61 protein-coding genes and 1 rRNA gene (1 of these 62 only partly in view) are annotated in these 53,397 nt (G+C 71.7%); 40 read left to right on the forward strand and 22 right to left on the reverse strand.

Annotated elements, in window-relative coordinates; genetic code table 11:
* The first annotated feature begins 137 nt into the window (after window positions 1-137).
* The 9 genes from rrf to ABT403_RS27125 all read left to right on the forward strand — a co-directional run bounded on the left by rrf (window position 138) and on the right by ABT403_RS27125 (window position 7,089).
* Window positions 138-254: ribosomal RNA gene (gene rrf, locus ABT403_RS27085) — 5S ribosomal RNA — on the forward strand.
* A 115-nt stretch (window positions 255-369) separates the two neighbouring features.
* Window positions 370-1,023 (forward strand): HAD family hydrolase, encoded by a 654-nt coding sequence (locus ABT403_RS27090; protein WP_344170280.1) that lies wholly within the window; start codon window positions 370-372, stop codon window positions 1,021-1,023.
* A gap of 43 nt (window positions 1,024-1,066) precedes the next feature.
* Complete coding sequence (locus ABT403_RS27095; protein WP_344170283.1) at window positions 1,067-2,296, forward strand: MFS transporter; 1,230 nt, start codon at window positions 1,067-1,069, stop codon at window positions 2,294-2,296.
* Window positions 2,268-3,416: an acetoin utilization protein AcuC gene (locus ABT403_RS27100; protein ID WP_344170354.1), complete on the forward strand. Its 1,149-nt coding sequence runs from the start codon at window positions 2,268-2,270 to the stop codon at window positions 3,414-3,416. Before ABT403_RS27095 ends, ABT403_RS27100 begins: the two co-directional genes overlap by 29 nt.
* Before the next feature lie 91 nt (window positions 3,417-3,507).
* Window positions 3,508-4,338 (forward strand): phosphatase, encoded by an 831-nt coding sequence (locus tag ABT403_RS27105; protein WP_344170286.1) that lies wholly within the window; start codon window positions 3,508-3,510, stop codon window positions 4,336-4,338.
* 116 nt (window positions 4,339-4,454) lie between these two features.
* On the forward strand, window positions 4,455-4,664 hold the full coding sequence (locus ABT403_RS27110; protein WP_162688852.1) for a helix-turn-helix domain-containing protein: 210 nt from the start codon (window positions 4,455-4,457) through the stop codon (window positions 4,662-4,664).
* A gap of 153 nt (window positions 4,665-4,817) precedes the next feature.
* Entirely contained in the window at window positions 4,818-4,916 is a 99-nt protein-coding gene (locus tag ABT403_RS27115) for a 30S ribosomal protein bS22 (protein ID WP_003948845.1), read from the forward strand.
* Window positions 4,917-5,011: 95 nt separating this feature from the next.
* The gene (locus ABT403_RS27120) at window positions 5,012-6,061 is read left to right on the forward strand and encodes an NAD-dependent epimerase/dehydratase family protein (RefSeq protein WP_344170291.1); all 1,050 of its coding nucleotides are present in this window, start codon (window positions 5,012-5,014) and stop codon (window positions 6,059-6,061) included.
* Window positions 6,061-7,089: a lysophospholipid acyltransferase family protein gene (locus ABT403_RS27125; RefSeq protein ID WP_344170294.1), complete on the forward strand. Its 1,029-nt coding sequence runs from the start codon at window positions 6,061-6,063 to the stop codon at window positions 7,087-7,089. The genes ABT403_RS27120 and ABT403_RS27125 overlap by 1 nt, the downstream gene beginning before the upstream one ends.
* A 53-nt stretch (window positions 7,090-7,142) precedes the next feature.
* Here the strand turns inward: ABT403_RS27125 and ABT403_RS27130 are convergent, their stop codons facing one another.
* The 3 genes from ABT403_RS27130 to ABT403_RS27140 all read right to left on the reverse strand — a co-directional run bounded on the left by ABT403_RS27130 (window position 7,143) and on the right by ABT403_RS27140 (window position 10,768).
* Entirely contained in the window at window positions 7,143-8,363 is a 1,221-nt protein-coding gene (locus tag ABT403_RS27130; protein WP_344170297.1) for a DUF5667 domain-containing protein, read from the reverse strand.
* A gap of 244 nt (window positions 8,364-8,607) precedes the next feature.
* On the reverse strand, window positions 8,608-9,417 hold the full coding sequence (locus ABT403_RS27135) for an ECF subfamily RNA polymerase sigma factor, BldN family (protein ID WP_344170300.1): 810 nt from the start codon (window positions 9,415-9,417) through the stop codon (window positions 8,608-8,610).
* 340 nt (window positions 9,418-9,757) lie between these two features.
* On the reverse strand, window positions 9,758-10,768 hold the full coding sequence (locus tag ABT403_RS27140; protein ID WP_344170303.1) for an HAD family hydrolase: 1,011 nt from the start codon (window positions 10,766-10,768) through the stop codon (window positions 9,758-9,760).
* A 99-nt stretch (window positions 10,769-10,867) separates the two neighbouring features.
* On the opposite strand from ABT403_RS27140, the gene ABT403_RS27145 reads away from it, so the two are divergent.
* The 8 genes from ABT403_RS27145 (at window position 10,868) to ABT403_RS27180 (ending at window position 18,800) form a co-directional block, all read left to right on the forward strand.
* Window positions 10,868-11,146, forward strand: coding sequence for a glutaredoxin family protein (locus ABT403_RS27145; RefSeq protein WP_344170306.1), 279 nt, complete (start codon window positions 10,868-10,870; stop codon window positions 11,144-11,146).
* Window positions 11,147-11,419: 273 nt separating this feature from the next.
* Window positions 11,420-12,271, forward strand: coding sequence for a redox-sensing transcriptional repressor Rex (locus tag ABT403_RS27150; protein ID WP_344170309.1), 852 nt, complete (start codon window positions 11,420-11,422; stop codon window positions 12,269-12,271).
* Complete coding sequence (locus ABT403_RS27155; protein ID WP_344170312.1) at window positions 12,268-13,998, forward strand: glutamyl-tRNA reductase; 1,731 nt, start codon at window positions 12,268-12,270, stop codon at window positions 13,996-13,998. Before ABT403_RS27150 ends, ABT403_RS27155 begins: the two co-directional genes overlap by 4 nt.
* Window positions 13,995-14,951: a hydroxymethylbilane synthase gene (hemC, locus tag ABT403_RS27160; protein ID WP_344170315.1), complete on the forward strand. Its 957-nt coding sequence runs from the start codon at window positions 13,995-13,997 to the stop codon at window positions 14,949-14,951. Before ABT403_RS27155 ends, hemC begins: the two co-directional genes overlap by 4 nt.
* Complete coding sequence (locus ABT403_RS27165) at window positions 14,948-16,618, forward strand: bifunctional uroporphyrinogen-III C-methyltransferase/uroporphyrinogen-III synthase (protein WP_344170318.1); 1,671 nt, start codon at window positions 14,948-14,950, stop codon at window positions 16,616-16,618. Before hemC ends, ABT403_RS27165 begins: the two co-directional genes overlap by 4 nt.
* A gap of 230 nt (window positions 16,619-16,848) precedes the next feature.
* Entirely contained in the window at window positions 16,849-17,850 is a 1,002-nt protein-coding gene (gene hemB, locus ABT403_RS27170; RefSeq protein WP_344170321.1) for a porphobilinogen synthase, read from the forward strand.
* Window positions 17,851-17,984: 134 nt separating this feature from the next.
* A complete protein-coding gene (locus ABT403_RS27175) occupies window positions 17,985-18,470 on the forward strand; it encodes a carboxymuconolactone decarboxylase family protein (protein WP_344170324.1) in 486 nt (161 codons plus the stop codon).
* Window positions 18,471-18,527: 57 nt separating this feature from the next.
* Window positions 18,528-18,800 carry a DUF1876 domain-containing protein gene (locus ABT403_RS27180; RefSeq protein ID WP_344170327.1) on the forward strand — a complete coding sequence of 91 codons (273 nt, stop codon included), beginning with the start codon at window positions 18,528-18,530 and terminating at the stop codon, window positions 18,798-18,800.
* Here ABT403_RS27180 and ABT403_RS27185 read toward each other — a convergent pair.
* The gene (locus ABT403_RS27185) at window positions 18,790-18,969 is read right to left on the reverse strand and encodes a DUF397 domain-containing protein (RefSeq protein ID WP_344170330.1); all 180 of its coding nucleotides are present in this window, start codon (window positions 18,967-18,969) and stop codon (window positions 18,790-18,792) included. The two genes, ABT403_RS27180 and ABT403_RS27185, sit on opposite strands and share 11 nt — an antisense overlap.
* Window positions 18,966-19,817: a helix-turn-helix domain-containing protein gene (locus tag ABT403_RS27190; protein WP_344170333.1), complete on the reverse strand. Its 852-nt coding sequence runs from the start codon at window positions 19,815-19,817 to the stop codon at window positions 18,966-18,968. The genes ABT403_RS27185 and ABT403_RS27190 overlap by 4 nt, the downstream gene beginning before the upstream one ends.
* Window positions 19,818-19,903: 86 nt before the next feature.
* Between ABT403_RS27190 and ABT403_RS27195 the strand changes: the two genes are divergently transcribed.
* A complete protein-coding gene (locus tag ABT403_RS27195) occupies window positions 19,904-20,302 on the forward strand; it encodes an ATP-binding protein (protein ID WP_344170336.1) in 399 nt (132 codons plus the stop codon).
* A gap of 122 nt (window positions 20,303-20,424) precedes the next feature.
* Here ABT403_RS27195 and ABT403_RS27200 read toward each other — a convergent pair whose 3' ends face one another.
* The 3 genes from ABT403_RS27200 to ABT403_RS27210 are packed head-to-tail and all read right to left on the reverse strand — an operon-like array spanning window position 20,425 to window position 21,853.
* The gene (locus ABT403_RS27200; RefSeq protein ID WP_344170339.1) at window positions 20,425-20,910 is read right to left on the reverse strand and encodes a hypothetical protein; all 486 of its coding nucleotides are present in this window, start codon (window positions 20,908-20,910) and stop codon (window positions 20,425-20,427) included.
* Window positions 20,907-21,419 carry an RNA polymerase sigma factor gene (locus ABT403_RS27205; RefSeq protein WP_344170342.1) on the reverse strand — a complete coding sequence of 171 codons (513 nt, stop codon included), beginning with the start codon at window positions 21,417-21,419 and terminating at the stop codon, window positions 20,907-20,909. The genes ABT403_RS27200 and ABT403_RS27205 overlap by 4 nt, the downstream gene beginning before the upstream one ends.
* On the reverse strand, window positions 21,416-21,853 hold the full coding sequence (locus tag ABT403_RS27210) for a DUF3995 domain-containing protein (protein WP_344170345.1): 438 nt from the start codon (window positions 21,851-21,853) through the stop codon (window positions 21,416-21,418). The genes ABT403_RS27205 and ABT403_RS27210 overlap by 4 nt, the downstream gene beginning before the upstream one ends.
* A 163-nt stretch (window positions 21,854-22,016) precedes the next feature.
* Between ABT403_RS27210 and ABT403_RS27215 the strand changes: the two genes are divergently transcribed.
* On the forward strand, window positions 22,017-22,253 hold the full coding sequence (locus ABT403_RS27215; protein WP_344170348.1) for a type II toxin-antitoxin system VapB family antitoxin: 237 nt from the start codon (window positions 22,017-22,019) through the stop codon (window positions 22,251-22,253).
* The gene (locus tag ABT403_RS27220; RefSeq protein ID WP_344170351.1) at window positions 22,250-22,654 is read left to right on the forward strand and encodes a PIN domain nuclease; all 405 of its coding nucleotides are present in this window, start codon (window positions 22,250-22,252) and stop codon (window positions 22,652-22,654) included. The genes ABT403_RS27215 and ABT403_RS27220 overlap by 4 nt, the downstream gene beginning before the upstream one ends.
* A gap of 17 nt (window positions 22,655-22,671) precedes the next feature.
* On the opposite strand, the gene ABT403_RS27225 is transcribed toward ABT403_RS27220, so the two are convergent.
* Both ABT403_RS27225 and ABT403_RS27230 read right to left on the reverse strand, forming a co-directional pair.
* Window positions 22,672-23,214 (reverse strand): hypothetical protein, encoded by a 543-nt coding sequence (locus tag ABT403_RS27225; RefSeq protein WP_351650049.1) that lies wholly within the window; start codon window positions 23,212-23,214, stop codon window positions 22,672-22,674.
* A gap of 73 nt (window positions 23,215-23,287) precedes the next feature.
* Window positions 23,288-24,835, reverse strand: coding sequence for an alkaline phosphatase (locus tag ABT403_RS27230; RefSeq protein ID WP_351650051.1), 1,548 nt, complete (start codon window positions 24,833-24,835; stop codon window positions 23,288-23,290).
* Window positions 24,836-24,988: 153 nt separating this feature from the next.
* On the opposite strand from ABT403_RS27230, the gene ABT403_RS27235 reads away from it, so the two are divergent.
* A complete protein-coding gene (locus tag ABT403_RS27235) occupies window positions 24,989-25,219 on the forward strand; it encodes a FitA-like ribbon-helix-helix domain-containing protein (RefSeq protein ID WP_045948584.1) in 231 nt (76 codons plus the stop codon).
* A complete protein-coding gene (locus ABT403_RS27240; RefSeq protein ID WP_344150983.1) occupies window positions 25,216-25,614 on the forward strand; it encodes a type II toxin-antitoxin system VapC family toxin in 399 nt (132 codons plus the stop codon). Before ABT403_RS27235 ends, ABT403_RS27240 begins: the two co-directional genes overlap by 4 nt.
* A gap of 58 nt (window positions 25,615-25,672) precedes the next feature.
* Here the strand turns inward: ABT403_RS27240 and argS are convergent, their stop codons facing one another.
* Window positions 25,673-27,436, reverse strand: coding sequence for an arginine--tRNA ligase (gene argS, locus ABT403_RS27245; protein WP_344150986.1), 1,764 nt, complete (start codon window positions 27,434-27,436; stop codon window positions 25,673-25,675).
* 190 nt (window positions 27,437-27,626) lie between these two features.
* Here argS and lysS point away from each other — a divergent pair, with 190 nt between their 5' ends.
* Entirely contained in the window at window positions 27,627-29,366 is a 1,740-nt protein-coding gene (lysS, locus tag ABT403_RS27250; RefSeq protein WP_344150989.1) for a lysine--tRNA ligase, read from the forward strand.
* Between the two features lie 87 nt (window positions 29,367-29,453).
* On the opposite strand, the gene ABT403_RS27255 is transcribed toward lysS, so the two are convergent.
* The 3 genes from ABT403_RS27255 to ABT403_RS27265 all read right to left on the reverse strand — a co-directional run bounded on the left by ABT403_RS27255 (window position 29,454) and on the right by ABT403_RS27265 (window position 33,120).
* Window positions 29,454-31,190, reverse strand: a complete 1,737-nt coding sequence (locus tag ABT403_RS27255; RefSeq protein WP_351650086.1) for a DUF2637 domain-containing protein — start codon at window positions 31,188-31,190, stop codon at window positions 29,454-29,456.
* Window positions 31,191-31,275: 85 nt separating this feature from the next.
* The gene (locus ABT403_RS27260) at window positions 31,276-32,076 is read right to left on the reverse strand and encodes a DUF3558 family protein (protein WP_344150995.1); all 801 of its coding nucleotides are present in this window, start codon (window positions 32,074-32,076) and stop codon (window positions 31,276-31,278) included.
* Between the two features lie 156 nt (window positions 32,077-32,232).
* Window positions 32,233-33,120 carry a DUF3558 domain-containing protein gene (locus tag ABT403_RS27265; RefSeq protein ID WP_344151388.1) on the reverse strand — a complete coding sequence of 296 codons (888 nt, stop codon included), beginning with the start codon at window positions 33,118-33,120 and terminating at the stop codon, window positions 32,233-32,235.
* Window positions 33,121-33,310: 190 nt separating this feature from the next.
* Here ABT403_RS27265 and ABT403_RS27270 point away from each other — a divergent pair, with 190 nt between their 5' ends.
* On the forward strand, window positions 33,311-34,504 hold the full coding sequence (locus ABT403_RS27270) for an RtcB family protein (protein WP_344150998.1): 1,194 nt from the start codon (window positions 33,311-33,313) through the stop codon (window positions 34,502-34,504).
* 60 nt (window positions 34,505-34,564) lie between these two features.
* On the opposite strand, the gene ABT403_RS27275 is transcribed toward ABT403_RS27270, so the two are convergent.
* A complete protein-coding gene (locus ABT403_RS27275; RefSeq protein WP_344151001.1) occupies window positions 34,565-35,143 on the reverse strand; it encodes a Uma2 family endonuclease in 579 nt (192 codons plus the stop codon).
* Between the two features lie 161 nt (window positions 35,144-35,304).
* On the opposite strand from ABT403_RS27275, the gene ABT403_RS27280 reads away from it, so the two are divergent.
* Complete coding sequence (locus tag ABT403_RS27280) at window positions 35,305-35,976, forward strand: polysaccharide deacetylase family protein (protein ID WP_344151004.1); 672 nt, start codon at window positions 35,305-35,307, stop codon at window positions 35,974-35,976.
* Window positions 35,977-36,000: 24 nt separating this feature from the next.
* Here the strand turns inward: ABT403_RS27280 and ABT403_RS27285 are convergent, their stop codons facing one another.
* Complete coding sequence (locus tag ABT403_RS27285; protein ID WP_344151007.1) at window positions 36,001-36,768, reverse strand: SDR family NAD(P)-dependent oxidoreductase; 768 nt, start codon at window positions 36,766-36,768, stop codon at window positions 36,001-36,003.
* Between the two features lie 329 nt (window positions 36,769-37,097).
* Here ABT403_RS27285 and ABT403_RS27290 point away from each other — a divergent pair, with 329 nt between their 5' ends.
* Entirely contained in the window at window positions 37,098-37,451 is a 354-nt protein-coding gene (locus tag ABT403_RS27290; RefSeq protein WP_344151010.1) for a hypothetical protein, read from the forward strand.
* A gap of 46 nt (window positions 37,452-37,497) precedes the next feature.
* Here the strand turns inward: ABT403_RS27290 and ABT403_RS27295 are convergent, their stop codons facing one another.
* Both ABT403_RS27295 and ABT403_RS27300 read right to left on the reverse strand, forming a co-directional pair.
* A complete protein-coding gene (locus ABT403_RS27295; protein WP_344151013.1) occupies window positions 37,498-38,235 on the reverse strand; it encodes a Mut7-C RNAse domain-containing protein in 738 nt (245 codons plus the stop codon).
* Window positions 38,236-38,276: 41 nt separating this feature from the next.
* Window positions 38,277-38,684 (reverse strand): winged helix-turn-helix transcriptional regulator, encoded by a 408-nt coding sequence (locus tag ABT403_RS27300; protein ID WP_344151016.1) that lies wholly within the window; start codon window positions 38,682-38,684, stop codon window positions 38,277-38,279.
* A 150-nt stretch (window positions 38,685-38,834) separates the two neighbouring features.
* Between ABT403_RS27300 and ABT403_RS27305 the strand changes: the two genes are divergently transcribed.
* A complete protein-coding gene (locus ABT403_RS27305) occupies window positions 38,835-39,734 on the forward strand; it encodes an NADP-dependent oxidoreductase (protein WP_344151391.1) in 900 nt (299 codons plus the stop codon).
* An 82-nt stretch (window positions 39,735-39,816) separates the two neighbouring features.
* Here ABT403_RS27305 and ABT403_RS27310 read toward each other — a convergent pair whose 3' ends face one another.
* Window positions 39,817-40,254 carry a hypothetical protein gene (locus ABT403_RS27310; RefSeq protein ID WP_344151394.1) on the reverse strand — a complete coding sequence of 146 codons (438 nt, stop codon included), beginning with the start codon at window positions 40,252-40,254 and terminating at the stop codon, window positions 39,817-39,819.
* A gap of 484 nt (window positions 40,255-40,738) precedes the next feature.
* On the opposite strand from ABT403_RS27310, the gene hemL reads away from it, so the two are divergent.
* From hemL to ABT403_RS27345, 7 genes are all read left to right on the forward strand, one after another.
* Entirely contained in the window at window positions 40,739-42,061 is a 1,323-nt protein-coding gene (gene hemL, locus ABT403_RS27315; RefSeq protein WP_344151019.1) for a glutamate-1-semialdehyde 2,1-aminomutase, read from the forward strand.
* Window positions 42,058-42,732 (forward strand): histidine phosphatase family protein, encoded by a 675-nt coding sequence (locus ABT403_RS27320; RefSeq protein ID WP_344151022.1) that lies wholly within the window; start codon window positions 42,058-42,060, stop codon window positions 42,730-42,732. The genes hemL and ABT403_RS27320 overlap by 4 nt, the downstream gene beginning before the upstream one ends.
* 101 nt (window positions 42,733-42,833) lie before the next feature.
* Window positions 42,834-43,463 carry a TlpA family protein disulfide reductase gene (locus ABT403_RS27325; protein ID WP_344151025.1) on the forward strand — a complete coding sequence of 210 codons (630 nt, stop codon included), beginning with the start codon at window positions 42,834-42,836 and terminating at the stop codon, window positions 43,461-43,463.
* A gap of 4 nt (window positions 43,464-43,467) precedes the next feature.
* Window positions 43,468-44,244, forward strand: a complete 777-nt coding sequence (locus ABT403_RS27330; protein ID WP_344151028.1) for a cytochrome c biogenesis CcdA family protein — start codon at window positions 43,468-43,470, stop codon at window positions 44,242-44,244.
* A gap of 14 nt (window positions 44,245-44,258) precedes the next feature.
* Window positions 44,259-45,959 (forward strand): cytochrome c biogenesis protein ResB, encoded by a 1,701-nt coding sequence (resB, locus tag ABT403_RS27335; RefSeq protein WP_344151031.1) that lies wholly within the window; start codon window positions 44,259-44,261, stop codon window positions 45,957-45,959.
* Window positions 45,956-47,041, forward strand: coding sequence for a c-type cytochrome biogenesis protein CcsB (ccsB, locus tag ABT403_RS27340; protein WP_344151034.1), 1,086 nt, complete (start codon window positions 45,956-45,958; stop codon window positions 47,039-47,041). Before resB ends, ccsB begins: the two co-directional genes overlap by 4 nt.
* Window positions 47,042-47,066: 25 nt before the next feature.
* Window positions 47,067-47,558 carry an SRPBCC domain-containing protein gene (locus ABT403_RS27345; RefSeq protein WP_344151037.1) on the forward strand — a complete coding sequence of 164 codons (492 nt, stop codon included), beginning with the start codon at window positions 47,067-47,069 and terminating at the stop codon, window positions 47,556-47,558.
* Window positions 47,559-47,564: 6 nt separating this feature from the next.
* Here the strand turns inward: ABT403_RS27345 and ABT403_RS27350 are convergent, their stop codons facing one another.
* Entirely contained in the window at window positions 47,565-47,915 is a 351-nt protein-coding gene (locus ABT403_RS27350) for a PLD nuclease N-terminal domain-containing protein (protein ID WP_344151040.1), read from the reverse strand.
* Window positions 47,916-48,005: 90 nt separating this feature from the next.
* On the opposite strand from ABT403_RS27350, the gene ABT403_RS27355 reads away from it, so the two are divergent.
* Genes ABT403_RS27355 through ABT403_RS27370 form a run of 4 tightly spaced genes read left to right on the forward strand, consistent with a single transcriptional unit; the run spans window position 48,006 to window position 51,464 of the window.
* On the forward strand, window positions 48,006-49,463 hold the full coding sequence (locus ABT403_RS27355) for a menaquinone biosynthesis decarboxylase (RefSeq protein WP_344151043.1): 1,458 nt from the start codon (window positions 48,006-48,008) through the stop codon (window positions 49,461-49,463).
* Window positions 49,460-49,933, forward strand: coding sequence for a hypothetical protein (locus tag ABT403_RS27360; RefSeq protein ID WP_344151046.1), 474 nt, complete (start codon window positions 49,460-49,462; stop codon window positions 49,931-49,933). Before ABT403_RS27355 ends, ABT403_RS27360 begins: the two co-directional genes overlap by 4 nt.
* Window positions 49,930-50,853 carry a menaquinone biosynthesis prenyltransferase MqnP gene (mqnP, locus tag ABT403_RS27365; protein WP_344151049.1) on the forward strand — a complete coding sequence of 308 codons (924 nt, stop codon included), beginning with the start codon at window positions 49,930-49,932 and terminating at the stop codon, window positions 50,851-50,853. Before ABT403_RS27360 ends, mqnP begins: the two co-directional genes overlap by 4 nt.
* Window positions 50,854-50,879: 26 nt before the next feature.
* Window positions 50,880-51,464: a Uma2 family endonuclease gene (locus ABT403_RS27370; RefSeq protein WP_344151052.1), complete on the forward strand. Its 585-nt coding sequence runs from the start codon at window positions 50,880-50,882 to the stop codon at window positions 51,462-51,464.
* Here ABT403_RS27370 and ABT403_RS27375 read toward each other — a convergent pair.
* Window positions 51,457-52,065, reverse strand: a complete 609-nt coding sequence (locus ABT403_RS27375) for a rhomboid family intramembrane serine protease (protein WP_344151055.1) — start codon at window positions 52,063-52,065, stop codon at window positions 51,457-51,459. The genes ABT403_RS27370 and ABT403_RS27375 overlap by 8 nt on opposite strands.
* A gap of 82 nt (window positions 52,066-52,147) precedes the next feature.
* Between ABT403_RS27375 and ABT403_RS27380 the strand changes: the two genes are divergently transcribed.
* The gene (locus tag ABT403_RS27380) at window positions 52,148-52,819 is read left to right on the forward strand and encodes a UbiX family flavin prenyltransferase (protein ID WP_344151058.1); all 672 of its coding nucleotides are present in this window, start codon (window positions 52,148-52,150) and stop codon (window positions 52,817-52,819) included.
* Here ABT403_RS27380 and ABT403_RS27385 read toward each other — a convergent pair.
* The gene (locus ABT403_RS27385; protein ID WP_344151427.1) at window positions 52,816-52,950 is read right to left on the reverse strand and encodes a hypothetical protein; all 135 of its coding nucleotides are present in this window, start codon (window positions 52,948-52,950) and stop codon (window positions 52,816-52,818) included. The genes ABT403_RS27380 and ABT403_RS27385 overlap by 4 nt on opposite strands.
* Before the next feature lie 121 nt (window positions 52,951-53,071).
* Here ABT403_RS27385 and ABT403_RS27390 point away from each other — a divergent pair, with 121 nt between their 5' ends.
* Window positions 53,072-53,397 carry the 5' portion of an Lrp/AsnC family transcriptional regulator gene (locus ABT403_RS27390; protein WP_344151061.1) on the forward strand. The gene runs 130 nt beyond the window's last position, so 326 of the gene's 456 nt are visible here — the first part of the coding sequence; its start codon is at window positions 53,072-53,074; the stop codon falls past the right edge of the window.

Consider the following 53,397-nt stretch of genomic DNA (forward strand, 5'->3'; position numbering starts at 1 on the left):
CAGATGTGGAAGCCCGGTAACGGGTGGAGCTGACTGGTACTAATAGGCCGAGGGCTTGTCCTCAGTTGCTCGCGTCCACTGTGTTAGTTCTGAAGTAACGAACTCGCCTTGCCGGCTTGAGTTCAACTTCATAGTGTTTCGGTGGTCATAGCGTTAGGGAAACGCCCGGTTACATTCCGAACCCGGAAGCTAAGCCTTTCAGCGCCGATGGTACTGCAGGGGGGACCCTGTGGGAGAGTAGGACGCCGCCGAACAATCATTGTGGGAAAGCCCCGCACCAGTCATGGTGCGGGGCTTTTCTGCGTTTTCAGCCGTTTACCCCGCACCGCCCTGCCGGGAACGCGTGGCGGACGCTCGTATGGTGGGCTGATGGTCTACCAGCTGGTCATCTTCGACAACGACGGCGTCCTCGTGGACAGCGAGCCGCTCTCCAACACCATCCTCGCCGAGTACCTGACGGAGGTCGGGCACCCCACCACGTACGAGGACTCCCTGCGCGACTACATGGGCGGCGCCGTGCACCGGGTGCACGACCTCGTCCAGGAGCGCACCGGGCAGCGGCTGCCGGAGGGCTTCGACAAGGTCCTCCACGAGCGGATCTTCGCCGCGTTCGCACGCGAACTCCAGCCCGTCCCCGGGGTGACCGAGGTGCTCGGCGAGCTGTCCGCGCACGGGGTGCCGTACTGCGTCGCCTCCTCCAGCAGCCACGAGCGGATCCGCGTCGCCCACCGGGCCGCCGGGCTCGACGAGTGGTTCGAGGAAGAGTGGATCTTCAGTGCCGAGGAGGTGGGCCGCGGCAAGCCCGCGCCGGACCTGTTCCTGCACGCCGCCGACATGATGGGCGTCCACCCCTCGCGGTGCGTCGTCGTCGAGGACAGCCCGCTCGGCGTCGAGGCCGCCCGGGCCGCCGGCATGGACGTGCTCGGGTTCACCTCCATGGTCCCCGCGGCGAAGCTCGCCGGCGCCACCGCCTGCTTCGGGGAGATGAAGGAGCTGTCCGCCCTGCTCGGATTGGGTGCGTGATCTCTCTACCCACGGGTAGGCGCGGGGCCTACGCTGTGCCGCCATGACAGATGACGTGCGGCTGCGGCGGGGCCGGGGCGCCCTGGGGTTCAGTTTCTTCGTGCAGGGGGTCACCTTCGCCCTGCTCGTGACCCGCATCCCGGCCATCCAGGACCGGTACGGGATATCCGACGGGCTGCTGCCCGCCTTCCTCGCCGCCGTGCCCGTCCTCGCCGGGGTCTCCAGCGTCGCCACCGAGCACCTGGTCAAGCGGGTCGCGCCCAGCGTCGTGCTGCGGTGGGCGCAGCCCGTCGTCCTGCTGGCGCTGCTCGGTGTCGGGGCCGGCAGCCGGATGTGGCACGTGGCCGTGGCCCTGGGGGTGTTCGGGCTGGCGGTGGGGGCCCTCGACGCCTCGATGAACATGCTCGGCGTCAGCCTCCAGCGGGCGTACGGGCGCTCCATCATGCTGGGGTTCCACGCCGCGTACAGCCTGGGCGGGATCGTGGGCGCCTCGGCGGCCTGGGCGGGGGCGCACTGGCACCTGGCGCTGTTCACGGGGTACCTGCCGGCGGTGGTGCTCCTGCTGCCCCTGGCGCTGGCCGGGAGCCGGTACTACGTCGACGTGAAGGGCGCCGGGGCCGGGGAGGCCGGGCAGGGGTGGCCGGAGCGGGGCGGGCGGCTGCTGCTGCCGCTGTGTCTGGTGATGGCGTGCGCGTACATCGGGGACTCGACGGTGGCGAACTGGAGTGCCAAGTACCTCCAGGACGTGCTGGGGAGTTCGGAGCAGCTGGCGACCGTTCCCTACAACGTGTACATGGTGACCACGCTCGTGGGCCGGGCCGTGGGGGACCTGGGGGTGCGGCGGTTCGGGGCGGCGGCCGTGGTGCGTTGCGGGGCCGTGGTGGCCGCGGGCGGGTTCGCGGTGGTGGCGGCGGCGCCCGGGGCGTGGACCGGGATGCTGGGGTTCACGCTGCTGGGGATCGGGCTGTGCGTGATCGTGCCGCAGACGTTCGCGGCGGCGGGTCGGCTGTTCCCGAACGCCTCGGACACGGCGGTGGCGCGGCTGAACATCTTCAACTACGTGGGGTTCCTGATCGGTTCGCCGCTCGTCGGCGGGATCGGGGACGCCTGGAACTACCGGGGCGCCATGCTGGTGCCGATGGCGCTGGTCCTCGTCACGCTGGTCCACGCACGCTCGTTCGGGAGTGCCGGCGGGGCCGGATACGGTGTGCGGCATGAGCGGCGAGCCGGTGACCGGGCTGTTGATGTGGGACGAGGCGGTAACGAGGTATGACTTCGGACCGAGCCATCCGATGGATCCGGTGCGCCTGGCGCTGACCATGGGCCTGGTGCGTGCCTTCGGGCTGGACCGGGAGATGGAGGTGCGGGCGGCCCGGGCGGCCGGGGATTCGACGCTGCGGCTGGTGCACCGCGAGGACTACGTGGCGGCGGTGCGCGAGGTCTCGGCGGATCCGGGGGTGGCCGACGGCTCGTACGGGCTGGGGACGGTGGACGATCCGGCGTTCCACGGGATGCACGAGGCGTCGGCGCTGATCGCGGGCCAGTCGGTGGCGGCGGCGGAGGCCCTGTGGAGGGGTGAGGCGGAGCACGCGGTGAACTTCGCCGGCGGGCTGCACCACGCCATGCCGGGCGGGGCGGCCGGGTTCTGCGTGTACAACGACGCGGCGCTGGCGATCGCGCGGCTGCTGGAGCTGGGGGCGGAGCGGGTCGCGTACGTGGACGTGGACGTGCACCACGGGGACGGGGTGCAGGCGGCGTTCTGGGACGATCCCCGGGTGCTGACGGTGTCGCTGCACGAGCATCCGCGGACCCTGTTCCCGCAGACGGGCTGGCCGCAGGAGACGGGCGGTCCGGCGGCCGAGGGCAGCGCGGTGAACGTGGCGCTGCCGGCGGGGACCGGGGACGAGGGGTGGCTGCGGGCGTTCCACGCGACGGTGCCCGAGCTGCTGGCGGACTTCCGGCCGCAGGTGCTGGTCACCCAGCACGGGGCGGACACGCACTTCGAGGATCCGCTCGCGCACCTGGCGGTGTCGCTGGACGCGCAGCGGGCGGTGCAGGAGGCCTGTCACGCGCTGGCGCACGAGTACGCGGGCGGCAGGTGGCTGGCGCTGGGCGGTGGCGGGTACGCGGTGGTGGACGTCGTACCGCGGTCGTGGACGCACCTGGTGGGGATCGCGGCGCACCGGCCGGTGGATCCGGCGGCGATGGTGCCGCAGTCGTGGCGGGACGAGGTGTACGCGCGGACGCGGCAGCCGGGGCCGGCCCGGATGACGGACGGGCGCGAGGTCGCGTGGCGGGACTGGGAGGCGGGGTACGACCCGGCGGACCGTACGGATCAAGCCGTTCTGGCGACGCGCCGGGCGGTGTTCCCGTTGCGCGGGATGCTGCTGTGACGTGTGGTCAGAGTGCGGCCTTGTTACGCCAACTGTGGGGCTGTTCTCCGTAATTGATGATCCGGCAGATTCCTTGCGGCAGCATCGGAGGGTGTTGAGCGAGGGCGCGTTGCGCGCGCATCTGCTGGCCGCCCGGTTGGCCGGGCCCGTCGCCACCACGCGGGAGGAGAGCCTGCGCAGCTACCGGCTGTTCGCCGCGCGGGATCCCCGGGTGCTGCTGGGTCTCGATCCGGTCGGCCGCTGGGACGAGGGCGCGCTGCTGGGGCTGATGGCGGACCGGTGCGGGGTCTCCGCGGATCCGGCGCAGGTCAGTGGGCCGGACGTGATCGATCCCGGGCTGACGGTGGCGGCGCTGGGGGTGTTCGCGGAGCGGCTGCGGGAGGCGGCCGGGGCGCGGTCGCCGGTGCTGTTCGGTACGGGGCACCCGCATCGGCTGCTGGAGTTCTACGCCACTTTGGCGGGGGCCCTGTCGGCGGTGGGCTGTGTTGTCCTCACCCCGGCGCAGGGGGTCCATGTCGACATGGCGACCCGGTTCGGCGTACGTGAGCACCGGCTGGATTACGTACGGGGAGTCGCACTGGTGCGGGAACCCGGCGCGCGGGGAGCCGGGAGTGCCACCGGCGCACACACCCATTCGCCGCTCCCGGTTCGGCTGGCGCTCGGGGCGCTGGCGGAGTCCGGGGGGCCGTTGCCGGAACTGGTGGTGGGGGATCACGGTTGGGTCTGCGGTGCAGGTCAGCTGGGTGTGGAGGCGATCGGGCTGGCGGATACGGACGATCCCGCGTTGTTCGTGGGGGAGGCCGAGGGGCGGGTGGCGGCGGTGGTTCCGCTTGATGACGCGGTGCGTTCGGCGGCCTATGGGCCGCTCACGCGGTTCGTGTTGCAGCGCGCCGGGCTGCCGGTGCGTCAGGAGTGGCCGTAGCTCCTCTTCCCCAGCCGTATCACGCGCCCCTACTCTGGGGAGTGAGCGTGCGACGACGAGGAGTAACCGGAGGGGAAGCCGGTGCCCGTCATGCGCGGAAGGTCAAGGTGGGTGTCATGGCTGCTGGCGAGAGGCCTCTCAGTGAGGTTCAGTTCCTGACCGTGGCGGAGGTCGCCTCGGTGATGCGAGTGTCGAAGATGACCGTGTACCGCCTGGTGCACAACGGTCATCTGCCCGCGATCCGGGTGGGCCGGTCCTTCCGGGTCCCCGAGAACGCGGTCCACGAGTACCTCCGGGAGTCCTTCGTGGGGGTGGAGTCGGCCTGAGAGTGAGGCTCGGGCAACACCTGCGGAAGCCTCGGATTACAAGCTCGTAGCTCGGGCGGGTAGGCTAGGCCGACGTAGGTCGTGTGGGCCCAGACGCCCCGCACCGAGATCCCCGCATCGCGGGGGTGTTCCGAGAAGTGAGCGAGGGTAGTCGTGGGCTCTGTTATCAAGAAGCGGCGCAAGCGGATGGCTAAGAAGAAGCACCGCAAGCTGCTCAAGCGCACCCGCGTCCAGCGCCGTAACAAGAAGTAAACGGCAGCTGTACGTGTTCTCCGCAGCCCCTCCACCATCCTGGTGGAGGGGCTGCGGTGCAGCCGGGGGTACTTCTCGAGGGAGGCGCTGAGCTCGTGGGGAAGGTCGTGCTCGTCACCGGGGCTGCCCGGCAGCTGGGAGGCCGCTTCGTGCGCCGCATCCAGCGTGACCCGGAGGTGGAGCGGGTCATCGCGGTCGATGCCGTGCCCCCGCCGCACCGGCTCGGCTCGGCCGAGTTCGTGCACGCGGACATCAGACAGTCGGCGATCGCCCGGGTGCTCGCGGAGCACGCGGTGGACACGGTGGTCCATCTGGCGGTCACCGGAGGCGCCCCGGGGGCGCCGGGCGGGCGCAGCGCCGTCAAGGAGACCAACGTCATCGGGACGATGCAGCTGCTGGGCGCCTGCCAGAAGTCGCCGACCGTGAGCCGGCTCGTGGTGAAGTCGAGCACGAGCGTGTACGGGGGCACGGCGCGGGATCCCGCGGTGTTCACCGAGACCACCCAGCCGAAGTCGCTGCCGTCGGCGGGCTTCGCGAAGGAGGCCTCCGAGGTCGAGGGGTACGTACGGGGCTTCGCGCGGCGGCGGCCGGACGTGGCGGTGTGCGTGCTGCGTTTCGCGAACATCCTGGGGCCGTTCGCGGACTCGGCGCTGGCGGAGTACTTCTCGATGCCGGTGGTGCCGACCGTGCTGGGCTATGACCCGAGGCTCCAGTTCGTCCATGAGGACGACGTGGTGGACGTGCTGCGGCTGGCGGCGGGGGAGCCGCGGCGGGGCACGCTGAACAGCGGCACCTTCAACATCGCGGGGGACGGGGTCCTGCTGCTGTCGCAGTGTGCGCGGCGGCTGGGGCGGCCGGCGGTGCCGCTGCTGCTGCCGGCGGTGACGTGGGTGGGGCAGGCGCTGCGGGCGGTGGGTGTGACGGACTTCTCGCCGGAGCAGATCCGGCTGCTGACGCACGGGCGGGTCGTGGAGACGGCGCAGATGCGCGAGGTCCTGGGGTTTAGGCCGCAGTACACGACGGCGGAGACCTTCGCGGACTTCGCGCGGAGCCGGGGGAACGGGCTGCTGCCGCCGGAGCGGGTGGGGCGGGCCGTGGACCGGGTGGCGGGGTTGTTGAAGGCGGACGAGAGAGTGGAGCGGTAGTGGCGGACGCCAAGGTCATTCCGTTCGGCGAGGACCGGCCGCGCAGGCGTGGCGGCGGTGCGCGCAAGGCGCGGGCGGTGGACGCGGTGGCGGCCCCCGCGCAGCCGCCGGCGGCGGGAGCGGCCCAGAGCGGGCCGGTGGAGCTGGTGGCGCCCGTGCGGGCGCCTGAGGGCCGTGCGGGCGGCGCGGGTGACTGGGACCGGCGGATCGCGGGCGGGCTGGCGTTCCTGCGGCGGCGGATCACGGGCGAGTACGAGGTCGACGAGTTCGGCTACGACAAGGAGCTGACGGACCAGGTCCTGATGTCCTTGATGCGGCCGCTGTTCGAGAAGTACTTCCGGGTCGAGGTCAAGGGCGTCGAGAACATCCCGAAGGAGGGTGGGGCGCTGATCGTCGCGAACCACTCGGGGACGCTTCCGCTGGACGGGCTGATGCTCCAGGTCGCGGTGCACGACCACCATCCGGCGGAGCGGCACCTGCGGTTGCTGGCGGCGGACCTGGTGTTCATGCTGCCGGGGGTCAACGAGCTGGCGCGGAAGGCAGGTCACACGCTGGCGTGCGCGGAGGACGCGCAGCGGCTGCTGGAGGCCGGGGAGCTCGTCGGGGTGATGCCGGAGGGCTTCAAGGGGATAGGGAAGCCGTTCGGCGAGCGGTACAAGCTCCAGCGGTTCGGGCGGGGCGGGTTCGTCTCGACGGCGCTGCGGGCGGGTACCCCGATCGTGCCGTGTTCGATCGTGGGGGCGGAGGAGATCTACCCCATGATCGGGAACGCGAAGACGCTGGCGCGGCTGCTGGGGCTGCCGTACTTCCCGGTCACGCCGACGTTCCCGTGGCTGGGGCCGTTGGGGGCGGTGCCGCTGCCGACGAAGTGGACGATCCAGTTCGGGGAGCCCATCCCGACGGACGGGTACGCGCCGGAGGCGGCGGAGGACCCGATGCTGATGTTCAACCTGACGGACGAGGTGCGGGAGCGGATCCAGCACACGCTGTACAAGTTGCTGGTGCAGCGGCGGTCGGTGTTCTTCTGAGGGCATGACGGAGGGGGCGGGACCAGGTGGTGGTCCCGCCCCCCTCGCGCGTCCTACTCGGCGTCTTCCGCCTGGATGCCCAAGCCCGGGAGGAGGTTCGGGAGGAGGGGCGGGATGGTGATGTCCGGGTGGGGCAGGCCCGGGGCCACCGGAGTGGCCGATGTGGACTGGCCGCCCTGTGCCGGGGGGTGCAGCAGGTCGCCGGTGCCGCCCAGGAGGCCCGTGCCGGGGGCCGGGGTGTGGCTGCCGCCGGAGCTGGGCGCGGCGGGGGCCGCCGGCTGTGAGGGGGCTCCGGAGGCGGGGGCGGACTGCTGGTGCTTGCCCGGGGCCGTGGCGTCCGGGGCGGAGGGGCCGGAGCCCTGTCCGCCGCGGCTCTGCTCCGGGGGCTTCGGCAGCAGGCCCTGGAGCGGTTCCACGTCATCGTCTATGGCCTGGAAGACCGAGGTCACCTGGTCTCCGACGTCGTGGAGCTGCGGCGGGAGGTTGGAGCGGAGCCGGCCCCACGCGTCGCGGTGGGCGCGGGAGAACGAGGACAGCGTCTGGATCGGGCCGAGGGAGCCGTCCCGTTCGTAGGCCGCCTGGAGGAGCCGGTGGCCCTCCGCCGCGTCGTGCTGCATGCCCGCCAGGGCGCGCCGGATCTGCCCCAGGACCTCGTGGTCCAGGGGGCCGGAACGGCCGCGCTCCATCAGCCTGCGCGCCTCCGACAGGCGGTTGGAGGCGCGGTCGAGGTAGAGCTCGCCCCGGTCCGCGTCCTCGTCGGTGAGGCCCAGCTTGAGGTCCTCCATGCCCAGCTTGACCGGGTAGAGGGAGTCACCCGGCAGGGCGTCGGTGCTGGCAGCGGCCACTCCGCTGAAGGCCCCTGCGGCCACACCCACGGTGAGGCCGCCCGCTGCGATGCCCTTGGACCAGCGGGAGCGGGGCCGCAATTTCCGGAGCGTGGTCGCCCGGTGGGCGCCGCGGCCGGTCCGCTGCTCGGGCACCTGAGGGTCCGCGGCGGCACCGCCCCCGGCCCTCTCCTCCATCACCATGGCCTCCATGGCGGCGACGAGCTGTGCTCGTTGCACCACTTTGACCTCGGGGTCCAGCACCGGGCGCGGCATTCTTTCGCCGAGCACGCTCGCCAGGGCCAACAGCCGGTCGTGGTCGGCAGATTCGGCAGGTGCCTCGGACTGCTCGGCCGCCGGTTCCGGTTCCGAAAGGTCGGACGGGGTCCGCTCCTCCAGGGCCTGGGCGAAGGCGTTCGCCCGCCGGTGCGGGGTCACGTTCGCGATCACTGGCGGCACCTCCTCTCGTCATGACGATCGACTCCCCAAGGTGTCCGGAAGGTTGCCTTCCTTGAGCACATCCACACTTTCGAGTGAGCGGCTTCGGGCAGGGCGTGTCCACAGGGAGCCTGCATTCCGCACAACGAGCGGCGCGGCACTTGGGTTACGGACGAAGGATGATCGGACCACAGCGTCATCGAGGGGTCACCGGGTGTGAGGTTGTCGTGTTTTTTCGCGGGCCGTCGTGCGCGCGTCAGCGGGCGTCGTCCGGCAGCAGGCGGGCCAGGGTGCGGACCGCCCGGTACTGGAGCGTTTTGATCGCGCCCTCGTTCTTCCCCATGACCCGGGCCGTCTCGGCGACCGAGAGGCCCTGGAGGAAGCGGAGGGTCACGCACTCCTGCTGCTGCGGGTTGAGCTTGCGCACGGCTTCGAGCAGGGCCGCGTTGGACAGGGACTCCAGGACGGAGTCCTCGGGGCTGCGCTCCACCTCGTTGGCGTCGAGCATCTCGCCGGTGGTGACCTCCAGGCGGAAGCGGCTGGACTTGAAGTGGTCCGCCACCAGGTTCCGCGCGATGGTCACCAGCCAGGCGCCGAAGTCGCGCCCCTGCCAGGTGAAGGTGGAGATGCGGCGCAGCGCGCGCAGGAAGGTCTCACTGGTGAGGTCCTCCGCGGTCGCCTTGCCGCCGACGCGGTAGTAGATGTAGCGGTACACCGTGTCGCTGTACTGGTCGTACAGGCGGCCGAAGGCCTCGGCCTCGCCCGCCTGGGCGCGTTCGACCAGGTCCATCATGCGGGCCTGGTCGCTGTCCGCCGTGGGGCGGCGGGCGGTGGGCGCGCTCGTGCCGCCGCCGGCGGCGGACCCCGCGCTGGCGCGACCGCGTCTGCCGACCGTCGCCCCGCCGTCGGTCAGGGCGTAGCAGGGGCCGGCCGGGCCGAGGCCGGCAGGGACGGCGGCGAAGGCGGGGACGGCGTACGCGGTGGGGACGAAGCCGCGCAGGTGGTCGAGGACCGTTGCGCGCAGCGTAGCCAGGCCCGAGGCGTCAACCCCGACAGGTGGGTACACGGGACTCCCAGAGGCAGAGCTTCCATCACGTGCAGTGCGGGACCGTTCACCCGTCGTGGCGACAGGCGGGCGGCGGCATGCGTTTGAGGAGAATAACGCTTCGTACAGGCAGCGCTACACCCAGTTGCTGAAATCACCGGTTCCGACACTTCTGTTGCGTGTCGAGGGCATATTCAGTGCGGGATGGTGATCGGTTATTGATCACTTGGATGCGCGGAATGGAAGCTTCCGGGGGGTCCGCGACCGAGTCGGGCAGGCCGGAGTGGTGCGCCGACGGCGCGGGTAGAGGGGAGCGAATGGCCGCCGCCCCGCCCCGGGGGCGGGGCGGGGCCCGGTGTCGCTACTTGCGGCGGCGGTGGAGGGCGATCGCGGCGGCCGCGCCGCCCGCGATCGCGCCGACTCCGGCGGCGGCCGGGACGCCGACCTTCACGGCCTTGCGTCCGGTCCGATAGTCGCGCAGCCGCCAGTCGTGCGCACGGGCATGCTTGCGCAGTTTTGTGTCGGGATTGATCGCGTACGGATGCCCGACCAATGACAGCATCGGGATGTCGTTGTGGGAATCGCTGTACGCCGCGCAGCGTTCGAGGTCCAGCTCCTCGGCGGCGGCCAGCGCGCGCACCGCCTCGGCCTTGGCCGGGCCGTGCAGCGGCTCGCCGACGAGGCGGCCGGTGTAGACGCCGTCCACGGACTCGGCGACGGTGCCCAGGGCGCCGGTCAGGCCGAGGCGGCGGGCGATGATCGTGGCGGTCTCGACGGGGGCGGCGGTGACGAGCCAGACCTTCTGGCCGGCGTCGAGGTGGGCCTGGGCCAGGGCGCGGGTGCCCGGCCAGATCCGCTCGGCCATGTACTCGTCGTAGATCTCCTCGCCGATCGACATCAGTTCGGAGACCTTGTGGCCCTTGACGATGGACAGGGCGCTGTCACGGGCGTCCTGCATGTGCTCGGGGTCCTCGACCCCGGCGAGCCGGAACCAGGCCTGCTGCCAGGCGAAGCGGGCCAGTTCGCGGCGGCGGAAGAACTCGCGCTTGTAGAGGCCGCGGCCGAAGTGGAAGATCGCGGCGCCCTGCATGACGGTGTTGTCGAGGTCGAAGAAGGCGGCGGCGAGGTCGTCGCCGGGTACGGGGAACGCGGGCTCTGCCTCCGCCCCGTGCGCGTCGGCCTCGGGTGCGGTGGCGGCTTCGGTTCCGGTTCCGCTTGCTCTCCCGGGCGCCTGCGGCTCCGCCGGGGCGTCCTGTGGCGGGGCTTCGGACAGCGCGGTCTTGCGGGCGGCCTCGGCCGAGGCCTCGCCTGCCAGCACGCTGCGTGCTGTCGCGGAGCGTCTACGGGGGGTGAGCCATCCCAGAGCGGCCATGACGCGAGCATAGCCATTGTGTTCGGGAGTTCCCGAACCGCCGGGAAACGGGGCGGTTAACTCTTCGGGCGTACCGCCGGGGCGCGGGACAATGGCGGCATGAGCCCTTTGCTGCGCCGTAAGGAAAAGAAGCGTCCCGACGAGCGGATGGTGACGCTCATCGGGAAGCCGGGGTGCCATCTGTGCGACGACGCCCAGGAAGTGATCGAGAAGGTGTGCGCCGAGACCGGGGCGCAGTGGGAGAAGAAGGACATCTCGCAGGACGAGGAGCTCTACCGCAAGCACTGGGAACAGATTCCGGTCGTGCTCGTGGACGGCGAACAGCACACCTTCTGGAGGGTGAACCCCGAGCGCCTCCGGAAGGCATTGGGAGCCTGACCCTCCGGGCCGTTACCATCATGGGCGATTTATGGGGACTCGGGGGCGTATCGATGAGGAGTGTGTACCGCTTTGCCCCCCTCGGGATTTGAACGGGTTCGGCCCGTTCCCGGTTCCGGCCCCGTGCGCCCGGCCTGCGTGACCCCGGTCACTTTGCTCGGACAAAGCGGACACAATCTTTGTGCACGCGTTCACAAAGACATAGCCTGCTTCCGACGGGGCGGTCCTGGGACAAGAGGCCGCCTACAGCCCCGCTCATCCCGCAGGAGCATCGTGGCAACTGGCCGAACTCACCGACCGGCGACCCGCAGCCGAGGTATTCCCGAGGCCACTGTCGCCCGGCTTCCGCTGTACCTGCGCGCGCTCACCGCGCTCTCCGAGCGCTCGGTGCCCACGGTCTCCTCCGAGGAGCTCGCGGCCGCCGCCGGAGTCAACTCGGCGAAGCTGCGCAAGGACTTCTCGTATCTCGGCTCCTACGGCACCCGTGGCGTGGGCTACGACGTCGAGTACCTCGTCTACCAGATCTCCCGCGAGCTCGGGCTGACCCAGGACTGGCCCGTCGTCATCGTCGGCATCGGCAACCTCGGCGCCGCCCTGGCCAACTACGGCGGTTTCGCGTCGCGCGGCTTCCGCGTGGCCGCGCTGATCGACGCCGATCCGGCCATGGCCGGGAAGCCGGTGGCCGGCATGCCCGTGCAGCACACCGACGACCTGGAGAAGATCATCGAGGAGAACGGCGTCTCCATCGGGGTCATCGCGACCCCGGCGGGCGCCGCGCAGCAGGTCAGCGAGCGGCTGATCGCCGCCGGTGTGACCTCCATCCTGAACTTCGCGCCGACCGTGCTCCAGGTGCCGGAGGGCGTCGACGTGCGCAAGGTCGACCTGTCGATCGAGCTCCAGATCCTCGCGTTCCACGAGCAGCGCAAGGCCGGCGAGGAGACGGGCGCGGCCGCGGAGGCCCCCGTTTCCGGTGCGGGCGCGAGCGCGGCTGCGGGTGCGGGTACCGGTGCCGGTGGGACCGGGGCGGCTCCGGCCGCCGCCGTCGAGCCGCCGGCCGGGCGGGGCGCGGCCACCGCGCGCAAGAACGGGCCCGAGGGTGACGTCCCGGCGGTGATGCCGGCATGAGTCTGCTCGTCGTTGGCCTGAGCCACCGCAGCGCGCCCGTGAGCGTGCTGGAGCGGGCCTCGCTGTCCGCCGACGCCAAGGTCAAGCTGCTGCACGACACCCTGGCCGCCGAGCCGGCGGCCGAGGCCACGGTGCTGGCCACCTGCAACCGGATCGAGCTGTACGCCGACGTGGACAAGTTCCACGCCGGTGTCGCCGAGCTGTCCACGCTGCTGGCCCAGCACAGCGGGGTCGCGCTGGAGGAGCTCACCCCCTACCTGTACGTCCACTACGAGGACCGGGCGGTGCACCACCTGTTCTCGGTGGCGTGCGGGCTGGACTCGATGGTCGTGGGCGAGGGGCAGATCCTCGGGCAGATCAAGGACGCGCTGGCGCTGGGGCAGGAGCTGCACACCGCCGGGCGGCTGATCAACGACCTCTTCCAGCAGGCGCTGCGGGTCGGGAAGCGGGCGCACTCGGAGACCGGGATCGACCGGGCCGGGCAGTCGCTGGTGACCTTCGGTCTGGAACAGCTGGCCGTGCGGGAGCCGGTCGCGGACTGGGCCGCCGGGAAGCGGGCGCTGGTGATCGGCGCCGGGTCGATGTCCTCGCTGGCCGCCGCCACGCTCGCGCGGGTGGGGGTCGCGGAGATCGCCGTGGCAAACCGGACCGCGGAGCGGGCGGAGCGTCTCGCGGAGATTCTGGTTGCCTCGGGCACCGGTGTTGTCGCGCGGGCCGTGCCGATGTCCGCGGTGGCCGATGAGCTGGCGCTCGCCGATGTGGTGGTGTCCTGTACGGGGGCCACCGGGCTGGTGCTGACCGGGGACGACGTGGCCGCAGCCGTGTCGGGCCCTGCGGGGCTCTCCCCCACCCCGCCCCTTTCCGAAACTGTGGCTGCGCCCCAGGCCCCCTGGGGGCTCCGCCCCCAGACCCCCGCGCCTCAAACGCCGGCGGGGCTGGATGTGGCCGGGATTGATGCCGATGTTCTGGCGCGGCTCGTGGCCGCCGCCGAAGGCGGGCGGCGGCTGGCCGACGCCGGGGCGGCGCGGACCATCGTTCCTCCGGCCGCCGACGGCTGTCCCGTGGACGTGCCCGTCGGGGACGGGCGCTCGGCTCTCACCGGGGTGGACGCGAGCTCGCTCGAACTGCACGGGGCCTGGGCCGATCAGGGGGAGGCCGCCGCGCAGCGGCAGCCCCGGCGGGGGAGCCGGAGTCACGCCGGCACGGCCCCCGTGCGACTGGCGCTGCTCGACCTGGCCATGCCCCGGGACATCGACGCCGCCGTGCACCGGATCCCGGGCGTGCGGCTCGTCGACATCGAGAGCCTCGCCGAGGCGAGCGCGGACGCGCCCATGGCCGCCGACGTCGACGCCGTGCGCGGGATCGTGGCCGAGGAGGTGGCCGCGTTCGGGGCCGCCCAGCGGGCCGCGCACATCACCCCCACCGTCGTCGCCCTGCGGGCGATGGCCGCCGAGGTCGTCGCCATGGAGGTGGCACGGCTCGACGGGCGGGTACCCGACCTCGACGAACGTCAGCGCGCGGAGGTCACCCAGACCGTGCGCCGCGTCGTCGACAAGCTCCTCCACGCGCCGACCGTGCGCGTGAAGCAGCTCGCGAGCGAGCCCGGCGGCGCCGGGTACGCCGAGGCGCTGCGTGAACTCTTCGACCTCGACCCTCAGACGGTGGCATCCGTCAGCCGGGCGGACGCGGCCGATCCGAAGAACGACGACCCAGGACGGGCATCATGAACTCACGTCCCGACCAGCCCCTCAGGCTTGGCACGCGGCGCAGCAAGCTGGCCATGTCCCAGTCCGGGCACGTCGCCGAGGCGGTCCGGGCGGTCACCGGCCGGCCCGTGGAGCTCGTGGAGATCACGACGTACGGCGACGTGTCCCGCGAGAACCTCGCGCAGATCGGCGGCACCGGCGTGTTCGTCACCGCCCTGCGCGACGCGCTCGTGCGCGGCGAGGTCGACTTCGCCGTGCACTCGCTGAAGGACCTGCCGACCGCGCAGCCCGACGAGCTGGTCATCGCGGCTATGCCGAAGCGGGAGGACCCGCGCGACGCCCTCGTGGCGCGCGACGGGCTGACCTTCGAGGAGCTGCCCGACGGCGCCCGGGTCGGTACCGGCTCGCCGCGCCGGATGGCCCAGCTGAACGCGTACGCGAGGCAGCTGGGGAAGTCGGTCGAATGCGTCGCCATCCGCGGCAACGTCGACACCCGGATCCAGTTCGTGCGGGACGGTGAGCTCGACGCGGTCGTGCTGGCCGCCGCCGGACTGAACCGGATCGGGCGCGGTGACGAGGCGACCGACCTGCTGTCGGTCGACAACGTGCTGCCCGCGCCCGGCCAGGGAGCCCTGGCCGTGGAGTGCCTGGCGTCCGACACGGAGCTGATCGCCGCGCTCGGTCAGCTCGACGACCCGTACACCCGGGCCGCGGTGACCGCGGAGCGTGCCCTGCTCGCGGCCCTGGAGGCCGGCTGCAGCGCGCCCGTCGGCGCCCTCGCCGACGGCCAGATTGTCAATGAAATGCGCCTGCGTGGTGTCGTGGGAACCCTCGACGGTTCCACGCTGGTGCAGCTGTCCACCACCGGTCCCGTGCCCCAGTCGTACGACGAGGCCATGGCGCTCGGCCGCGAACTCGCGGACGAGATGCTGGCCAAGGGCGCGGCCGGTCTGATGGGGGAGCGATCCCTTTGAACCCCTCAAGCCCCACCCCCTCCGCGTTCCCGGCCGTCGCGGTCCAGGGGCTGGTCACCTTCCTGGGTGCCGGCCCCGGTGACCCGGGTCTGCTGACGCTGCGCGCTGTCGAGGCGCTCGCCGCCGCGGACGTACTGGTCGCCGAGCCCGAGGTGCTCGACGTCGTACGGACCCACGCGCGCGCGGGCGTCGACACGCCGCAGCTGACGGTCGCTGACGAGAAGTCAGCCGCCGCCGGGGTCCCGGTGATCCGCGACGCCGCCAATCTTGTCATGGAGGCCGCGCGCTCCGGCAGGCGGGTCGTCCGTGCCGTCACCGGCGACCCGGGGCTCGACGGGAACGCCGCCGCCGAGATGCTGGCCTGCGCGAACGAGGGGATCCCCTTCGAGGTCGTCCCGGGTGTCGCGACCGCCGTCGGCGTGCCCGCGTACGCGGGTGTGCCGCTGCGCGGGGACAAGGGCGCGGACGTGCGCTTCGTGGACGCCCGGCACGCCTCGCCGCGCTGCTGGGCCGAGGTGGGCGCCGGCGAGGGCGGCGTCGTGGTCGTCTCCGCCACGCTGGAGACGGTCGCCGCCGCGGCCGCCGAGCTGGTGTCGGCCGGCCGCAAGCCGGAGACCCCGCTGACGGTGACCGTGGGCGGTACGACGACCCGGCAGCGGACCTGGACCGCCACCCTGGGCACGATCGCGCAGGTGTTCAAGCAGGGCAAGGTGCTCCCCTCCCCCGAGGGCTCCCGGCCGGTGATAGCCGTGGTCGGTGAGCAGGGCGCCGCCGCGCGCCGCGAGGAGCTGGCCTGGTTCGAGTCGAAGCCGCTGTTCGGCTGGCGGGTGCTCGTGCCGCGCACCAAGGAGCAGGCCGCTTCGCTCTCCGACCAGCTGCGTTCGTACGGCGCGGTGCCGCACGAGGTGCCGACCATCGCCGTGGAGCCGCCGCGCACCCCGCAGCAGATGGAGCGGGCGGTCAAGGGCCTGGTGACGGGCCGCTACGAGTGGATCGCCTTCACCTCGGTGAACGCCGTCAAGGCGGTGCGGGAGAAGTTCGAGGAGTACGGGCTCGACGCGCGTGCCTTCGCGGGCATCAAGGTCGCCGCGGTCGGCGAGCAGACCGCGGCCGCGCTGGTCGAGTTCGGTGTGAAGCCGGACCTGGTGCCGAGCGGTGAGCAGTCGGCCGCCGGTCTGCTGGAGGACTGGCCGCCGTACGACCCGGTCTTCGACCCGATCGACCGCGTCTTCCTGCCGCGCGCCGACATCGCCACCGAGACGCTGGTGGCCGGGCTGATCGAGCTGGGCTGGGAGGTCGACGACGTCACGGCCTACCGGACCGTGCGCGCCTCGCCGCCGCCGGCGGACACCCGTGAGGCGATCAAGGGCGGCGGCTTCGACGCCGTTCTCTTCACGTCCTCCTCGACGGTGCGCAACCTGGTCGGCATCGCGGGCAAGCCGCACAACGTGACCGTCATCGCCTGTATCGGGCCGGCGACGGCCAAGACGGCCGAGGAGCACGGGCTGCGCGTGGACGTGCTGTCGCCGGAGCCGAGCGTGGGCAAGCTGGCCGAGGCGCTGGCCGCGTACGGGGAGGCCCGCCGCGAGGCGGCCAAGGAGGCCGGCGAGGCCGTGGCCCGGCCGAGCGAGCGCCGTCCCGGCGCGCGGCGCCGTCGTACGACGTGAGTGCCTTAGCGGCGCCGGCCGCTTTAGGGACGGGAGGGGCCCGGGTGCGCAGAGCGCCCGGGCCCCTTCGGCGTGTCCGGCCGGCACTCCGTGGCACGGGCCGGTCGTGCTGGACCCGGGCGTCCTCACGGCGCCGGCCGACGGGCCGCAGGACTGGGCGCGGGCGTCCGGGAGGGACGGCCTAGGCTTGGGGGCGACTGCTGTCGATGCTCGAAGAGGCGACCACGAAGATGAGCGCGTACGGATCCTTCCCCGGCTCCCGGCCCCGCCGGCTGCGCACCACCCCGGCGATGCGGCGGATGGTCGCCGAGTACCGCCTGCACCCCTCGGACCTGATCCTGCCGGCGTTCGTCCGGGAGGGCATCAGCGAGCCCCTGCCGATCTCGGCGATGCCGGGCGTGGTCCAGCACACCCGGGACACGCTGCGGAAGGCGGCCGTGGAGGCGGTCGAGGCGGGCGTGTCGGGGATCATGCTCTTCGGGGTCCCGGCGGACGAGAACAAGGACGCGCTGGGTACGGCGGGCACCGAGCCGGACGGCATCCTCCAGCTGGCGATCCGCGACGTGAGGGCCGAGGTCGGCGACGACCTGGTGATCATGTCGGACCTGTGCCTGGACGAGTACACCGACCACGGCCACTGCGGGGTCCTGGACGAGAACGGCCGCGTCGACAACGACGCGACGCTGGAGCGGTACGCGGAGATGGCCCAGGTCCAGGCCGACGCGGGCGTCCACGTCGTGGGCCCGAGCGGGATGATGGACGGCCAGGTCGGGGTGATCCGCGACGCGCTGGACGAGACGGGCCACGAGGACGTGGCGATCCTCGCCTACACGGCCAAGTACTCCTCCGCCTTCTACGGCCCCTTCCGCGAGGCCGTCGCCTCCTCCCTCCAGGGCGACCGCAAGACCTACCAGCAGGACCCGGCGAATGCCCGCGAGTCCCTGCGCGAGCTGGCGCTGGACCTCGAGGAGGGCGCCGACATGGTCATGGTCAAGCCGGCGGGCCCGTACCTGGACATCCTGCACCGGGTCGCCGAGGCCGTGGACGTGCCGGTGGCGGCGTACCAGATCAGCGGCGAGTACGCGATGGTCGAGGCGGCCGCGGAGAAGGGCTGGATCGAGCGCGACCGGGCCATCCTGGAGACCCTCCTCGGCATCAAGCGGGCGGGCGCGGACACGATCCTGACGTACTGGGCGACCGAGGTCGCGGGCTGGCTGCGCAACGAGCGGTGACCTCCGGTGGCGGGGGGTTGTCCGTATCTGGACCCCCCCGCCCCGGATTTTTTTCGCCCGGGCTGTCACATTCGCCTCGCGGGAGGGGTCAGTGCGGTGAGAACACACGCTGACGCCGACGAAGGAAGCCGATCATGACCGAGACTCCCCGCTCCCGCATGTCCAACCCCGTGAAGACGCTGCCCGACCTCGGCGCGCTGACCGGGATGATGTTCAAGGTGATCGGCAACGGCACGGTCCCGCAGTCCACGATCTCCCTGGTGCACCTGCGGGCGGGCCAGATCGTCGCCAACACCTACCTGACGACGATGCACACCGACGCCCTGCGCGCCGCCGGCGAGACCGAGGCGCGCATCACCGCCGTCTCCTCCTGGGCGGACGCCCTGTGCTTCACCCCGGCCGAGCGGGCGGCGCTGGCCCTGGTCGAGGCGGTCCTGACGGCCCCGGCGGCCGGCACCGAGCGGGTGTCGGACGAGGTGTTCGCGGAGGCGGCGGAGCACTACGACGAGAAGGCCCTGACGACCCTCGTCCTCGCGATCAGCCAGGTCAACTTCTTCATCCCGCTCGCCCTGATCGGCAAGCCGCTCCCGGGCCAGGCCGCCTCCAGGCAGTGGACCTGATGCGCGGGGGCTCCGCCGGGTGCACGCTGGAATTCAGCGGCCACGGAGGTGATCGTCATGAAGGATGCCGTCGGATGGCATGTGGAGATGGAGTTCCAGGAGGATCCCAAGCGCACCCGCGCGGCGGCCCTGGTCCGGCTCCCGGACGGGAGTGAGATCCGCGGGCACGGGTACGCCAGCCGCCACCCCAGTGACGGTAATCAGCCGCGGGTGGGCGAGGAGATCGCGGCGGCCCGTGCGCTGAACGACATGAAGGAACAGTTGCTCAGCAAGGCGCACAACGAGATCGACGACGCGTCCGGGCGCACGTCGTACCCGATCACCCGCTGACCCAGCCGGTGAGCGCCGCCCAGCTGGCGGGACCGAGGTCGAGGACGGGACCGTCCTCGACCTTGGAGTCCCGGACGTGGACGGTGGTGGGGGTGGTGGCCACTTCGAGGCACGCGCCGCCTTCGCTGCCGCTGTAGCTCGACTTGAACCACGTGAGTTCGGTGCTCATAGCTCTCCTAGCAGGCGGTCCAACAGGCCCCGTGTCTGCTGTGTGTTGAGGGCCTGCGTCCGCAGCATCGCATACTTGCGCGCCAGGATGCTGACCTCGTTCTGGTCGGAGACGAGGTGGCTGCCTCGTTGGCCTTCCGTGTAGCCAACGTGCTGGTGGTTGTGGGTTTCCAGGAGGATGAAGGGGCCGTCGAGGGCCGCGTGCACGGGCTGGTCCAGGGGCAGCACCTGGACCGACATGTCCGGAAGTTCCATGCAGGCGATCAGGTGCCGCAGCAGCTCCCGGTACACCTCCGGCCCGCCGATGCGCTGGCGGACGACGGGTTCCCAGATCACGAAGCTCAGAGTCGGCGGCGTCGTGCGGTGCAGTATCTTCTGCCGGTCCAGTCGGTCGGCCGTGAGCGCGTCGATCTTCTCCTGGTGGTAAGCGGGGACGCGGCAGGCGAAGACGGCGCGGGCGTAGCACTCGGGCTGGAGCAGGCCCGGGACGACCTGGTTGTCGTACCAGGACAGGGCGATGGCCCGTTTCTCCAGCTCCATGTACTCCTGAGCCCACGGTGGGATCACGTCGACGGAGGGCATCTCATTGGCCGCGACGGTCAGGGTGCCCGGCAGGGCCAGGTGGAAGTCGAGTAGTTCGGCGATGTGCGGCATGAGGGCGCGGCGGCCCTGCTCGATGGAGCCGACGGTCTCCTCGTCCACCTTGACCAGGTCGGCGAGCTGTTTCTGGGTCAGGCCCTTGGCAAGCCGGGCGCCGGCTACCTGCTTGCCGACCATCTTCATCGTCGTCGCGTTGGGCCTGGGGCGCTTCTTCGGTGGCATGGCGATGAACTCCCCGCCTTCGGACATGGAATATCCGCCGCCCACCCGTACTCATCACAGAGTACGGGTGGGCTCACTGTCACACGCTAGTCACTCCGCGCGACGCTCGTCCCGTGAACCTAAATACTCAACCCGGCCTCCTGCGCGAGCGGTTGTTCCCGCGGGCCTACCAAACGGTCTCCTCCGCGCGGAACTTCACGCGCGAGACGCTCGCGAACTGGGACGCCGCCGGCCGGGTGGACGACGTCGTGCTGTGCGTCAGTGAGCTGGCGGCCAACGCCCTGCGGTACGGGGTGCCGCGAGGGCGGTCGTACCGGGTGCGGCTGCTGAACTTCGGGTGCTGCCTGCGCGTCGAGGTGCACGACAGCGGGCCCGGGCGGTCGCGGATCACGCCCGGGACCGGGCTGCGGATCGTGGAGGCCGTCTCCGACCTGTGGGGCGTGCTGCCCCGCTCGCCCGGAAAGGTCGTATGGGCCGAGTTCCGCTCCGACGCCTGTCGGCCGAGCCCGTGAAGGCGGCGACTGGTGCGGTGAGGCCGTACGACTGTGGAGTGGGAGGTGAGCCCGAGCCGATCTCGGCGAACGAGGGTGGTGGTCCCGGCGGATCACCGACAAGCACCGCCTCGTGTACCGCATCAGGGACGGGGCCGTGGAGGTCGCCCAGGCCCGCTACCACTGCTGACGCCGTGCGTGCCCGTGACGCGGGTCGTCAGGCGGGTGGCGGCCGTCGTCAGTTCCGGGAGGGTGCCGAAGGGGATGACCGCCGCTCGGGTCGGGACGCGGACGCCGCCCGTCAGGGCGATGCGGGTGCCGCCCGGGACGGGGGCGGCGGCCAGGCCGACCAGGAGGAAGCGGCTCTGGAGCCAGCACCAGCCCGGTCGGCGGAACCCCCGCAGGTGGGCGCGGAAGCCGTACCTGCTGCGGGCCAGGAGCTCGATCCGGTCGCCCTGGGCGGACAGCAGGCGGGTGTGGCCGAGGTCGGGGAGGAAGTCCAGGCCGGCCATGACCGGCCAGACCTCCTCGAAGGGGGCCGGGAGGACCCGTTCCACGACCTTCGCGCCGCGTACCCCGGCCGCCATGACGCGCAGGCGGTGGACGTCGTCGATCTCGTGCGGCGTCATGCGGACCATGCCTTTCGGAAGCTGGAACGGGCCCGGTGGAGGCGGGACTTGGCGGTGCCGGCCGGGATGTTCAGGACGGCGGCCGCGGCCTCCTCGTCCAGGCCCTCCACGTCCCGCAGGACGAGCACCGCGCGGTGGGCGGGGGAGAGGCGGGCCAGGACGTCGTCGATGTCGGCGGCGAGGTGCGGGTCACCCTTGGCCGGGACGTCGGTGAGGTCGGGGGCCGGTCGGGCGCGGGAGGCGCGCTGGGCCGTGCGGACGGCCTCGCGGACGGCGATGGCCCGCACCCACCCGTACAGGGCCTCGGGGTCGCGCAGCGTGCGCAGGGCGGTGAACACGGCCAGCAGCGCCTCCTGTGCGGCGTCCGGGCCGTCCGTGAGGGCGATGGGCGTGCAGATGCGGGTGACGTACGGGGTGAGGTGGTCGAGCAGCTCGTGCAGCGCGAGGGTGTTCCCGGCGCGCGCGGCGCGGGCGAGGGTGATGCCGCGTTCGCGGTCGGCCGGGGTCATCTGGCGCGCGCCAGCCGCGCGGCCGCCCAGCCGAAGCCCAGGCAGGCGGGGGTGTAGAGGAGGAGGTTGAGCGTGGGGAAGGGGCTGCCGGCCGGGCTGGGGAGGATCCCGGCGGCCCAGCCCAGGCCCGCGAGGCCCCGTACGGCCAGGCCCGCCGCGACCGCGCCGGTGACGGCCCGGGTGGCCCGGCCGCCGCGGCCGCGGGAGTGCGCGAGGACGGCGGCCCCGGCGGTGAGGGTGAGTGCGGCCAGGGGCAGGACGACCGGCGGCCCGAAGGACACCTCCGTGCCCAGTACGGCCAGGGACAGGGTCCGCTCGTCGGGGGCGGGCCAGGTGGCGCCGGTGGCCCAGTACAGGTGCGCCAGCCCGTCGGCGGCGAGCAGCGCCGCGAGCGCGGTTCCGGTCCTGCGGCGTGCGGTGTCGTCCGTGTGCATGCGGGGTCCCCCTCGGTGTGCCGGTTGCCGACACCTTGAGGAGGCGGCGGGCCGGGGGAACGTTCCCTGTGATACCGGTCACGATGAGCGTGGGGGTGGTATATCATTTTTTGGAATTGGATATACGCGTGCTCCAGTCCGTACTCATGATCCGGAGGCATTCATGTCCAGAACCGTGATCGACCTGGATGACGAGGCTCTTGCGGAGGCCGCCCGGCACCTGGGCACCACGACGAAGAAGGACACCGTCAACGCCGCACTGCGGGAGATCGCCGACCGCCGCCGCCGTGCCGCCGCCGTGGAGCGCATGCGGCAGATGGTCTCCGACGGCGAGATCGATTTCGGATCGATCGGCTACGCGGCGGAGAGCGGCGAAGGCGAGGGGCAGTCGGCTGCGTGAGCGAGAGCTTCCTGATCGATACGAGCGCGCTGGTGCGCTTCTACCGGGGCCAGTCGGATCCGGAATGGGACGGCACGGTCGCTTCGGGCCTCGTGGGCATCTGTGAGCCCGTCCGCCAGGAGTTCCTGCGGGCGGTGGGCGGCCGTCCCGCGTACTACGAAGCCGACGGCCTCCTGAAGGAGACCTTCCCTTACCGGGTGGCGCTGGACGCCGTCTGGCAGGACACCGCCGCCCTCCAGCGCGAACTCGCCGACGCGGGTGCGCACCAGTGCGCCAGCCCGGTCGACCTGCTCGTCGCGGCCATCGCCCGGCAGCACGGGCTGACGGTCCTCCACCAGGACGCGGACTTCGAGACCATCGCCCGTATCACCGGTCAGCCGGTCAGGCGCATCCTCGGCTGACCGGCGGCTTGCCGGCGCTACTCGTTCACCAGGACCGGGATCGAGAGGACCGCGGCCGCCGGCGTGCCCGTGAGGTGGTCGGCGGGGACGGTGAAGTCGATGCCGTCGCCGGCCGCGCGGGGGCCGTCGTGGTGCTCCTGGGCGTGCGCGTCCTCTCCCTCCTCCTGGTACTGGAAGGTGCCGGTGCCCAGGAGGCGGCCCTGCGCGTCGTAGTAGGCGGCGGCGAGCTCCAGGGCCAGGGTGTCGCTGACGTCCGAGCTGATGGCGAGGTGGCCGGTGACGGCGGGGGCGGCGGTCAGGCGCAGGTCCGTCAGCTTCACGCGGTCCGTGAACGGGCCCTGCGCGGTGCGGACCTCACCCGCCGCCGGGGCCGGGGTGAGGACGGCGGCCGGGGCGGGCGCGCTGCGCGGGGCGGGCAGCGACACCGGGGCGGCGGCGGCCGGGGCGGGGTCCTCGGCGGCGGAGGGGGCCCCGGCGCCCGAGCAGCCGGTGGCCAGCGTGAGGAGGGCGGCCACGGCGGTGACGGCGGCGGCCGCGCGGGGGAGGTACATCGGCGACATCGGGGGTGCTCCTGGGGGAAAAGCGGCCGGCCGGGGCCGGGGGAGTGCGCCCCCGGCCCCGGCCGGCCGGGGATCAGTGCTGCTGCGGAGAGCGGCCGAACAGCGAGCGGTACAGCTTGCCGTACAGCTCGGTGTTGATCTGGCTGGTGGCGAAGGCGTTGCCGCCCGGGCCGTAGGCGAAGATCGGGACGTCGGCACCGGTGTGGTTGCCGGACAGGTAGGTCAGCCACAGGCTGGCCTCGGGGCTGCCGTCCTTGACGTCCTTCGGGTCGTCCGGGGTGCGGAAGGTCGCCGGGGCGAAGTTCTTCGTGTCACCGGCACCCGCGCCGTTGACGATGCCGCTGGAGCGGACCGGGTCCTTGGCGCCCGAGGAGGAACGCGAGGGGACGCTGTTGTTGGCCGGGTTGCCGGAGTCCGTGTTGGCCGGGGGCGCCACGGCCTCGGCGTTGGTGTAGGTGCCCTTCTCGATGATGTTGAAGCCGGCGCACTCGTGGTCCGCCGTGACGACCACGAGGGTGTGCCCGTCCTTCTTCGCGAACTCGTAGGCGGCCTTGACCGCGTCGTCGAACGCCTTGACCTCGTCGAGGGTCTGCGCGGCGTCGTTCGCGTGCGAGCGCTTGTCGATCTGGGCGCCCTCGACCTGGAGGTAGAAGCCCTTCTTCGGCTTGCCGCGGTCGTACGAGCCGCCCTGCTTGCGGTCGTTCAGCAGCTGGATCGACTTGCGGGTCATGTCCGCGAGCGAGGGCTCCTGCTTCTGCGCGGCGTCGGCCGGCAGGGCCGCCTTGTTGTGCTCCACGGTCAGGTTGCCGCGGTTGAACAGGCCGATGACCTTCTTGCCGCTGGCCTTGTCCAGGTCCGCCTTGGTGGCGACCTTCTGGCTGGCCGCCGTCTGCGCGGGCAGGCTCGGGTCGCCGAAGCTGCCGAGGACCTGGTAGCCCTGCGCCTGGAGGGCCTTCTGGTCGTCCGGCTCGAAGCGGGCCAGGCCGCCGCCGAGGATGACGTCGGCGGTGCCGTTGCGGGCGATCTGCTCGGCGATCGGCGTGATCAGCGTCTTGTCGGCCGGGGCCGCCTCGTAGCTGCCGTCGTCCTTCTTGGGGAGGCAGGCGGCGTCCGAGTAGACCGGGCCCTGGCAGCCGCGCAGCAGCGCGTGGCTGAACTGGGCGGCCGGGGTGGCGTCGGTGATCTCGGCGGTGGAGACGTTGCCCGTGGCGAAGCCGGCCGCGTGGGCCTGCTCCATCAGCGTGCCGACCTTCTTCTCGTACGCGTCCACGCCGATGGCCGCGTTGTAGGTCTTCACGCCGGAGGCCCAGGCGGTCGCGGAGCTGGCCGAGTCGGTGACCAGGGACGGCTTCGCGCTGTTCTTCTCGACGGCGTAGGTGGCGACCGCGCCCGTGTTCGGGAGGGTCTCCATGGTGAGCTTGCCGCCGGCGCCCACGAACCGGTCGCGCGCGGCCGTCACGTGGGTGCGGCCCATGCCGTCACCGAGCAGGTAGATGACGTTCCTGATGTCCTGGTGCGAGTCGCTCTGCTGGGGAGCGGAGTTCGCGGTGACTGCGGTGCCGGCGGCCACGGCGCTGGCTATGGCCAGGACGGTGAGCGTCTTCAACGGTCTGCGGCGCATGTGCGGGAGATTCCCCTCGGGTGTTCGGCACGGTCGCGCCGAACGTAAGAGGGCTGTGTGAACGGGACGCTACCGCTTGGTATTGCCCGGCCGAACGGCGAGGGGAGGGCTCATTTGCCAGCAGAATGCTGGCAGTGCGACTACTCTTGTTGCATGGCCACTCTCTACGTGCGTGATCTGTCCGACGAGGCGCTCGCCGAGCTGAAAATACGAGCCGCCCGAAGCCGCCAGTCCCTGCAGGCCTACGCCCGCACCCTGTTGGAGGAGGAGGCGGCCACACCGTCGATGGAGGACGTCGTCACCCGGATCCGGGCGCGCGTATCGGCCCGGTTGAGCGCGGACGAGGTGCTCGCGGACCTGGACGCAGGGCGGCGGCGCGAATGATCGTGATCGACGCGAGTGCGGTCGTCATGCTGGTGGCCGACGCGGGACCGGTCGGTGAAACGCTCAGGGAACGGGTGCTGGGCGAACGGTTGGCGGCGCCACACCTGCTCGACGTGGAAGTCGCCCATGCACTTCTCGGCAGGCACCGTGGAGGCAAGCTCACCGACGCCCAGCTGGACGCGGCCTGGGACGACTTCGCAGCCCTGCCGGTCCGGCGGATGGAGCACGTGCCCGTCCTGCCCCGAGTGCGCGAGTTGTACGCGGACCTGTCCGCTTACGACGCCACGTATGTCGCCCTCGCGGAGGGGTTGCAGGTCCCGCTGGTCACCTGTGACGCGCGGATCGCACGGTCGGGCAGTCCCCGATGCAAGATCGAGGTGTTCGGGCCGGAATAGAGCGAGTGGCCCCCTCCGGCAGGGAGGGGGCCACTCGGTGTTCTGCCTGCCCGAGGCGTCAGAGCTTCTCGGGGGTGCGGATGCCCAGGAGGGCCATGCCCTTGTTCAGGGTGCGGGCGGTCAGCTCGCACAGGAACAGGCGGTTCTCGACCTGCTCCGGGGTGTCGGCCTTGAGGACCGGGCACTCCGCGTAGAAGGCCGTGTAGAGCGAGGCCAGCTGGTACAGGTACGCGGCCAGCTTGTGCGGGGCGTACTCCGCCGCGGCCTCCGCCACCAGCTCGCCGAACGCGTCCAGGTGCAGGCCCAGCCCGCGCTCCGACGCCGCCAGCTCCAGCTCCGGGTGCGCGGCCGGCCGGGCCTCGCCCGCCTTGCGCAGGATCGACTGGATACGGGCGTACGCGTACTGGAGGTACACCGACGTGTCGCCGGTCAGCGACACCATCTGGTCCAGGTCGAACTTGTAGTCGCGGGACGCGGACGTCGACAGGTCGGCGTACTTCACCGCGCCGATGCCCACCTGGGCGCCGCGCTCGGCGATCTCCTCCTCCGTGAGGTCCTGGGCCTTCTCCCGGACCACGGAGGCGGCTCGCTCCACCGCCTCGTCCAGCAGGTCCACCAGCCGGACCGTCTCGCCCTCACGGGTCTTGAACGGCTTGCCGTCCTTGCCCAGGACCGTGCCGAAGGCCAGCTGCACGGCCTTGACGTCCTCGTTCAGCCAGCCGGCGCGGCGGGCCGTCTCGAAGACCATCTTGAAGTGCAGCCCCTGCCGGGCGTCCACGACGTAGATCAGCGTGTCCGCCTTCAGGTTGCCCACGCGGTCGCGGATCGCCGACAGGTCGGTCGCGGCGTAGCCGAAGCCGCCGTCCGACTTCTGGACGATCAGCGGCGTCGGGTTGCCGTCCGGGCCCTTGTACTCGTCGAAGAACACGCACAGCGCGCCGTTGGAACGGACGGCCACGCCCGAGTCCTCCAGCAGCTTGCAGGTCTCCGCCAGCATGTCGTTGTAGCCGGACTCGCCGACCACGTCCGGGTCCTGGATGTCCATGTCCAGCTTGTTGAAGACCGAGTAGAAGTAGATCTTCGACTCGTCCACGAACCGCTGCCAGAGGGCCAGGGTCTCCTCGTCGCCCGCCTGGAGGTCCACCACCCGCGCCCGGGCCCGCGTCTTGAACTCCTCGTCGGAGTCGAAGAGCGCGCGCGAGGCCTTGTACAGGCGGTTGAGGTTCGACATGGCCTCCTCGCCGGACGCCTCGCCCTCCCCGTCCTTGTGGTCCAGCTCGTGCGGGTGCTCCAGCAGGTACTGGATCAGCATGCCGAACTGGGTGCCCCAGTCGCCGATGTGGTGGCGGCGGACCACCTTCTCGCCCGTGAACTCCAGGATCTCCACCATCGCCGCGCCGATCACGGCGGAGCGCAGGTGGCCGACGTGCATCTCCTTGGCCACGTTCGGCTGCGCGTAGTCGATCACCGTGGTGCCCGCGGACGGGGACAGCGGCACGCCGAGCCGGTCGTCGGCGGCGCGCGCGGAGAGGGTCTTGATGATCGCCTCGTCGGAGACGGTGATGTTAAGGAAGCCGGGGCCCGAGACCTCGATCTCCTTGATCAGGTCACCCGTGGGGATGGCCTCGACCACGGTCGTCGCCAGCTCGCGCGGGTTGGCCTTGGCCTTCTTCGCGAGCGCCAGGATCCCGTTGGCCTGGAAGTCGGCCCGGTCGCTTCGTCGCAGCAGCGGGTCGGCCGCACCGGCCTCCGGCAGGGCGGAGGCGAGGGCGTCCGAGACGCGCTGTTCGACGGAGGAAGCGAGGGAAGGGACCGAGGCCATGAGCTGCCGTTCCTGTGAGGTTGTGCCCGAGCGTGTACTTGGGTGTTCCGACAAGTGCCGAGTATCCCACGCGGAGCCCGTCCCCTTCTCGGCATATCGGCGTCGTATCACCAGACGGAAGCAACCCCGGAGCGGCCCCTTCCGTCTGGGAGAATGGCCGAAGCCAGCATTCGAGATAGAAGGACGTGTCGTGGCTCAGAGCGCGCAGAGCAGCACAGAGACCGACTGGGTCTCCCGTTTCGCGGACGAGGTCATCGCAGAGGCGGAGCGCCGAGCCCCGGGCAAAACCATCGTCGTCGCGTCCGGCCTCTCCCCCTCGGGCCCGATCCACCTGGGCAACCTGCGCGAGGTCATGACCCCGCACCTGGTCGCGGACGAGATCCGCCGCCGGGGCCACGAGGTCCGTCACCTCATCTCCTGGGACGACTACGACCGCTACCGCAAGGTCCCCAAGGGCATCCCCGGCGTCACCGAGGAGTCCCACGCCCAGCACATCGGCCGCCCGCTGACCTCCGTGCCCGCCCCCGAGGGCTCCGCGTACCCGAACTGGGCCGAGCACTTCAAGGCCGCCATGGTCGCCTCCCTGGCCGAGCTGGGCGTCGAGTACGACCCCATCAGCCAGACCGAGCAGTACACCTCCGGCGCCTACCGCGACCAGGTCCTGTTCGCGATGAAGCACCGCGCCGACATCGACGCGGTCCTCGACCAGTACCGCACCAAGCAGAAGCCGGGCGGCAAGAAGCCCCAGCAGAAGCCCCTCGACGAGGCCGAGATCGAGGCCGCCGAGGGCTCCGGCGCCGCGGGTGAGGACGACGGCAGCGCCGAGGGTGCCGAGTACTTCCCGTACAAGCCGTACTGCGGCCAGTGCGACAAGGACTTCACCAAGGTCACCGCGTACGACGACGAGACCACCGAGCTGACCTACGTCTGCACCGAGGACCAGTTCACCGAGACCGTCAAGCTGTCCGAGTTCAACCGCGGCAAGCTGGTCTGGAAGGTCGACTGGCCCATGCGCTGGGCCTACGAGGGCGTCGTCTTCGAGCCCTCGGGCGTCGACCACTCCTCCCCGGGCTCCTCCTTCCAGGTCGGCGGCCAGATCGTCGGCCTCTTCGGCGGCGAGCAGCCCATCGGCCCGATGTACGCCTTCGTCGGCATCAGCGGCATGGCCAAGATGTCCTCCAGCAAGGGCGGGGTCCCCACCCCGGCCGACGCGCTGAAGATCATGGAGCCGCAGCTCCTGCGCTGGCTGTACGCCCGCCGCCGCCCCAACCAGTCCTTCAAGATCGCCTTCGACCAGGAGATCCAGCGGCTGTACGACGAGTGGGACAAGCTGGAGGCCAAGGTCGCCGACGGCACCGTGCTGCCGGCCGACGCCGCCGCCCACTCCCGCGCCGTCCGCGTGGCCTCGCACGAGCTGCCCCGCACCCCCCGCCCGATGCCGTACCGCACCCTCGCGTCGGTCGTCGACATCACCGCCGGACACGACGAGCAGACGCTGCGGATCCTCTCCGACCTGGACCCGTCGCAGCCGCTGACCTCCCTGGACGAGGTCCGCCCGCGCCTGGACCGCGCCGAGAACTGGATCACCACCCAGGTCCCGGCCGACCAGCGCACCCTCGTCCGCGAGGAGCCCGACACCGAGCTGCTCGCCTCCCTCGACGAGGAGGGCCGCCGGTCCCTGGCCATGCTGCTGGAGGGCCTCGACAGCCACTGGTCGCTGGACGGGCTCACCACCCTCGTCTACGGCGTCCCGAAGGTCATGGCCGGGCTGGAGCCCGACGCCAAGCCGACGCCGGAGCTGAAGGTCGCCCAGCGCGAGTTCTTCGCCCTGCTCTACCGCCTGCTCGTCACCCGCGAGACCGGCCCCCGCCTGCCCACGCTGCTGCTCGCGGTCGGCGCGGACCGGGTGCGGGCGCTGCTCGCGGCCTGAGCCGGCCGGCACGTACGACGGAAGGGCCCGCACTCCCGGATCACTGGGGGTGCGGGCCCTTCCGCGTGCGCGGGCGTGCCGGCCGGCTCAGGAGATGAACTTGTTCTCCAGGCCGCGCTGGTAGCGCTGCTTGAGGGTCGGCATCATCGCGTCGATGACCGAGACGCTGTCCGGGTGGAAGAACCCGTAGTCCTCGGACAGGGCCTGGTCCAGCTGCTGGGCGGTGGGGTGGCCGCCGTTCGCCTCCACGTGGGCGTGGTACGCCTCGTACGCCGCCTCCTCGAACTTCTCCTGGTCGAGGGCGTCGTGCGCCTCGTCGGAGTCGGCGGCCCCGGGGGCCTCGAAGGCCTCCGGGTGGTCGGCGCGGGGGGCCCGGGCCTCGGCGGGGGCGTCGGCTGCCTCGGGGGCCCCGGAGGCGTACTGGCGGTCGTAGCCGCCCGCGTACTCGGCCTGCGGGGCCTTCGGCGCGGCGAACCAGGCGCTGTTGTGGCCTGCGGGCATGGCCTCGGGGGCCACGGCGAAGGGCGCCGGGGCGTTGGCGAGGCGCGCCTGCGCCTGGCGCGCGGCGGCCCGGTCCAGCCCCTCCCACTGCTCGGCGATCTCCGCCTCGGCGTCGTACCCGTCGTCGGGTCCGGCCGTCGCCTGCGCGGGCACGGCCGCACCTGCGGCGGCAGGCGCGGCGAACGCCGAGCCCGCGCCGCTGGCCGCGTGGGCGGCCCCTGCGGCACCCGCGTGGCCCCCCGCGAGCGCCGGGCCCACGGCGCCGGCCGCACCTGCGGCAAGCGTCGCACCGGCCGCTGCCGCCTGCCCCGCGCCGCCGGCCGCACCTGCGGCGAACGCCTGGCCGGCCGCAGCCGCCTGCCCCGCTGCGAGGGCCGGACCGGTGCCGACGGCCGGGCCCGCGGCGCCCGCCGCGCCTGCGGCGAACGCCGGACCGGCCGCTACCGCCTGGCCCGCGCCGGAGGCCGGACCCGCGGCAAGCGCCTGGCCCGCCGCGCGGGCCGGGCCGGTGCCGACGGCCGGGCCCACGGAGCCCGTCGCGCCTGCGGCAAGGGCCGGACCGGCGGTGACGGCCGGGGCTGGGGCGCCCGTCGGGGCCGCCTCAAGCGCCGGGCCCGCCGAAACCGCCGGAGGCAACAGCACGGGGTCGATCCCCGCCGCCGCCAGACCCTCCGGGGCCGTCCGCGACAGCGGGACGCCGATCCGGGCCAGCCGCAGCGGCATCAGCGCCTCCACCGGCGCCTTGCGCCGCCACGCCCGGCCGAACCGGGCCTGGAGCCGCGCCTGGTAGATCAGCCGGTCCTGCTCCATGCCGACCGCCTGCTCGTACGAGCGCAGCTCCCACAGCTTCATCCGGCGCCACAGCTTGAACGTCGGCACGGGGGAGAGCAGCCAGCGGGTGATCCGCACTCCCTCCATGTGCCGGTCCGCGGTGATGTCCGCGATCCGGCCCACGGCGTGCCGCGCCGCCTCCACCGTGACCACGAACAGCACCGGGATCACCGCGTGCATGCCCACGCCCAGCGGATCCGGCCAGGCCGCCGCGCCGTTGAACGCGATCGTCGCCGCCGTCAGCAGCCAGGCCGTCTGCCGCAGCAGGGGGAACGGGATCCGGATCCAGGTCAGCAGCAGGTCCAGCGCGAGCAGCACGCAGATACCCGCGTCGATACCGATCGGGAACACCAGCGAGAAGCTGCCGAAGCCTTTCTTCAGCGCCAGTGCCCGTACCGCGGCGTACGAGCCCGCGAAACCGATACCCGCGATGACGACGGCTCCGGCGACCACGACACCGACGAGAATCCGGTGCGTACGAGTCAGCTGCATCGCGGCCACTCGCGATCCCTCCCCTTGCAGAGCTACAGGCAGGCACAGCGTACGGGTGACCCTGTGTCACCCGTGCCGCAGACCCCTACTGCTTCGGCGAGGCCGAAGCCGACGGGGCGGCGGAACCCGACGGGGACTCGGAGCCGGAAGGCGCCTGGTCGTTGCCGCCGTTGGCGATCGAGGTCACGACCTCCTTGGCCGCGGCGATCGCGTCCTGGAGCATCTTGCCCTGGTCGGGCGCGCCCGCGCCCTCGTAGGCGGCACCGTTGAAGTCGAGGGTGATCACGACGTTCTGGGTGCGGGCGACGACGGTCGTGTTGAAGAAGTCGACGTCCTTCTTGATCCCGTAGATCACGGACGTGCCCTGGTCGCCGACCCCGTCGGCCTGCTCGGCCTTGACGTCGTGGGCGTCCTTGGTGGTCTTCGCCAGCTCGATCTGCTTGTTGTACTGCTCCTCCGCGCGCTTGTTGCCGCTGCCGAGGGAGGCGTGCGAGTCGTAGCGCACCAGGGACACGGAGAGCCACCGGTACTGCGAGCCCTTCGTGCCGTCCGTCTCCAGGCCGTTCCAGGAGCAGCTGGCGCGGTTGGCGAGGTCGTTCGACTTGGCCGCCGTGCCGTTCTTGTCCTTCGCGTCGTGGACGAGGGACTCGACGGTCTTGGCGGGCACCGCCTTGCAGGGGTCCGGCAGCTTCGCGAACGCCACCTTCTCCAGCGCGGTCGAGCCCTTCGTGCTCGGCTTGGCGGACGAGGCCGACGAGGACTTCTTGCCGGAGTCCGAGCCCGAGGAGGACTTCCCCGAGTCGGAGGAGCAGCCGGCGACGGTGAGGATCACCGGGACGGCTGCGCAGGCGAGAACGCGGGTGAGGCGCGAGGCTGATCGGTGCATGGTTCCTTCAGACGTTGGGGACATCTCGGTGCTTCGGGGTCGTGCTCGGGGTCGTGCTTCAGGGGTGTGGGACCCCCGCAACGGTAGCCCGACCCGGCGTCCGGCTGCTGTGCGCGCCGTCACGCGGGCCGTGCACGCCCCCCTGGGGCGGCGCGCTCACTCGCTGAACCGCTCGGCGAGGGCCTCGGCCAACTGGCGCGCCTTGTCCTGCGTTTCCCCGGCGGGCGGGACCTTGCCCGGGGCGGTGGGCTGGACGCTGTACTCGACGGTGACGATGACGTTCGAGGTGCGGAAGACGATCCGCACCGTGCGGGACTGTGCGGCGGTGGCGCCGGCCGCGCTCAGCTTGTCGTCGAGGAACCCCTCGCTCCCGAGCCCCTCCAGCACGCGCGATCCCAGCTCGGGGGAGCCGGTGGGGGAGGGGGAGGAGGGGGAGGAGGCGACGGGGCCGCCGGACGGCGGGGCCTCGGGCGCGCCGGGGGCGGGACTCGCACCAGGACTCGTCCCGGGGCTGGTCCCGGGGCTCGGGGCGGTGCTCGTACCGGGAGCCGGGCCGGCGCTCGCGGCCGGGCCGGGGAAGGGCAGGTGGGCGTCCGTCAGCCGGCGCACGTACACCTGGTGGGCCTTCTCGTCGTCGCTCGCGGCGGCGCGGTCGTAGGAGACGACCCGCTCGAAGGTGACCGACAGCAGCAGGTTCGCCTCGGGGGTCTGCGCGTTCCAGCGGCAGCCGACGTGCCGGTCGCCGTCGTAGGAGGGCTCGGCGGTCCCGGCGTAGAGCTGCTCGCGCTGCTCGGTGGTGAGGGAGTCGGTGGCCGGGAGCATGGCCCGCAGCCGCTTGCCGTCGACGGCCTTGCAGGGCTGCGGGAGGCTCCGGTACTTGCCGGGCTGGGCGGGGGCGGCGGTGCCGCCGCCGTTCTTCTGGTCGCTGGTGATCCCGATCCCGCTGCCGCCGGTGCAGGCGGTCGCGCCGGCCGCGAGCACGGTCAGCATCGCGATGCCCGGCAGGAATCGGCGGCTGCGTACGCGCGTGCGCTCCAGGTCCATCGGCTTCACTCGCTCCCCTGGCTTCCTTGGCGTCCTCGGGAAAATCCGTTGCCGCGACGTGGGCACGGATGGACACAATGTCTATCGCACACGCTGGTGCCGGCGCCGGTTCCCTGTCTGGTTTGGGGGTATGAGCGCGGCTTTTCGCGTACTCCTACCTTTCTGTAGTTTTCCGGGGGATTGTTCTGTTATGTCGTATGTAGAGGTGCCCGGGGCGAAGGTCCCGATCAGGATGTGGACGGATCCCGCGTCGGTCGAGGACAGCGCGATGCGGCAGCTGCAGAACACCGCCGGACTCCCGTGGATCAAGGGCCTGGCCGTGATGCCGGACGTCCACTACGGCAAGGGCGCGACGGTCGGCTCCGTGATCGCGATGAAGGACGCGGTGTGTCCGGCGGCGGTCGGGGTGGACATCGGCTGCGGCATGTCGGCGGTGAAGACCTCCCTCACGGCGAACGACCTCCCGGGGGACCTGTCGAAGCTGAGGTCGCGCATCGAGCAGGCGATTCCCGTGGGGGCGGGGATGCACCGCGAGGCGGTGGATCCGGGGAGGCTGTACGGGTTCTCGGAGACGGGGTACGCGGACCTCTGGCAGCGCTTTGACTACATCGCCGATGCGGTCAAATTCCGTCATGATCGTGCGGTGAGGCAGGTTGGAACGCTCGGATCCGGCAATCACTTCATCGAATTCTGTCTCGATGAGTCGGGTTCGGTCTGGCTGATGCTGCACTCCGGCTCCCGCGGTATCGGCAACGAGCTGGCCGCGCACCACATCGGAGTGGCCCGGGGGCTGGCCCACAACCAGAACCTCGTCGACCGGGACCTGGCGGTGTTCCTGGCCGCGACCCCGGAGATGGAGGCGTACCGCAACGACCTCTTCTGGGCGCAGGAGTACGCCAAGTACAACCGCGCGGCGATGATGAGCCTGTTCAAGGAGGTCGTCCGGCGGGAGTTCCGCAAGGCGAAGGTCTCCTTCGAGCAGGAGATCAGCTGCCACCACAACTACGTGGCGGAGGAGCGGTACGACGGCATGGACCTGCTGGTCACCCGCAAGGGCGCGATCCGCGCCGGCAGCGGGGAGTACGGGATCATCCCGGGCTCGATGGGCACGGGTTCGTACATCGTGAAGGGCCTCGGCAACGAGAAGTCCTTCAACTCCGCCTCGCACGGCGCGGGCCGCAAGATGAGCCGTACGGCGGCGAAGAAGCGGTTCTCCGCGCGGGACCTGGCGGAGCAGACGCGGGGCGTGGAGTGCCGCAAGGACTCGGGCGTGGTGGACGAGATCCCGGGCGCCTACAAGTCGATCGAGCAGGTCATCGACCAGCAGACGGATCTGGTGCGGGTCGTGGCGAAGCTGAAGCAGGTCATCTGCGTCAAGGGATGACGGGGGTGCGTGGGGGCCCGGACCGGCTGCGGTCCGGGCCCCTTCGCGTGCGCCCGGTCCTCACTCGCCGTCGAGGAGCAGGTCCACAGGGAGTTCGAGGGTCACGCCGACGTACTCGGGGACGGTGACGGAGGTGCCGCGCTTGTGGGACGTGCGGAGGCGGTAGGTGCCGTTGCGCGGGTCGCGGCATACGACCACCTCGTCGTGGCGGCGGTCGGCGATGACGTAGAACGGGACGTCGGCCTTGGCGTAGCAATCGACTTTGGAGCCGAGGTCATCCGACCAGTTCGAGGAGGTCACCTCGACGATGAGGCGGAACACCTCCGGTGAGTAGCAGTTGTGCCGACCCTTGAAGTCCAGGAAGTCGTCGGTGACGAGTGCGAAGTCCGGGATGGCGTAGTCGTCGGGGCCGGTGGGTAGCCAGATTCCGATTCCCTGGAGGTAGCGCAGGCCGGCCTTTTTGGCTCCGGCTTCAAAGAACGCCTCGGTCAGCCAGCTCAACGTGAGCGCATGCTCCCCGTCGGCAGGTGGTGTCACGGTGAGCCTCCCCTGGAGAATCTCCACTCGGTGCCTGGGAAGCTCCCTGGAGAGTCGATCGGCGGCTTCCGCGATCGTGGTCTCGTGCTGCATCACGGCCATAGCTTCCTCCCTTTCGCGGCTCACGCTTTCGGAGCGTAGCGGTGCCCGCCGACGATTCGTGTGGATTCACCCGGACGGGCCCTTCAGGGTTGTGCGGGGTGCAACTTCCACTTGGGGTGCGGGGTTGACGGGGTTGGTTGGTCTAGACCAGGGTGTGCGGCATGTGGAGAACTCGTGTGCTCGTCGCCGCTCTCGCGGCGTTGTCGCTGGGGGTCGGGGTCGGCGGGTCGGCTCAGGCCGCCGTGGGGTTGCCGCCCGTCGTGGCGCATGTGCCGACCTCGGAGAAGGTCGTCTCCATCACGATCGACGACGGCTGGACGCATGACGCCGACGCCGCGCGGATGCTCGTGGAGAAGCGGGTGCCCGCTTCCCTGTTCCTGCTGCCGGGAGCCACCGCCTACGACACCGCGTACTTCACCGACCTCGTCGATACGGGGCGGGTCGCGGTGGAGAACCACACCGTCAACCATCCCGATCTGACCACCCTCGACGCGGCCGGCAAGGACGCCGAGGTGTGCGGGGCCGGGGAGCGGCTGGCGGAGACGTTCGGGAAGACGCCCAAGCTGCTGCGGCCGCCGTACGGGGCGGTCAACGACGACGTGCGGCTGGCGGCCAAGGCGTGCGGGGTGAAGGCGCTCGTCACCTGGACGTACGACTTCACCACCTGGAGCCAGACGCCCCCGACCCCGCAGCTGAAGGCCGGGGACATCGTGCTGCTGCACTTCACGCCCACGCTGGCGGCGGACCTGGACCGGGCGCTGGGTGCGGCACGGGCCGCGGGGCTGAGGCCCGCGCCCCTGATGCCGCACCTCAAGGCGGCCGGGCTGGTCTAGCCGGGCTGGTCCGGCCGGGACGCTCTAGAGCTCGCGGTGGACCTTCGTGTTCGAGGCCTGGGCGCGGGGGCGGACCACGAGGAGGTCGATGTTGACGTGGCTGGGGCGGGTCACCGCCCAGGTGATGGTGTCGGCCACGTCGTCGGCGGAGAGGGGGTGCGCGACGCCCGCGTACACCTTCTCCGCCTTCTCCGTGTCCCCGCGGAAGCGGGTGGTGGCGAACTCCTCGGTCTTGACCATGCCGGGGGCGATCTCGATGACGCGGACGGGCTGGCCGACGATCTCCAGGCGGAGGGTCTCGGCGAGGACGCGGGCGCCGTTCTTGGCGGCGACGTAGCCCGCGCCGCCCTCGTAGGTGGCGTGGCCGGCGGTGGAGGAGAGGACGACGACCGTGCCGTCGCCGGAGGCGATGAGGGCGGGGAGCAGGGCCTGGGTGAGGTTGAGGGTGCCGATGACGTTGACCTCGTACATCGTGCGCCAGTCGGCCGGGTCGCCGGTGGCGACGGGTTCGGCGCCGATGGCGCCGCCGGCGTTGTTGACGAGTACGTCGCAGCGCTCCAGGGAGGCGGCGAAGGCGTCGACGGCCGGGCGGTCGGTGACGTCGAGGGCGTGGGCGGTGGCCTCGTGGCCGGCGGCGGTGAGCTCGGCGGCGAGGGCCTCGATGCGGTCCTTGCGGCGGGCGGTGAGGACGACGTGGTAGCCGGCGGCGGCGAGCTGACGGGCGGTGGCCGCGCCGATTCCGCTGCTCGCGCCGGTGACTACGGCGGTTCGGGTGGCCGTGCGCGTGCTCATGGGCGGGGCTCCTCGTTCGGTCGCGATGTGCGGTCGCGGCGTGCGCTCGTTCGTTCGTGCGGATTGCGGGCGAACGCTCGCCAGCATAGGCCGGGGCGCTGACGGGGCGCGTGCGGGAGCGGCGGCGAATGGGGGGTGGGCTCGCCCTCGTTCGTGTGATGGTCCGATCGGCCGTTCGTCGGGGTGGTTACCGTCCGCGCGAGGAGGTGGTGGCGGTGCGCCGTGGTGCCGTGCGGAGTGTGGTGGTTGCGGGTTTGCTGGTGGCGGCCGGGGCGGGGCCCGCGGGTGCGTGGGCCGGGCCGGAGGCGGACGTGGCCTATCACGGGCGGGTGTCCCTGGCGCAGGGCCGGCTGCGGGTGTGGATGGTGCCGCAGAACGAGGGCCCGTCGGGGCTGGCGGACGCGACGGTGCGGGTGCGGCTGTCGGCGGAGCTGGCGGACGCGCAGGAGCTGGCGGCGGGGTGCGCGCGGGCGGGGGAGCGCGAGGTGGTGTGCGAGACGGGGCCGCTGCCGGAGCACGGGCGGGGCCGGCACATCGGGCTGGTGCTGGCGCTGCGGGAGAAGCCGGCGGAGGTGGTGGTGCGGATCGACACCTGGTGGAACGGCGGGGCGACCGACCGCAACCACGGCAACAACGAGCACGTGGTGCTGGCGCTGGACACCGGGGACGCCTACGCGTTCTGAGCGACGGCGTCCCCGGAGAGGTCCCCGGCGGGGGCGCCGCCGGGTGTCAGACGGTCGCGCCGTCGCCGAATTCGGCCAGGGCCTCGTCGACGATCCGCTCCAGGCGGGAGTGGTGGGCGCCGCGCCAGTAGACGCGCTCGCAGTCGGCGCACTGGGCGAAGACGTCGTACGAGCGCTGCGTACCGTGCTCCAGCCGGTCGCCGACGCTGTCCTTGTCGGCCTCCAGGAGGGGGCCGTTGCAGGCGGTGCAGCGGGTCCAGGGGGCGAGGTCGGGGGCGAACCGGCCGAGGACGTCGCGGAGCTGGTCGTCGGGGTTGTCGCTGTAGACGTAGGCGCCGGCGAAGATCTCGCGGCGGCGCAGCAGGCCCCGGTCGCGGGAGAGCAGGACGCGGCTCTCGGCGGCGGAGCGGGTGGCGAGGGCGGGGTCGCCCGGGTCCTCGTTGTCGTAGGCGGCGTCGACGCCCAGCAGCCGCAGGCGGCGGGCGAGGGTGCCGAGGTGGACGTCGAGGAGGAAGCGCAGCGGGGCGCCGGGGATCCGCTGGGGGCGGTCGACGCCGAACACCTCGACGGACTGGCCGGCCCGGGGCACGTACGAGACGGGCACCTCCTCGCCGTCGACGAGGAGGCGGCCGACCTCGGTGAGGGGCACGCCCGCGGACTCGACGACGTGGCCGAGGCTGGAGGCGCCGTCGGTGGCGGTCGGTACGCGGTCGACGCGCCGGCTGGGCGGGGCGAAGAGGCGCAGTTCAGGGGCGAGGGTGAGCTCAATGCCGGGACCGTTCACGGTCCCAGCATGCCATCGGGGGTGGGGGCGGCGCGGCCGAATTAGTGACCTTCGTCGTACGTCCGGCGGTGGGTGCTGACCTCGTCGAAGTGGTTCTCGGCCCAGCGCTTGACGGAGGACAGGAGGCAGCCGAGGCTGCCGCCGAGTTCGGTCAGGCGGTAGTCGACGCGGACGGGGACGCTCGCGGTGACGGAGCGGGTGACGATGCCGTCGCGTTCGAGGGAGCGCAGGGTCTGGGTGAGCATCTTCTGGCTGACGCCGGGGATCTTGCGGCCGAGCTCGCTGTAGCGCATGGAGCCGTCTTCGGCTTCGCCGAGGGCGCTGAGGACGAGGCCGACCCACTTGTCGCTGATGCGGGCCAGGAGCTGGGAGGTGGGGCACTCCTTGACGAAGGCGTCGTAGGCGGCGCGCGCCTCCTCGCGGCGGGCGGCGGCGGTCTGGGTGGCCATGGGTGCCCCACTTCCGGGTCGGGTACGCACCTCCGAGTGCGTACTTACGAAAAGAGAGTACCTCTCCGTAGGTTAGTGGTCATCGGGACGCCGGAACGCCGGAACGCCGGAACGAACGAACGGGGAGAGACAATGACGGGGATCGAGACCATGCGGGCCGTGGTGGTGGACGGCTTCGGCGGCCCGGAGCAGGTGCGGGTGGCCGAGGTGGAGGTGCCGCGCCCGGGGGCCGGGCAGGTCCGGGTACGGGTCCGGGCCGCCGGGGTGAACCCGGTGGACGGGGCGGTGCGCGCGGGCGTCTTCGGCGGGGCCGGGCAGCGGATCGGGCTCGGCTGGGACGTGGCGGGGGAGATCGACGAGGTCGGGCAGGGGGTGGAGGGGTGGACCCCGGGCCGCCGGGTGGTCGGGCTGCACTACGGCACGGTCAAGCCGCTCGGCACGCACGCCGAGTACGCGGTGCTGGACGCCTCGGCGGTGGCGGCGGCGCCCGAGTCGGTGGAGGCGGCCGTCGCGGCGGCGCTCCCGCTGAGCGGGCTGACGGCCGCGCGGGCGCTGGCCCTGCTGGGGCTGGCCGAGGGCGACTCGGTGCTGATCACCGGCGCGGCCGGGTCGGTCGGCGGGATCGCGGTCCAGCTGGCCGCGCGGGCCGGGCTGACGGTGACGGCGCTGGCGGGGGAGGGGGACGAGGAGCTCGTACGGTCCCTGGGGGCGAAGGAGTTCCTGCCGCGCGGGTCGGCGCCGGCGGAGCCGGTCGACGGGGTGCTGGACGCGGCGGTGCTGGGGGCCGCAGCGCTGGGGTTCGTCCGTGACGGCGGCGCGTACGTGGGGCTGATCCCGGGGGCGGCGCCGGCCGCGGAGCGGGGGGTCCGGGTGGTGGAGCAGGAGGTCGCGGCCGACGGTGCGGAGCTGGCGCGGCTGGTGGGGCTCGTGGACGCGGGGGCGCTGACGCTGCGGGTCGCCCGGAACTTCGACCTCGCGGACGCGGCGGCCGCTCACGAGGCCCTCGCCACCCCGGGGACCCGGGGACGCGTGGTCCTCACGGTCTCCTGACGAGGGCAGCGGGCGGCGGGCAGCGGGCAGCGAGCGGCGGGCCGCGGGCGCCGGGCGGGGCGGTGGGGCCCCGCCCGGGCCGTCACGGCCAGACGAGGCAGTAGGCCTGGTGGCCGTTCTCGTGGAGGCGGTGGGAGAAGTCCTGCCATTCGTGCAGCAGCTGGTAGACGTTGAAGGCGTCCCGGGGGCCGCCGCGGTCGGGGACCGTCGACCAGATGAAGGCGGCGGCGCCGACCGACTCCTCGCCCACCCCGCGTAGCGGGTCGACCACCGTCATGGGGAGTTTGACGACCGCGTAGTCCGGGTGCAGGACGACCAGTTCCAGCGGCGGCACCTTGTGCAGCGGTATGCCCTCGATGCCGGTCAGGACCATCGCGGCCATGGTCTCCGGCTTGATCTTGGTGAACATGCCGCCCATGCCGAGCTCGTCGCCGCCCAGCTCCTCCGGCCGCATCGTCACCGGCACCCGCGCGGCCGTCGCGCCGTCCGGGGCGCCGAAGTACTTGTAGGTCACCCCCATGCCGCGGCCGCCCTTGGGGGTGCCGTCCGGGTCCTCGGCGTCGGCCGGGCAGGCGTCGGCGGAGCCGGTGTCGGGGGAGCCGGTGCCGGCGGTGCGTTCCGGGCGGTCCCGGGCGTCCTTGCGCGCCCGGCCTTCCGCGCGGTCCGCGCGGTCCGCGGGCTCCGTACCGTCCCGCCGGTCCCGCGGTGCGTCGCGGCGGTCCGGGTCCTCAGGGGTGCGGCCGGTGCCGGGGGCGGCGGCCGCCTCCGCGGCTTCCGCGGCGCGGCGGTGCTTGCCTCGGCGGCGGGCCTCACGGGCGCGCTGCGGGTCCAGGCCGTCCGTACCCTCGCCCGGTCCACCACCGCGTTGCATATCTCCACCCGACTGGTATTGCCTGCACCGGCTTCGCGGCCCCCGCCACGCAGCCTGATCATCATGGCAGTGACCTCCCCCGAGGCGGCGCGGTGAAACGCCCCTCCGCAAGTCTGTCGCGGCCTCTGAGACCATGGCTGGTGTGAGCTACCCGTACCCGTATGAAGCCCCAGTTTCGCAGACGCTCTTCGAGCGCGCGTCCCTCGTGACCCCCGGCGGCGTGAACTCTCCCGTCCGCGCCTTCCGTGCCGTGGGCGGTACGCCCCGGTTCATGGTGTCCGGTACCGGTCCCTATCTGACCGATGCCGACGGGCGTGAGTACGTCGACCTGGTCTGCTCGTGGGGGCCGATGATCCTCGGCCACTCCCACCCCGAGGTGATCGAGGCCGTCCAGGCCGCGGTCGCCCGCGGCACCTCCTTCGGCACGCCCGGTGAGGGCGAGGTCGCGCTCGCCGAGGAGATCGTCGCCCGTATCGAGCCCGTCGAGCAGGTGCGCCTGGTGTCCTCCGGCACCGAGGCGACCATGTCGGCGATCCGGCTGGCCCGCGGCTTCACCGGTCGCGCCAAGGTCGTCAAGTTCGCCGGCTGCTACCACGGTCACGTCGACGCGCTGCTGGCCGCCGCCGGTTCCGGCCTGGCGACCTTCGCCCTGCCCGACACCCCCGGTGTGACGGGCGCGCAGGCCGGGGACACGATCGTGCTCCCCTACAACGACCTCGACGCGGTGCGGGCCGCCTTCGCCGCGCACCCCGGTGAGATCGCCTGCGTGATCACCGAGGCCGCCCCCGGCAACATGGGTGTGGTCACCCCCCTGGAGGGCTTCAACCAGGGTCTCGCCGACCTCTGCCGCGAGAACGGCGCCCTGTACATCTCCGACGAGGTGATGACCGGCTTCCGCACCTCGCGGGCCGGCTGGTACGGGGTCGACGGCGTCAAGCCCGACCTGATGACCTTCGGCAAGGTCATGGGCGGCGGCTTCCCGGCGGCGGCGTTCGGCGGCCGCGCCGACGTCATGGGCCACCTGGCCCCGGCCGGTCCGGTGTACCAGGCGGGCACGCTCTCCGGTAACCCGGTCGCGACCGCCGCCGGTCTCGCGCAGCTGCGGCTGCTGGACGACGCGGCGTACGCGAAGGTGGACGCGGTCTCCCGGGAGATCCAGGGCCTGGTGACGGCCGCCCTGGCCAAGGAGGGCGTGGCGCACCGGCTGCAGACGGCGTCCAACATGTTCTCCGTCTTCTTCACCCCGGACGAGGTCCGCAACTACGACGACGCGAAGACGCAGGAGGGCTTCCGCTTCAACGCGTTCTTCCACTCGATGCTGTCGCAGGGCGTCTACCTGCCGCCGTCGGCGTTCGAGTCCTGGTTCGTGTCCACCGCCCACGACGAGCGCGCGATCGAGCGCGTCGCGGCCGCGCTGCCCGCCGCCGCCCGAGCCGCCGCGGAGGCGACCGCATGAGCGACATCACCGTCGTCCACGTGATGCGGCACGGCGAGGTGCACAACCCCGACGGGGTCCTGTACGGGCGCCGGGCCGGCTACCACCTGTCCGAACTGGGCCGGCAGATGGCCGACCGGGTCGCCGAGCACCTCCGGGACCGCGACGTCACCTACGTGGTGGCCTCCCCGCTGGAGCGCGCGCAGGAGACGGCGTCGCCGATCGCGAAGACGCACGGTCTGGAGCTGGCCACCGACGGGCGGCTGATCGAGGCGGGCAACGTCTTCGAGGGCAAGACCTTCGGCGTCGGTGACGGCGCGCTGCGCAAGCCCGGCAACTGGAAGCACCTGACGAACCCGTTCAAGCCGTCGTGGGGCGAGCCCTACGTCGAGCAGGTCGTGCGGATGATGAGCGCGATCGAGGCGGCGCGGGACGCGGCGCGCGGGCACGAGGCGGTGGCGGTCAGCCACCAGCTGCCGATCTGGATCGTGCGCAGCTTCGCGGAGAAGCGGCGGCTGTGGCACGACCCGCGGCGCCGGCAGTGCACGCTGGCCTCGCTGACGTCCTTCACCTACCAGGACGACAAGCTGGTGTCGGTGGGGTACAGCGAGCCGGCGCGGGATCTGGTCCCGGCGCATCTCCTGGCGGGCGCCAAGCCGGTCAAGGGGAAGTCGAAGGCCTTCGGGGCGTAGTGGCCCGGCCGGGGGTCCGGGGCGGTGTCCCGGGCCCCGGCGCCCCGCAGGGCGGCGGGGGGTGCCGAAGATCGGCAAATCGCTCATGCGAAACTTTTCACATGAGCCTTAGCCGCGCCACCCGCCGCCGCCGCTCGACCAGCGGCCGCGCCATCCTGCTGACCGCGGTGACCCTCGCGAGCGCCCTGACCCTGACGGCGTGCGGCGACAGCGGCAGCAAGTCAGCCGGGTCCGCCGGCGGCAACTACGTGACGGGTCCCAGCGGCATCTCCACCGTCGCCAAGGGCGACCGGGCCGACGCCCCCAAGCTGGACGGGGCCACCGTCGACGGCAAGACGCTGGACACCACCACCCTCAAGGGCAAGGTCGTCGTCCTCAACGTCTGGGGTTCCTGGTGCCCGCCCTGCCGGGCCGAGGCCCCGTACTTCGCGAAGGTGTCCAAGGAGCTGGGCGACGCCGGCAAGGACGTCGCGTTCGTCGGGATCAACACCCGCGACACCAGTACGCAGAACGCCGCCGCCTTCGAGCAGAACTTCGGGATCACCTACCCGAGCCTGTACGACCCGGACGGCAAGCTGATGCTGCGCTTCCCCAAGAACACCCTGAACCCGTCGGCGATCCCCTCCACCGTCGTCCTCGACAAGGAGGGCAAGATCGCGGCCCGTACGCTGGCCGCCGTCAACGAGGAGCAGCTGCGCTCGATGATCGACCCGCTCCTCGCGGAGCAGTGACCTCGTGGTCGAGCACCTCCTCGCCGCCGAGTCGACCGGCGTGAACACGACCGTGCTGTCCGGCGGGCTGCTGATCGCCCTGCCGATCGCCCTCCTCGCGGGGCTGGTCTCCTTCTTCTCCCCCTGCGTCCTGCCCCTGGTCCCCGGCTACCTGTCCTACGTGACCGGAGTCAGCGGCGCCGACCTCGCCGAGGCCCGGCGCGGGCGGATGGTGGCGGGCGCGAGCCTGTTCATCCTCGGGTTCACCGCCGTCTTCGTCTCCACCGGAGCGCTCTTCGGCCAGTTCGGCCAGGTCTTCCAGGGCGAGAACAAGGAGATCATCACCCGGGTCATGGGTGTCCTCGTGATCCTGCTCGGCCTGTTCTTCATGGGCTGGATCCCGGGCCTGACGATGCGCGAGTTCCGCTTCCACAAGAAGCCGACGGCGGGCCTCCTCGGAGCTCCCGTGCTCGGCGTCCTGTTCGGCATCGGCTGGACCCCCTGCATGGGACCGACCCTCGCGGCCGTCGGCACCCTGTCCATCAACGAGGCCACCGCCGGCCGCGGCGCCCTGCTGACCGCCGTGTACTGCCTCGGTCTCGGCGTGCCCTTCATCCTCGCCGCCGTCGCCTTCCGCAAGGCGCTCGGCGCGTTCGGGTGGGTCAAGAAGCACTACGCGTGGGTGATGCGCATCGGCGGCGGCATGCTGATCCTGACCGGTCTGCTGCTCGTCACAGGAATGTGGTTCAGCATCGTGGGCGAGATGCAGACCTGGACCAACGGCTTCACGGTGGGGATCTGAGGGACTACACGCACATGAGTACGACCGACAAGGCGCCCGCCGAGGCGCCGAACGAGGACGCGGCCGCCCGCGCGCAGCTGTCCACGGCCCCCGTCGAGGACGGCTCCGCCGCCCCCGTCGGCATCGGGGTCATCGGTTGGGCCCGCTGGTTCTGGCGTCAGCTCACCTCCATGCGGGTGGCGCTGATCCTGCTCTTCCTGCTGTCCCTCGGATCCATCCCCGGCTCCCTCATCCCGCAGACCCAGGTCGACGCGATGAAGGTCGCGGAGTGGAAGAAGACCCACGAGTTCTGGGTGCCGGTCGCCGAGAAGCTCCAGCTCTTCGACGTGTACAGCTCGGTGTGGTTCTCCGCGATCTACATCCTGCTGTTCGTCTCGCTGATCGGCTGCATCGTCCCGCGCACCTGGCAGTTCGTCGGCCAGCTCACCGGCCGCCCGCCGGGCGCGCCGCGCCGTCTGGACCGGCTGCCGGCCTACACGACCTGGCGTACGGACAAGGCCCCGGAGGAGGTCCTCGCCTCCGCGAAGGGCCTGCTCGGCGGGCGCCGGTTCCGCACCGAGTCCTCCACCGGCGCCGTCGCCGCCGAGAAGGGCTATCTGCGCGAGGCCGGGAACCTGGCCTTCCACATCGCTCTGATCGTGATGCTCGTGGCCTTCGCCTGCGGGCAGCTGTTCAAGTCCGAGGGCGGCAAGCTCGTCCTGCGCGGCAAGGGCTTCTCGAACACGCTCACCCAGTACGACGACTTCAAGTCCGGCAGCCTCTTCTCCGCCGACGACCTCGTGCCGTTCTCGTTCACCCTGGACAAGTTCGACGCCAGCTACGAGAAGGCCGGCCCGCAGAAGGGCACCGCCCGCGACTTCAAGGCGTACGTCACCTACAGCGAGGGCGCCGAGGGCGAGCCGAAGAAGGCCGAGATCGAGGTCAACAAGCCGCTGGAGATCGACGGCTCGAAGATCTACCTGCTGGGCCACGGCTACGCCCCGGTCATCTCCGTGACCGACCCGAGCGGCAAGGTCGTCTACCGCGACGCCGTCCCGATGCTGCCCTTCGACGGCAACCTCAGCTCGTCGGGCGCCGTGAAGGTCCCGGACGGCTACCACAACAAGAACGGCGACAAGGAACAGCTCGGCTTCAACGCCATGTTCGTGCCGACGTTCGCGGGCGCCGGCAAGGGCACGATGCTCTCCCAGTTCCCGGACCTGAACTTCCCCGTCCTCGCCCTCAGCGCCTACCACGGCAGCCTGGGCGTGGACTCGGGTCTGCCGCAGAACGTGTACCAGCTGAACACCTCCAAGATGCAGGAGTTCAAGGACCCCGAGGGGCAGCTGTTCAAGCAGCGGCTGCTGCCCGGGGAGACGATGACCCTCCCGGACGGCGCCGGCACGGTGAAGTTCGAGGGCATCGAGCGCTGGGCCACCTTCTCCGTCACCCACCAGCCCGCCTCCGGGCTGGCCCTGGGGGGCGCCGTGATCGCCATCGGCGGTCTGGCCGCGTCCCTGTTCGTCCAGCGCCGCCGGATCTGGGTCCGCGCGGTGCGCGGCGAGGACGGCGTGACCGTCGTCGAGATGGCGGGCCTGGGCCGCAGTGAGTCCGCGAAGCTCCCCGAGGAGCTCTCGGCGCTCTCCGCCGCCCTCTACGAGACGGCGCCGGGCCCGGCCGTGGCCGGGCCGGCGGAAGCCGACACCACAACAGAAGAAGAAGGGGAGCGCACATGACGCTGCTCGCGGCGGCGACGAACGAGAGCCTCGCCGATCTCAGCAACAAGCTGGTCTACGCGTCGATGGCGGTCTACATGCTCGCCTTCTTCGCGCACATCACCGAATGGGTCTTCGGCAGCCGCAGCAAGGTCGGCCGTACGGCCGCCGCGCTGACCCCGGCCGCCGCGGCCGCCTCGGGGCCCGCCGTGCAGGTGCGGACCAAGGGAGGCGGCACGGCCGTCCTCGACAAGCCGAAGGTCGTCACCCGTTCGGCCTCCGGCGTCCGTGACGTCCCGGACGGCCCCGGCGCGGCCGGCGGCACCGAGAAGGGTGACCTGTACGGGCGGATCGCGGTCTCGCTGACCGTCCTCGGCTTCCTCATCGAGGCCTCCGGCGTGGTCTCCCGCGCGCTGTCGGTGGAGCGTGCCCCCTGGGGCAACATGTACGAGTTCAACCTGACCTTCTCCACGGTCGCCGTGGGCGCCTACCTGGCGCTGCTGGCGCTGAAGAAGAACGTCCGCTGGCTCGGCCTGATCCTGGTGACCTCCGTCCTGCTGGACCTGGGCATCGCCACCACCTGGCTGTACACGGCCAGCGACCAGCTGGTCCCGGCCCTGCACTCCTACTGGCTGTGGATCCACGTCTCCACCGCCATCTTCTGCGGCGCGGTCTTCTACATCGGCGCGGCCGGCGCGGTCCTCTACCTCTTCCGCGACAGCTACGAGAGTCACCTGGAGGCCGGGAGGACCCCCGGCCGCTTCCGCACCTCGGTGCTGGAGCGGATGCCGTCCGCGGCCACCCTCGACAAGTTCTCGTACCGGATCAACGCGGCCGTCTTCCCGCTGTGGACGTTCACCATCGTCGCGGGCGCGATCTGGGCCGGCGACGCCTGGGGCCGCTACTGGGGCTGGGACCCCAAGGAGGTCTGGTCGTTCGTGACGTGGGTGGCGTACGCCTGCTACCTGCACGCGCGGGCCACCGCCGGCTGGAAGGGCCGCAAGGCCGCCTACCTGGCGCTGTTCGCCTTCGCCTGCTGGATCTGGAACTACTACGGCGTGAACATCCTGCTCAGCGGCAAGCACTCCTACGCGGGCGTCTGACCCCGGACGGTGGGACGCTGGTGGTATGTCTCCCGTGAGCCATGCCACCAGCGAGCCGCGCGGCCCCGGCCGCTGGGTGCTGCGTTTCGAGGTGCACGTCCCCTACGCCTACGAGGCCCTGTGGCCGGTCGTGACCACGGGGGACGGGCTGCTGACCTGGCTGGCCGAGGCCCGCGTCCTGGAACGCCGCCTCGGCGGGGCCGTCACCCTGCACTGGCCGGACTCCGGGGCCACCGAGTCCGGTGAGATCACGGCCTGGGACACGGAGCGGGTCGTGGAGTACACGCTCTTCGGGCAGGGCCGGATCCGCTTCCACCTGGAGCCCGTCGGCACCGACTCGACGGTGATCCGCTTCCTGAACGAGCGCGGCGGCGACGACGCCGAGCGGCTCGACGCCCTGGCCGGCTGGCACGACCACTTCGAACTGCTGGAGGCCGCCCTCGCCGGGCACCCGGCGCACTGGCCCTCCTGGACCGGCACCCGCCGCGCGGAACTGCGCGCCTCGTACGCGGCGTAGGCCGCCTCAGCTCCGGTCGTCCTTGTCCTTCTTGTCCTTCTTCCCGTCCTCGTCCTTGTCCTCGTCCTCGTCCTTGCGCAGCGAGCGCAGGAACTCCGGGTTGTCGTCGGGTGCCACCCACTGCGTACGGCGCGCCCGGCCGCCCCCGCCGAATCCGCCGCCCGCGCCGCCGGCGGCCGTCCGCTTCTTGCCCGCGAGGAGCCACACCGCCGGGCCGACGATCGAGAACAGCAGGATGATCAGCACCCACACCCCCTTCGGGAGGCTCTTGACCTCCTCCTCGGGGGTGTTCAGGCAGTCGATGAAGGCGTAGATGGTCAGCGCGAGGATCAGCAGGAACGGCAGATAGCGCAGCACGGTGTGGGACCGACTCCCGGGCAGTGGCGGCGGGCCCGCGCGGGGCCCCGGTGACGCTCCCAGGGTATTCGGTGACGGATACTGGGGCCCATGGCTTACGACGATCTCCGCTCGCTGCTCCGGGCCCTGGAGCGGGAGGGCGACCTCAAGCGCATCAAGGCCGAAGTCGACCCGTACCTCGAGGTCGGGGAGATCGTCGACAGAGTGAACAAGGCGGGCGGCCCGGCGCTGCTCTTCGAGAACGTCCGCGGCTCGGCGATGCCGCTGGCCATGAACGTCTTCGGCACCGACCGCCGCCTCCTGAAGGCCCTCGGCCTCAAGTCGTACGGCGAGATCAGCGAGAAGATCGGCGGCCTCCTCAAGCCCGAGCTGCCGCAGGGCTTCATCGGCGTCCGCGAGGCCTTCGGCAAGCTCGGCTCGATGGTGCACGTGCCGCCGAAGAAGGTGAAGGGCGAGTCCGCGCCCGTCCAGGAGGTCGTCCTGACCGGCGACGACGTGGACCTGGACCAGCTGCCCGCGCTCTTCACCTGGCCGAAGGACGGCGGCGACTTCTTCAACCTGGGCCTGACCCACACCAAGCACCCCGAGACGGGCGTGCGCAACCTCGGGCTCTACCGCCTCCAGCGGCACGACAAGCGCACCATCGGCATGCACTGGCAGATCCACAAGGACAGCCGCAACCACTACGCCGTCGCCGCCGCGCGCGGCGAGCGGCTGCCGGTCGCGATCGCCTTCGGCTGCCCGCCGGCCGTCACCTACGCCTCGACCGCGCCGCTGCCGGGCGACATCGACGAGTACCTCTTCGCCGGGTTCGTCGCGGGCAAGCGGATCGAGATGGTCGACTGCAAGACGGTCCCGCTCCAGGTCCCGGCCAACGCGGAGGTCGTGATCGAGGGCTGGCTGGAGCCCGGGGAGATGCTGCCCGAGGGCCCGTTCGGCGACCACACCGGCTTCTACACCCCGCAGGAGCCCTTCCCCGCGCTGAAGATCGACTGCGTGACGATGCGCAAGCGCCCGCTGCTCCAGTCGATCGTCGTCGGCCGGCCGCCGACGGAGGACGGCCCGCTGGGCCGTGCGACGGAACGCTTCTTCCTGCCGCTACTGAAGATCATCGTCCCGGACATCGTGGACTACCACCTGCCCGAGTCCGGCGGCTTCCACAACTGCGCGATCGTCTCGATCGACAAGAAGTACCCCAAGCACGCCCAGAAGGTGATGCACGCCATCTGGGGCGCGCACATGATGTCGCTGACCAAGCTGATCATCGTGGTGGACAAGGACTGCGACGTCCACGACCTGCACGAGGTGTCCTGGCGGGCCCTCGGCAACACCGACTACTCCCGCGACCTCACGGTGGTCGAGGGACCGGTGGACCACCTGGACCACGCCTCGTACCAGCAGTTCTGGGGCGGTAAGGCGGGCATCGACGCGACCAAGAAGCTGCCGGAGGAGGGCTACACCCGCGACGGCGGCTGGCCCGACATGGTCGAGTCCGACCCGGCGACGGCGGCCCTGGTGGACCGCCGCTGGAAGGAGTACGGCCTGTGAGCCCCGTCGCGATGGGCGGACCCGCCCTCTTCATCGGCACCGACGAGACCTATGTGGCGCTCGTGCGGCCGCGCCTGGACCCGGCCGATCCGCAGGTCCGGGGGGCCGCCGAGCAGGCGGGCGTGAGCCCGGAGGAGTTCGCCGGCCCCGGCAACGTGTGGGCGCTGATGTGGGAGCAGGACGGGGTGGACGGCGGTGGCTTCGAGCTGCCGGGTCTGCGGGACGCGGAGGCGGAGGACTTCGCCGACCGGCTGCTGGCGGAGCTGTCCTTCGAGAGCGGCCCGTTCACCGTCGGCGCGGGTGAGGTGCTGAACATCCGGGCCTACCCGGAGGGCGAGGGCTGCCGGTTCACGGCCGTCGTCACCCCGCCGGAGGGCGAGGAGCTCGCCCCGGTCACCCTGGAGATCCCGGAGGTGGACGCCGACGCGCTCCGCGCCGACCTCGCCGACTTCCGCGGGAGCCTCGCATGATGACCACCGCCGAAGGCGTGCTCGGCCCCGGACAGGCGCCGCGGCCGGCCGGCAAGGTCAAGGCGTTCCTGCGGCTGGTGATGATCGAGCACTCGGTCTTCGCGCTGCCGTTCGCGTACATCGCCGCGCTCACCGCCATGTTCCGGCTGGACGGGCGGATGCACTGGCGGGAGCTGCTGCTGGTCACCGTGTGCATGGTGGGGCTGCGGACCTTCGCGATGGCCGCGAACCGGATCATCGACCGCGAGCTCGACGCCCGCAACCCGCGCACCGCCGGCCGTGAGCTGGTCACCGGCGCGGTGTCGGTGCGGTCGGCCTGGACGGGCGCGGGCATCGCGCTCGTCGTCTTCCTCGGCGCGGCCGCCCTGCTGAACCCGCTGTGCCTGGCGCTGGCGCCGGTCGCGGTGATCCCGATGGTGGTCTACCCGTACGGCAAGCGGTTCACGAACTTCCCGCAGGCCATCCTGGGCCTGGCCCAGGCGATGGGCCCGGTGGGTGCCTGGCTGGCGGTCACGGGGGAGTGGTCCTGGGAGGCCGCCGTCCTCGGTCTGGCCATCGGGGTGTGGATCGGCGGCTTCGACCTGATCTACGCCTGCCAGGACGTGGAGTCCGACCGCGCCGAGGGCGTGAAGTCGGTCCCGGCCCGCTTCGGCGTTCCGGGCGCCCTGTGGGGCGCCCGCGCCTGCCACGTCCTCACCACGGTCCTGCTGGCGGCGTACGCGCTCCTGACGGACGGCGGCGCGTTCCTGTGGCTGGGCCTGCTGATCGTCGCGGCGGCGTTCCTCTACGAGCACACGATCGTGAAGCCGCACGACCTGTCCCGGCTGAACCGGGCGTTCTTCACGGTCAACGGCTTCATCGGCATTGCCCTTTTCGTGTGTGCGCTCGCCGATCTGGTGATGCGGGGTCTGACCGTCTGACTACGGTGCGGCCTACCATCGGGTGCATGGACAGGGAGGCCGACGTGACCGTCTCGGAGAGCGACCGCCTGCACTCGCAGCTCAGCCGGTACGAGGACATGTTCCCCGGACACCGGATCGAACTTGTCGAGGGCGCCATCATGATGAGTCCGCTGAAGCCGACCCATAACGCCACCATCTGGGCGCTGTGGACCACGCTCAAGGCTCAGCTGTCGGACGACTGGGGATTCCTCAGCGATGTCGCAGTGCCGTTCGACGGTGACAACGAGTTCTGCCCGGACCTCGCCGTGATCCCTGAGGCTGAGGTCGTCAAGAACCTCAGCGCCTACCCGCCCGACCTGATCGAGCTGGCCGTCGAGGTCGTGTCGCCGAGCAGCATCCGCAACGACTACGAGGTCAAGGACCGGGCCTATGCCCGGCGCGGGATTCCGCACTACCTGATCTTCGACCCCTACAAGGCGCAGTGCACGACCCTGTGGAACCCGGGCCCCGACGGCTACCGGGGCCGGGACGTGATCCCGTACGGCGGGACGGTCGTCGTGGAGAGCGGTATCGGGAAGCTGTCCGTGGACACGTCCGGCCTGCCCGTGGATCCCTCCGCCGTCAGCTGAGCCGGGGTTCCGGGCGGCGGTGGTAGAGGGCCGTGGCGATGCCCGTGGCGAGGCCGCAGAGGTGGCCCTGCCAGCTGACCGCCGTGTTGGTGGGGAGGATGCCCACGAGGATGGTGGTGCCCCAGACGGCGGCCACGCCCAGGGACACGGCGACGCCGAGCGGCTTGCGTTCGACGAAGCCGCGTATCAGCAGGTAGCCGAAGAGGCCGAAGACGATGCCCGAGGCGCCCAGGGTGAGGGCGTTCGACGGGGAGATCAGCCAGGTCCCGATGCCGTCGCCGAGCAGGATCAGACCGCACACCGCGACGAAGCGGCGGATGCCGGACAGCGCGGTGATGAAGCCGAGGACCAGCAGCGGGACGCTGTTGGCGGCGACGTGGCCGAACCCGAAGTGGAGGAAGGCCGCGGGGAGGACGTGCCAGAGGGTGCCGACGTCGCGGGACACGATCCCGTACCGGTCCAGGGCGTGCCCCGTCGCGTAGTCGACCGCCTCCAGGGCCCACAGCAGGGCCACCCAGCCCAGCATCAGCTTGGCGGCGGCCGCCGCGCGTTCCCCGCGGCTCCATTCCGGGACGGCCGCGTCCGTCGTGTTCGTACCCATGTGCCATGTCCCCCGGGGCGTGTCGAGCGTCCGGCACACCTTAACGAGTGGCCCGCAGGTGTGGCCGGATAGTCTCGGAGGTATGACTGAGCGCAAGCGCACCCCCTGGGTGGTGGGGGTTTCCGGGGCGTCCGGGACGCCGTACGCGGCTTCGGTGATCCGAGGGCTGCTGGCGGCGGGCGAGCCGGTGGACCTGGTGGTCAGCCGGGCCTCGCGTCTCACTCTGCTGGACGAGACCGGGATCGCCTTCCGGGACGCGCACTGGCGGGACGATCTGGCCGAGTGGCTGGCGCGCGGCGCCGACGGCAAGCCGGGGACCTTCGCGGCCGGGGACCTGTCGGACGTGCGGTACTGGGCGGCCGGGGACCTGGCCGCCGGGCCGAGTTCGGGGTCGTACCCGGTCAAGGGGATGCTGATCGTCCCCGCGTCCACGGCCTGTGTGGCCGGTGTGGCGCTCGGGCTGTCGAAGGACCTGCTCCAGCGCGTCGCGAGCGTGACGCTCAAGGAGCGGCGCCGGCTGGTGGTCGCGGTGCGGGAGACCCCGCTGAACGGACAGACGCTGAAGCATCTGGTGGCGCTGGACGAGGCGGGCGCGATCGTCCTGCCCGCCTCTCCGGCGTTCTACTCGGGTGCGACGCACATCCAGGACCTCGTGGACTTCGTCGCGGGGCGGGTGCTCGACGCGGCAGGGGTGCCGCACGGCCTGTACCGCCGTTGGGAGGGGGAGCTTGGCAGCGCCCGCCCCCGTGCTTAGCGCTTCTTGGCGCGGATCGGCCGGCGGGCCTTGTCGTTCCGGTAGGCGGCGGCGGGCTGGTCGGTGCGGGATCGGTTGGCCAGCTCCTGGAGCTGTCGCATCTGCGCGTAGGCCATCTCGATCGTGTACACGGTGAACCACTCCTGAAGATCGTCATTGATCTGTTGAAAGATTCACAGGGTGTTGACCCTGTGCGCCTTTGATTCTATACCTAAACTTGCAGGATCGCCGAATAATGGAAGGCTCCACGTAATGGACACGGTGGACAGGCAGCTCATCCAGGCACTCCGGGAGAACGGTCGTGCCTCGTACGCGGAGCTGGGCCGTCTCGTGGGCCTCTCCGGCCCCAGCGTCACCGACCGCATCAACCGTCTCGAATCGGCCGGCGTCATCACCGGCTACCGCGCGACCGTGGCCGCCGCCGAGCTCGGCCTCGGCGTCACCGCGCTGATCGGCATCTCCCTCTCCGACGCTGCCGACCACGAGGACGTGGCCCGCCGGCTGCGCGACCTCGCGGAGATCGAGGACTGCTGGTTCATCGCCGGCGACGACTCCTTCATGCTCAAGGTCCGCGCCAG

This window comes from Streptomyces sp. NPDC000075, assembly GCF_040301925.1.
GTDB classification, from domain to species: domain Bacteria; phylum Actinomycetota; class Actinomycetes; order Streptomycetales; family Streptomycetaceae; genus Streptomyces; species Streptomyces polychromogenes.

Coding starts and splice junctions, on each gene's coding strand:
- ABT403_RS27300 (WP_344151016.1), bottom strand. CDS start 38,684: ATGGCCACCCAGACCGCCGCCGCCCGCCGCGAGGAGGCGCGCGCCGCC.
- ABT403_RS27090 (WP_344170280.1), top strand. CDS start 370: ATGGTCTACCAGCTGGTCATCTTCGACAACGACGGCGTCCTCGTGGAC.
- ABT403_RS27380 (WP_344151058.1), top strand. CDS start 52,148: ATGACTGAGCGCAAGCGCACCCCCTGGGTGGTGGGGGTTTCCGGGGCG.
- ABT403_RS27275 (WP_344151001.1), bottom strand. CDS start 35,143: ATGGCCGTGATGCAGCACGAGACCACGATCGCGGAAGCCGCCGATCGA.
- ABT403_RS27355 (WP_344151043.1), top strand. CDS start 48,006: ATGGCTTACGACGATCTCCGCTCGCTGCTCCGGGCCCTGGAGCGGGAG.
- ABT403_RS27215 (WP_344170348.1), top strand. CDS start 22,017: ATGTCCAGAACCGTGATCGACCTGGATGACGAGGCTCTTGCGGAGGCC.
- ABT403_RS27370 (WP_344151052.1), top strand. CDS start 50,880: ATGGACAGGGAGGCCGACGTGACCGTCTCGGAGAGCGACCGCCTGCAC.
- ABT403_RS27110 (WP_162688852.1), top strand. CDS start 4,455: ATGGCTGCTGGCGAGAGGCCTCTCAGTGAGGTTCAGTTCCTGACCGTG.
- ABT403_RS27210 (WP_344170345.1), bottom strand. CDS start 21,853: ATGCACACGGACGACACCGCACGCCGCAGGACCGGAACCGCGCTCGCG.
- ABT403_RS27260 (WP_344150995.1), bottom strand. CDS start 32,076: ATGCACCGATCAGCCTCGCGCCTCACCCGCGTTCTCGCCTGCGCAGCC.
- ABT403_RS27200 (WP_344170339.1), bottom strand. CDS start 20,910: ATGACGCCGCACGAGATCGACGACGTCCACCGCCTGCGCGTCATGGCG.
- ABT403_RS27255 (WP_351650086.1), bottom strand. CDS start 31,190: ATGCAGCTGACTCGTACGCACCGGATTCTCGTCGGTGTCGTGGTCGCC.
- ABT403_RS27095 (WP_344170283.1), top strand. CDS start 1,067: ATGACAGATGACGTGCGGCTGCGGCGGGGCCGGGGCGCCCTGGGGTTC.
- ABT403_RS27230 (WP_351650051.1), bottom strand. CDS start 24,835: ATGCGCCGCAGACCGTTGAAGACGCTCACCGTCCTGGCCATAGCCAGC.
- ABT403_RS27205 (WP_344170342.1), bottom strand. CDS start 21,419: ATGACCCCGGCCGACCGCGAACGCGGCATCACCCTCGCCCGCGCCGCG.
- ccsB (WP_344151034.1), top strand. CDS start 45,956: ATGACGCTGCTCGCGGCGGCGACGAACGAGAGCCTCGCCGATCTCAGC.
- ABT403_RS27155 (WP_344170312.1), top strand. CDS start 12,268: ATGAGTCTGCTCGTCGTTGGCCTGAGCCACCGCAGCGCGCCCGTGAGC.
- ABT403_RS27145 (WP_344170306.1), top strand. CDS start 10,868: ATGAGCCCTTTGCTGCGCCGTAAGGAAAAGAAGCGTCCCGACGAGCGG.
- ABT403_RS27190 (WP_344170333.1), bottom strand. CDS start 19,817: ATGTCCGAAGGCGGGGAGTTCATCGCCATGCCACCGAAGAAGCGCCCC.
- ABT403_RS27280 (WP_344151004.1), top strand. CDS start 35,305: ATGTGGAGAACTCGTGTGCTCGTCGCCGCTCTCGCGGCGTTGTCGCTG.
- hemC (WP_344170315.1), top strand. CDS start 13,995: ATGAACTCACGTCCCGACCAGCCCCTCAGGCTTGGCACGCGGCGCAGC.
- hemB (WP_344170321.1), top strand. CDS start 16,849: ATGAGCGCGTACGGATCCTTCCCCGGCTCCCGGCCCCGCCGGCTGCGC.
- argS (WP_344150986.1), bottom strand. CDS start 27,436: ATGGCCTCGGTCCCTTCCCTCGCTTCCTCCGTCGAACAGCGCGTCTCG.
- ABT403_RS27285 (WP_344151007.1), bottom strand. CDS start 36,768: ATGAGCACGCGCACGGCCACCCGAACCGCCGTAGTCACCGGCGCGAGC.
- ABT403_RS27375 (WP_344151055.1), bottom strand. CDS start 52,065: ATGGGTACGAACACGACGGACGCGGCCGTCCCGGAATGGAGCCGCGGG.
- ABT403_RS27345 (WP_344151037.1), top strand. CDS start 47,067: ATGTCTCCCGTGAGCCATGCCACCAGCGAGCCGCGCGGCCCCGGCCGC.
- ABT403_RS27225 (WP_351650049.1), bottom strand. CDS start 23,214: ATGTCGCCGATGTACCTCCCCCGCGCGGCCGCCGCCGTCACCGCCGTG.
- ABT403_RS27175 (WP_344170324.1), top strand. CDS start 17,985: ATGACCGAGACTCCCCGCTCCCGCATGTCCAACCCCGTGAAGACGCTG.
- ABT403_RS27235 (WP_045948584.1), top strand. CDS start 24,989: ATGGCCACTCTCTACGTGCGTGATCTGTCCGACGAGGCGCTCGCCGAG.
- ABT403_RS27320 (WP_344151022.1), top strand. CDS start 42,058: ATGAGCGACATCACCGTCGTCCACGTGATGCGGCACGGCGAGGTGCAC.
- hemL (WP_344151019.1), top strand. CDS start 40,739: ATGGCTGGTGTGAGCTACCCGTACCCGTATGAAGCCCCAGTTTCGCAG.
- ABT403_RS27310 (WP_344151394.1), bottom strand. CDS start 40,254: ATGGGGGTGACCTACAAGTACTTCGGCGCCCCGGACGGCGCGACGGCC.
- ABT403_RS27180 (WP_344170327.1), top strand. CDS start 18,528: ATGAAGGATGCCGTCGGATGGCATGTGGAGATGGAGTTCCAGGAGGAT.
- ABT403_RS27305 (WP_344151391.1), top strand. CDS start 38,835: ATGCGGGCCGTGGTGGTGGACGGCTTCGGCGGCCCGGAGCAGGTGCGG.
- ABT403_RS27325 (WP_344151025.1), top strand. CDS start 42,834: ATGAGCCTTAGCCGCGCCACCCGCCGCCGCCGCTCGACCAGCGGCCGC.
- ABT403_RS27265 (WP_344151388.1), bottom strand. CDS start 33,120: ATGGACCTGGAGCGCACGCGCGTACGCAGCCGCCGATTCCTGCCGGGC.
- ABT403_RS27140 (WP_344170303.1), bottom strand. CDS start 10,768: ATGGCCGCTCTGGGATGGCTCACCCCCCGTAGACGCTCCGCGACAGCA.
- ABT403_RS27185 (WP_344170330.1), bottom strand. CDS start 18,969: ATGAGCACCGAACTCACGTGGTTCAAGTCGAGCTACAGCGGCAGCGAA.
- ABT403_RS27270 (WP_344150998.1), top strand. CDS start 33,311: ATGTCGTATGTAGAGGTGCCCGGGGCGAAGGTCCCGATCAGGATGTGG.
- mqnP (WP_344151049.1), top strand. CDS start 49,930: ATGATGACCACCGCCGAAGGCGTGCTCGGCCCCGGACAGGCGCCGCGG.
- resB (WP_344151031.1), top strand. CDS start 44,259: ATGAGTACGACCGACAAGGCGCCCGCCGAGGCGCCGAACGAGGACGCG.
- ABT403_RS27240 (WP_344150983.1), top strand. CDS start 25,216: ATGATCGTGATCGACGCGAGTGCGGTCGTCATGCTGGTGGCCGACGCG.
- ABT403_RS27100 (WP_344170354.1), top strand. CDS start 2,268: ATGTGGGACGAGGCGGTAACGAGGTATGACTTCGGACCGAGCCATCCG.